Below are 56,264 nucleotides of genomic sequence, written 5' to 3'. Positions count from 1 at the left end.
TCGGCGGTGCTGTCATGTTCAACGCCAAGGCGTCACCGCGCGCAGCGAGCAATGGGGTGATAAGGAAGCCTTCGGGCGTCACAAAAGTCCGCTTCCATTCGAGTTCCCCCGTCAGGCGCGACGTCTGCCCGTCGAGACCACGGAATCGGTCGAAGCCGGCGACACTGTAGAAGTCGTCGTGGGAACGCGACAGGTTCGTGAAGTTGACATCGGCGGAGAGTTCACCCCCGGCTAGCGGCTGCGGCGCTACGAAGTGATAGTCCATCACCGGATAGACGATCGCCTGCTGCTTCTCGGCGACATCGTTCGGATCGGCGTTCTGCACATCGAAATAGAACGACCGCAGATCGAAATAATTCCGCTTGCCGAGGCCCGTCAGGTAAACCTGGTTTGTCTTCGTCGAGTAATCCAGACCTTTAAGACTATAGGTACGGGCAAAGTTATTGTCGCTCTGCACCATAACGTCCCAACCGAACGCCCAGCGCGGGTTGATTTGGAAATCCCCCTTAGATGCAACTACGCCTCGGAAGTCTTTTTCGGCGTCACTGGTGCCCGGCGTGAAGGTCCCCGGGCTCGCCTGATCTATCCCGGCCATCCGCAAAATATGCGTGCCGTTTTCGTACCGCTGGCGATATTCCGCGTCCAGCAGGAAACCTTGGGTAGTGTAGCCCGTGCCAGTCACCGTAACATCGCTGCTCGGCGAGATGACATAATAATAGGGAACAGAAACGCCAAAGCCGAGATTTTGGGCCGTTACGTAGCTCGGGAAAAGGAAGCCGGATTTCCGCTTCACTGTATTGTCCGGAACTTCGATCCACGGAACGTAGGCCAGCGGTTGTCCGAGGAGCTCAAAGCGCGCCTTTTCGAGGCGAATCGTATGCTTGACGCCGTCCTGGATGACTCGTTCGGCCTTGACCTGCCAGAACGGAGGTTTTTCCGGTCTCTCGGCGCACGGCAAACAGGCTGTATAAACGCCCTTGTTCAGGATCATTTGCGTGCCGCCAACGCGCTCGCCGGTTTCGGCTACCAGGCGCGTATTGTCGGCGGTCTCAATTCTGAGCGCGTTTACGAAGCCGTTTCCGAAGTCGTCGGTGACGTCAAGTTTGTCGGCATACATTCGATTGCCGTCAGGGCCAACAAGTTCAACGTTTCCAAGCGCCATCAGGCGTCTGGTCTGCTGATTGTACTCGACGCGCTGCGACACCATCTTGTAGCCGGCGTAATTTATTTGCACGCCGCCAATGGCCGAAACGATCTGTGAGTCCTTGTTATAGACCAGCTCGTTTGCAGACAGAATCAGCTTCTGGTCGTCCGAAACGTTCGGCTTCATACCTTGCAGGGCATCCTGTGCGAAGGCAGCAGGAAAGCCGTTGGAATAGGTAGACAGAGCTGCGCCTACGAGCAGGGCAACCAACTGTTTACTAAAAGTCTTGCGGTCGCCTGCCGCCACTAGCCATCCTCCTGATGAAGCAGAATTGTTGCACCCAAAGCCAGGGCAACGGTGACCGGAATCCACGTCGCCACGAAAGGCGGGACAACCCCACTGCTTCCGAATGCTTTTACAAGCACGGTGACCACATAAAGCACGAAGCCTGAAAGGATTCCACCCAGAATCACTGACCTCGATTGGTTGAACCGGCTAAATTTTAGGGACACTGTTGCAGCAATGAGAGTCATGGCCACGAGCAACAGCGGTTGGGACAACAACGAATGAAATTGGGTCTCGAGTGCCTTGCTCGGAATCCCGAAGGATTTCGCAGCGTCAATTCGCCTCGAAAGGTCAAAAAATCCAACAGTTTCAGGGGCTGTGAGCCTCTGCTGGACAAAATCTTGTTTCAGATTGGTGCGGACTCGCACCTCATCCTTGCGCACGGCGACTTCGCCCGGGCGACGCTCCACAACATTCTTTAGAAGCCAGTAACCATCTTCCAATTTTGCCGAAGCGGCGTCCTGTCTCAGGATGATGTGATCGGACGAATCGAAATGCACGAATACTGCATCCATTAGCAGCGTGCCGTTCTCGAGAATCGTGTGCGCGCCTATGACGGCATCGTCGCCACCGCTGATCTGGCGAATCCACGGAACTTGCGGGGCGGTGTTCGAAGCCGAGCCTTCTCCGCGCCAGTTGCTTTCGACGATGGCGGCCTGGCGTTGCCCCCACGCAGCCAGCGGATTGAGAACGGTCATAACCAGAACGCCGAGCAAAAAGGCGCCAGCAAGGAAAGGCGACATGAACTGCCAAACCGAGACGCCAGCGGCGCGCGTCACGACCAGTTCGTATTTTCTATTGAGGGCAATCAGAACCGTCATGCCGACGAAGAGGGCAATGAAGGGAACAGTCTGCTGCAAAATGAGCGGCAGGCGCACGGCGGTCATCACCAGGCCACCGGTCACGGTATAGCCGGGAAGACCCGAGAGGCGACCCGCCGTCTCGCTGAAATCGACGAGGTAGACGATGCCGATCACGCCAAGGAAGAACCACATTGTCGTCAGCAGGTAGCGGCGGAAAAAGTAGCGACCGAGCGTTCCGAAGATCATGCGCTGCCTCCCGCTGACGGATCGGCTGAACGCTTGAACAGCTTCTGCCAGAGCGCGGCGATCCGGTCGCTGACCGTAGACACAATCGATAGACGTTTGTGAAGCGACAGAGACGCGATCGCGAGCACGCTGGCGATCACAGGAATCGAATAGAGCACACCGATATACTCAGGATCCGTGTCGATCTGATTGGCGGCATAAAACGAGGCCCAGCGAATTGCGAATGCGAACACGAGTGCAGACACCATCGGATGCAGCCGGGCTTCACGGTGGGAACGCGCATCGCCGGCAATCGCGAGCGAAATCAGTGCAAAGACCATCGGCAGAACCCAATCCGTCAGGCGCCGATGCAATTCGGCTCGGTAACTGCCTGGTTTGGCGATGTAGTCCTTATCGTTCGGATCTGGATTGAACAGGAACGGCAGCTCGCGGTCGGAGGCGCGAAGCGTCGCCTGGCCACGGTTCTGTGTGAGGTCGGAAAGGTCGAAGGAGTAGGAATCGAAACGAATGACGGAGACTTCACCAGTCTGCGTTTTGCGGTGAACCTCGCCGTCATGCATGATGAGCGACGTACCCTTCTCGTCAACGGCGCCCTCGCGTGCATAGTAGATGAGCTCGAAAGCAGGATCGCGTTCATCGACGACGAACAGCCCCTTGAGCACACGTCCGGCCAATCGCTCCGATATCTGCACGTAAAGACCCGTATCGATGCGGCGGAAGTTCTTTTCTTCGATCACCGTGGAAAGCAGATCTGCGTAGGCGGCGGCCACCATCTGGCGAACGCCGGTCTTGGCCTTCGGCTCGACAACGTTGTCTACGAAAAAAGAAAAGGCGCTGATGATCGCTGCAAGAATCAGAATCGGTCGCAGGATGATTCCGCGCTTGGCGCCTGCCGCATCGATAACGGTCAGTTCCGAATCATTGTTCATGGTCGTCAGTGTCTGCGTGACGCCGATGACAATTGCGAAGGGTAGCACGATCGGAATAATCGAAGGGAGGATCAGTGTCGCCAGCTTGGCAAACGATCCCATCGACTGGCCGCTATCAGTCACCAGATTGACGCGCTGCAGGACCTGAGTCGTCCAAATGATCGCGAGCACCGGCAACAGGGCAACGAGAAACATCTGGCCAACGCGCCGGAGTATATATGTTTCAAGCAGTTTCATTCATGCCCTTGAACGCCATTTGCGAACCGATGCCGCTGCGCAGCGAAATCCATCTACGCTCTTTGGTTCGCTTTTGCGACAAGGCAGCGTCGAAAATTCATTCAAATTTCAGATTTTTTTTTGCCCTGTGGCGAATCGGTGAGTGCAAGAAAACCTGCAAATATAACGACGGACGACAGCCATCCGAGGACTACGTCCGAGAGATAATGCGCGCCGAAAGCAACGCGCATCGCAGGCGCCAGGAAAGAGATGGCGGCGAGCGGCAGGGCAAGCGCGGTACGCGCCGGCTGCGGGAGCAGGAAAATGAGACAGAAGACCCAACCCGCGCCAGCGGCTTCGCCTGAGATGAACGAGCAGTTCGCCATGCACTTTCCAGCCATCGAACCCGCCTGTACGAAGTCGAGGTGGCCGCCGAAGTCCACTGTCTGGTAGGGCCGTGGCCGTCCCCAGTATGCCTTGAGGACGAAGTTTACCAAAATCACTGGACCGATGATCAGGGAGGCGAGCGCCACCTTGAAGGCACGGGCGCGTACGGCATTGAAGGTGGCTCCATAGTGCCAATAACACGCCGCAAGCTTCCAAAGCATGATCAAAGCGATGGCATACGGGAGCCGGAGGAAGAGAGTTCGCAGGAGCGCGAGATAGGTCTCTTGCCGGTAGGGGAAATGGCCACAGAATTTCCCGATGGCAGCGTTGGCGCAGCTTTCCTGAACAAAAAAGTGCGCAGCGGCGTAGATATCGATCTCGGGAAAGGCATTGAACAGGGCGAGGAGGCCCCACCAGAGACAGAAGAGGCCGGCAAATGTACGGGAGGGCGCGGCGCGATCCGATGCAGCGATACGCCAAGGGGGGCGTCCCCCAAATAGTCCAAATGCCGTAAGCAATCTTGCGTTTCCTGTAGACTCAATACGACGGGAGGAATATGCGGCGAAGATGACATCCGGTTAACGAGGTCAGGGTTGGTCAACAGCCATGTCGTCGGGCCAAGGCTTGTCTTCGAGGATGAAACTCGAAATGATCGGATGGAGCGGATTTAGGAAAATCCCACTGGAGAAGATATGTCAGCCAAGTTCGATGTTTCATTTGTGACAACCGCCGAGATCGCCGGGGGATATGCGGTGCTGCTGCAGGGAAGCGGTTCGGATCGTGCCGCAGGGGCCAAGATCGCAGATCCCGCCGGTGTGATCGCCAGGGCCGCAAAGATCGCAGCGTTTTCTGCCAAGCCGACGACCGTATTGGATCTCGTTGCACCGGAAGGTTCAGCAGCGGAGCGGCTCTTCGTCGTTGGCCTCGGCAAGCCGGAGGAACTCACTGCTCACGATTGGTTGAAGGCGGGTGGCGTCGCCGCCTCCAAGATCAAGAAGGCCGAAAAGGTGGTTATCTTCGTCGATGCGCCAGGCGTCGGCGTTGGCGCGAAAGAGGCTGCGGACTTTGCGCTTGGCATGCTTTTGCGCGCCTATAGTTTCGATACCTACAAGACGAAGAAGAAGGACGAGGACAGCAACGGCCGCAATGGGCAGGTCGCCGTGACCATTGTTACGGCAAATGCAGCGGATGCAGCAAAGGCATTCAAGGTTTCGGAAGCCGTTGCCGCCGGCGTCAACCTGGCTCGCGATCTGGTGAACGAGCCGCCGAACGTCCTGGGGCCGGTGGAGTTCGCCGCCAAGGCAAGCGAACTGGAAAAGCTCGGCGTCGAGGTCGAAATCCTCACCGAGAAGGAAATGCAGACGCTTGGCATGGGCGCGCTGTTGGGCGTTGCGCAGGGGTCGGTGAGGCCTCCGCGGTTGGCAATCATGCAGTGGAGGGGCGGCAAGAGTGGAGAGAGCCCAATTGCCTTCATCGGCAAGGGCGTGGTTTTCGACACCGGCGGCATCTCGATCAAGCCCGCGGCCGGCATGGAAGAAATGAAGGGCGATATGGGCGGTGCCGCAGCCGTCACCGGTCTGATGCACGTGCTCGCTGCCCGCAAGGCGGCCGTGAACGTGGTGGGAATCATCGGCCTGGTGGAGAACATGCCCGACGGAAACGCACAGCGTCCCGGTGATATCGTTACGTCCATGTCGGGCCAGACGATCGAGGTGATCAATACGGATGCGGAGGGCAGGCTCGTGCTCTGTGATGCCCTCTGGTATTGCAACGACCGATTCAAGCCGAAGTTCATGATCAACCTGGCGACATTGACGGGCGCCATTCTTGTTGCACTCGGCAATGTCCATGCCGGTCTGTTCTCGAACGACGACGAGCTCTCGGCCCAACTGACAGCCGCTGGCCTGAAAACCAGCGAAAAGCTCTGGCGCATGCCGCTCGGCAAAGAATACGACAAGATGATCGACAGCAAGTTTGCCGACATGAAAAACACAGGCGGTCGACATGCGGGTTCGATCACCGCGGCCCATTTTCTCAAGCGGTTCGTGCAAGACACGCCCTGGGCGCATCTCGACATTGCGGGAACCGCCATGGGTTCGCCGCAGGATGAGATCAATCAGTCCTGGGGATCCGGCTACGGCGTGCGGCTACTCGACGAGCTGGTGCGCACCAACTACGAGTCATGACGGAAGTCCTGTTCTATCACCTTACGGAATCGAAGCTGGAAGATGCCCTCCCGCCGCTGCTCGAAAAAAGCGTCGAGCGCGGCTGGCGGGTCTCCATCCAGTTGAAGGATGCTGCGCGGCGCGATTTCCTCGATCAGCATCTCTGGACATTTCGCGAGGATAGTTTCTTGCCGCATGGCACGGATGAGGGGGACATGGCGGCAAATCAGCCAGTTCTCCTCACGATCTCCGAAGGAAACGCCAATGCTGCGACGGTGCGATTTATCGTCGATGGCGCAGAGCCGCCTGCTGTTGATTCTTACCAGCGGATTGTCTTCATGTTCGATGGTTATGACCAGGAGCAGCTTGAGGCTGCCCGCGCGCAGTGGAAGAAGCTGAAAGGCGAGGGGCACAGCCTGACATACTGGCAGCAGACGCCGGAGCGTCGATGGGAGAAGAAGGCTTGAACTAGCGTAGGCCGGAAGCCATCAGGACGTTGTCAATGAAGTCCCGCTTTGCCTTGGTATATTCCGCGCGCCTCTCCGCATGCTCGCTAGCCAACCCAACCTTGAGCTGCTCGTAGGCGCGTGCGAGCCGGATATCGCTGCGCAGGGCGTCGCGAAAAGCGATCATGCGGTTCCAGTTATCCCCACGATGCTCCACGACATGGACCAGATGGGTGCGGCTCTCATCCGTGACGCCACGACCGAAAATGTGGTCGTTGGGGACAATGTCGTTACCGGCATAGTCATAGCCGATTGCTTTCATGGCGTCGATGCAGCCCAGACCGTCGTCGAGGTGCTTAACACCTACAGCGATGTCGATGATAGGCTTTGCCTTGATGCCGGGAATGGCTGTGCTGCCGACATGTTGAATCTCGATTACCGCGCCGCCGAGTGCTTGGCCGATGGCATGCGCTTCGCTGGCATAGGCTCGCTCCCAAAAGGCATTGGGCTCGGCCAGCGAAACCGTCAAATTCTTCAAGCCAAGGCCGTAAGCCGGATCGTCTCGCATGCCGAACCTCCCTGAAGACCGTGAGACTTCACAATATCACGAGGTTCGGCGTGCTTGAATCAATCGTAGAAAGCCTCGACGAACTTGCGCTTGCCGAGCATGAAGGCATCGGCGACGTGCCGAAGCGGCGCGAGGTCGACATCCGACTTGCCGGCTTTGACGATTTCCGCGAATCGGCGGTAGAGCGCCGGATACTCCTCTTCGGGAGCGGAAAACTTCAGTTCACCGTTGATTGAGAGCTTGGAGCCGCCCTCTGCCAGTTCCATGTGGCCGGCCGCGGTATCCGCAAGGATATCCCAGCTCTGCTTGCCCGTCTGTCGCCAGTCGAATTCGCCATGAACAGGCACGCCATCGGCATTCTTGAAATGCAGATCAGCGGCGATCGGCGCGTCGCGATTTTCCGGGAATTCAAGTGTTGCGCCGGTCAGGAAGATCGCCTTCGGCAGAATGTGAGTGACGATCGACAGGGCGTTGATGCCCGGATCGAAAACGCCGAGACCGCCGGCCTGCCAGATCCATTCCTGGTTCGGATGCCAGTGGCGAACGTCTTCCTTCCAGATGACGTGGACCTTGTTGATGGTCGTCGAAGCCAGGAAGGACTTCGTGGCCTCGACAGCAGCCGCATAGCGCGAATGCCAACTGGCAAACAGCGAAACGCCCTTGCTTGCAGCGAGGCTTTCGAGATCGGCCACTTCGCTCAAGGTGGCGCCCGGGGGCTTCTCGAGGAACACATGCTTGCCGGCCGAAAGTGCCTTATGTGCCGCTTCGTAGCGATACTGCGGCGGCATGCAGAGCGAAACCGCATCGATATCAGGGACGGCGTCGAGCATCGCATCGATCGTCGTGAAACTCTCGATGCCCTCGACGGTGCCGTGACGGCTTGCCGTGGCTACGAGCTTGAAGTCGGAATTCTTGGCGATCGAAGGAAGGTGCTGGTCGCGGACGATCTTGCCGACGCCGACGATGGCGAGGTTGATAGGTGACATGCTGGTGGCTCGCATTCGGTGTTTCGCTCAAAAGTATGACTTATTTTGCGCCTGTTTTAGCAGAAACAAACTGGCGGGCAAGCGTCGATGGTCTATCAAAGAGACGCCATCTCGGCGGGGGCAGTCGGCTTCTTGAATTGCAGCGTTACAACCTTATACCCCTCGACCTCGAGCCTTGAAAGCAGTGTCGGCAGCATGGTCGCCGTGCGATTGTGGATGTCGTGCATGAGAATGATGCCGCGTCCCCGCTTGTGCAGCAGGTCCATCGTCCGCTTGGTCACGGCGGCAGGCGATGTGCTGAAGTAATCCTTGCTGTCCACGTCGACATCCATCACGACCATATCGCGCATTGCAACGGCGGCACGAAGCTGGTGGCTGTCGGCAAGATATGGAAAGCGGAAGAAGTTGACCTCGACTCCCGTCGCCCTGGTGACAGCGGCTTCGCCCCGGGTAATCTCCTTCATCGCCATGTCGAAGGTCAGCGCCGCCAGGTTCTCGTGTCGGTAGGTGTGGCTGCCGATCGCGTTGCCTTCCATAGCGACCCTGCGGGCGAGTTCCGGATGTAACTCCGCCATTTCGCCGACCATCATGAATGCGCCTTTGACGCCGAACTGATCCAGCGTCGCAAGGACACGGTCCGTGCGGCCGGGAATCGGGCCGTCGTCGAAGCTGAGGATGACTTCCTTGTCCTCAAGGCGCAGATCATGGATGGAGGCGACCGTCAGCGTTCGACCAGCAAGGTGATGCTGGAGACTATCGCGAGACATTTGGAGGGGGCTACCTTCGGTTTCCGAGATCTGGCCTTCCGGCGCGACAATTGAGGAGGTTTTGATCGTGGTATCGGGCGCAGTCCGCCTGGCAGATTGGCAGCCGGCGAGGGCCACGCTCAAGATGAGACCGGAAAGGAAGGCGACGCGATGCATGAAAGGGCTCAACAAATCAGTAATGAATGTTGAGACAACCTTTATGATTATGGTTAACGATCGGTTTCGATCGCTTTGCAATGCACTGAATAGTGCGGGGTCCGACGAGCCTTGACAAAGAGCTGTGGCTATCCCGCCATAGCGTCTTCGTATTCTGAAGAGAGCTCGAGCCACTGCTCCTCGGCGGCGGCAAGCTTTGCGGCAGCCTCACCGCGCTGCTTGGCCTTCTCCGCAGCCTTCGCAGGCGCTCTTTCATAGAGCAGGGGATCCGCAAGTTCCGCATCAAGCGCCTGAATCTGTTTCTCCAGCTTGCCGGTTAAGGATTCGATTTCGTTGATCTTTTTCTTGAGCGGCGCGAGCGATGCGCGCTTTTCGGCGTTCAGCTTGCGCTGGTCCGCCTTCGAGGCGGACTCTTCCGCAAGCTGGGGTTTCTCGTCCTTCTTCCTGCCAGATGCGACAACGAGGTCGCGGTATTCATCCATATCGCCTTCGAAGGTCGTGACCGTGCCCTTGTTGACGAGCCACAACCGATCGACAGTCGCCTCGATAAGGTGGCGATCGTGCGAAATCAGAATGACCGCGCCTTCGTAATCGTTCAGCGCCTCGATGAGCGCTCGCCGGCTGTCGATGTCGAGGTGGTTCGTTGGTTCGTCGAGGATCAGGAGATTGGGCGCGTGGAAGGCAGCGAGCCCCATCAGCAGGCGCGCCTTCTCGCCGCCGGAGAGATCCTTTGCCGCAGTCGACATCTTCTCCGTCGCGAGGCCCATCTGGGCGACACGCGCCCGCACCTTTGCTTCGGGCGCGTCCAACATCAGGCGACGTACATGCTCGACCGGCGACTGGTCCGGGATCAGATCGTCGAGCTGGTGTTGCGCGAAGAAGCCGATCTTGAGGTTGGGAGCGAGCTTGACCTCGCCTGCCTCCGCCGCCAAGCGACCGGAAATGAATTTGGCGAAAGTGGACTTGCCGTTGCCGTTGGAGCCGAGCAACGCGATACGATCGTCATTGTCGATCCGCAGATTGAGCCCCTTCAAGATGGGCTTGCCAGGTTCGTAGCCGACAGCGCCGCCGCTGATGGCGACGATGGGGGAGGCAGGTTGCTTTTCCGGCTCGGGGAAGGTGATCGGCTGGACGTGATCCTCGATGACGGCGGCTACCGTTCCCATGCGCTCGAGTGCCTTGACGCGGCTCTGTGCCTGGCGTGCCTTGGAGGCCTTTGCCTTGAAGCGGTCGATGAAGCTCTGCAGGTGTTTGCGGGCTGCCTCGTTCTTCACCCGCGCCTTCGTCTGCAACTCGTCCGCTTCGGCCTTCTGCCTCTCGAACTGGTCGTAGCCGCCGCGATAGAAGGTCAGCTTCTTCTGGTCGAGATGAACGATCGCGTTGACCGCGTTGTTCAGGAGATCGCGGTCGTGGCTGATGACGATGACCGTGTGCGGATAGCGACGTACATAATCCTCAAGCCACAAGGTGCCTTCGAGGTCGAGATAGTTGGTCGGCTCGTCGAGAAGCAGCAGGTCCGGCTCGGAGAACAGAACCGCAGCGAGAGCGACGCGCATTCGCCAACCGCCCGAAAAGGAGGAGGCCGACCGCGACTGCGCTTCCTGATCGAAGCCGAGGCCCGCCAGAATGCTGGCAGCACGGGCCTCCGCGGAATGCGCATCGATATCCACCAGCCGCATCTGGATTTCCGCGATGCGATGGGGATCGGTGGCGCTTTCCGCCTCCGCCAGCAGCGCTGAGCGCTCCTTGTCCGCGGCCAACACGATTTCGATCAGCGCGTCTTCCGTTCCCGGTGCTTCCTGCGCGACCTGTCCGATGCGCGTATTCTTCGGGATCGAGACGGAGCCGCTCTCCGCGGCCAGATCGCCGGTAATCACCCGAAATAGCGTGGATTTACCCGCGCCGTTGCGACCGACAAGACCTGCCTTCGTGCCGGCTGGCAGCGAAACGCTGGCGTGATCGAGAAGCAGTCGGCCGGCAATACGTGCGGAGATGTCGGAAATCGTGATCATGGCCGGCGTTTTGGCCGAAAGCCGTGATCAGCGCAAGAGCCTGTGGCTCACCGACCGAAGGCTTGCACGGGCTGCCGGCGATTTGACTGAGCGGCGTGGAGCGCGACGCGTGCATTTGCCTGCAACTGCGATGCCGTCGTTGCGTCGGCGCTCAAGGCGATCCCGAGCGAAATTGTAAGCCCGGCCGAGGCAGTGTTGTCGGATGCCGCGAACGTCATGTGGTCTTCCACCGAGGCTCGGAGGCGATCGGCAATCGCAAGAGCCTCCTGCATGCCGACATTGGCAAACAGGAAAGCAAATTCGTCGCCATCGATCCGTGCAACAAGATCGTTCTTCTTGATCGACTTTCGGAAGAGATCAGCAAGCTTCTTCAGCACTCGCGTTCCAACCTGTGTACCGTAGCGGCTGTTGAATGCCTTGAAGTCGTCAACGTCGACCATGATGAGGGCGCTGCCGGCGGCGCCTTCTTCCCGGTCGTAGAGATCGGCGATCGCTTTGTTGAGGGCGATGCGGTTGGGGATTCCGGTCAGCTTGTCCGTTGCCGATGCTGAGTGAGCCGCTGCGATACCAAGCTCGATCGCCTCCAGGCGTTCGACGTCGCTTTTCAGCCGGGCCTCGATATCCTTTTCGGAAGCCAGGACGTTGGAGAGAGAGGTCGACAGGTACTCCATCTCGCTCATGATCGCGCCAAGGTTTTGGTCGGCATTCCCCGCTATCGATTGAAGCGTCCTCTCCGCCGCGCGCAGGAAGGCCTGCTTCTGGCGCAAGCTGTCCGAAAGTCTATCCGCCGCATCACGCAGCATCCTGCTTGTTTCGGCATGCGAAATCTCGCTTGCGAGACCGCAATGGCTGACGAGCCGATACTTCAGGCCGATTTCATCGAGCGAGGCCTGCCGCGGGCTCGGTCCGAGCGCGGCGATATCCTGTGCGAGGGCGGCGTTCTGGCCGATGATCGCCTCATGCAGGAGTTCGTAGTTACGTGGCAGGCCGGCGATTGCAAGCCGGGTCATATGCTGGGCGATCCGCTGAAGATCGGTCGGGGCGGCGGCCGGGCGCTGTGCTGCTTCTCGTTGTACCTGTGAGTTTGGCGCAGTTCGCATGACGTTCCCCTCGCTCCGACTTTGGCATCGGCGTTTGGTTTCTCTATGCAACTAGCGCGCTAAAAATAGCTTAAGCTCGGTCGTTTGTAGTTGAATTACGCTGCTGAACAGTGAAACGCGGTTAATGGAGCGTATCCAACAGACATTTACTGTCCTGGCGGACGTTTGATGTTCATCGAAGCGGCAGCGTTATCGCGCGGGCGGAGGAGTGGCTTTCGCTCGACGTGAGGCAATCGTTGCATGACAGCCGCGTGAAATTGCCTGTGCCCACTTGTTTTCGGGCTATCAGGCGGGTAAACACCGCCCACTTTTCCCACGAAATAAAGGAATTCGACCCATGGCGATTGAACGCACTTTCTCGATGATCAAGCCGGACGCAACGAAGCGCAACCTGACGGGCGCTATCACCAAGATGCTCGAGGATGCCGGCCTGCGCGTCGTCGCCTCCAAGCGCGTCTGGATGAGCAAGCGCGAAGCCGAAGGCTTCTACGCCGTTCACAAGGAACGCCCCTTCTTCGGCGAACTGGTTGAAGGCATGACCTCTGGCCCGACCATCGTTCAGGTTCTGGAAGGCGAGGGCGCCATCCTGAAGAACCGCGAAATCATGGGTGCGACCAACCCGGCAAACGCTGACGAAGGCACGATCCGCAAGGTTCACGCCCTGTCGATCGGCGAGAACTCGGTTCACGGCTCGGACGCTCCGGAAACCGCTGCACAGGAAATCAAGTACTGGTTCTCCGACACCGAAATCGTCGGCTGATTCAGGCTCTCAGCGATACCGCTGAAGCCATTGAATTGACTCTGAAAGCCGGGGCTCTGCTCCGGCTTTTTTACGTTGAAGGGCAGGTGGCGGCAGAGTCGTAGTCCACGCTGCCATCCGGTTTGAAGACCTCGGGGTTCTTCGTATAGAGTGGCCCGACAACGAGTGGCTTGCCCGGCATGACCGACTGGTCGAGGCTGGAGATCACCTCGGTCTTCAGGCTCTGCAAGGTCTCTCCCTTGGCATCGACCAAGCGAACGTTCACGGCGTAGGGCTTATCCTTCTTGACGCAATGAAGCGCGGGGCTTTGCAGCGTGATCTTGTCCCAGAACGGATAGACCTTCTCGTTGGTGACCAGCACGTCGCCGCCCGCCGGGTTTTCGAATTCCGCGATGGCGACCGTGCCTTCCGGAATCGGCGCCTTCTTGTTCAAGGTCACGACATAGGTCGCAACCGCGATCCGATAGTTGAAAACGAAGACGCGACCGCTGATCTCGACCAGCTTGTCGGTCTCTCGCTGGCATCCCGTCAGCACGGCGGCTGCAATAAAAACAGCCATCGACAGCGCTTTCATGGCGCTTCCTCCTCTTTCCTCCGGCGATAGTGGCGGCTCGCCTTGGCGCGATTGCCGCACACCGCCATGTCGCACCAGGCGCGGCTCCTGTTCTTGCTGCGGTCGATGAAGAGCCAGCCGCAATTGCGGCAGATCTTCATGCGCTCTGGATCCGGCATGGCGATCAGCCGCAACACCGAATGCGCGGTTGCCGCGTCGAGGCCGTTTGCTTCGTTGGCGCCACGCAAGGTGCGCGCCAGCGCCTCCAGAAGATCGGCAAGCAGTCGGTCATTGCCTTCGCCTGAAACACGGGCCCGGAAGTAGCGGTCCGTCGCCTCGCGCAACGCCAGGAAGTTTCGCCTGTTCTGTGGTGCCGGACCAACCATCTCACCGAAGAGCGCCCGCTCCGCACAGAACTCGGCCGCAGCCTGCGGAAAGGCTTCCAGCTGGGCTGATGCTTCGAAACGGTCGATCCGTCGCGTCTCGTCATGCCGAAGCACAACGCTGTTGGCGACATCCAGCGCCAATGCGCCTCCGGAAAAGCGGTGTGGGGTCCAGGTAAAGCTCATAATGAAAATATAACTGGTAAAATATGTTTTGCTAGTTATTATTTCGACAATCAGGAGTTTTTCATGGCCTATCTGCTTCAGCAATTGGCGAACGCGGTACCGCTGGCTGCGCTCTATGCTGCGCTTGCCTTTGGCTACGCCGTTGCCTTCGGGGTCACCAAGCGTGCCGATATTACCTATGGGGCGATCTTCGCGTTTTCGGGCCAGATTCTGCTGCTTTTCACCGACATCGGCTACAACAGGCTGTTTCTGATCCTCCCGGCTGCACTGGTGCTGGGCGCCTTGTTCTCGACGGTCTATTCTATGCTGGCGGCGGTCTGGATTGGGCGCTCCATCATGCTGCCCCTAGTGCGCCAGTCATCGAACACGGTGATCGTCGCTGCCCTCGGCATTACCATCGTGCTGATGGAAACGGCGAGGTTCGCATCCGACACCAAGAGCATATGGCTTTCGCCGTTCCTGAACAGCGTTGTCGTCTTCTGGAGTGACGGGGCGTTCAAGGTGACGCTGACCGAGATACAGCTGATCAATACCGGATTGATGTGCGCCATGGTCGCGCTCGGCGTTGCCGTCATGAGAGGCACGTCGTGGGGGCGCCTCTGGCGCGCCGTGACCGACGATCCTCTTGCGGCAGAACTGTGCGGGACGAGCGCCGACCGCGTCTTCCTCGTCGCTTATGCGGCGGCAGGCCTGATTGCTACCGTATGCGGCATCCTCGCCACCTTCTACTACGGCACGATGGATTTCGGCGCCGGCCTAATGTTCGGCCTCAAGGTTTTGATGGTCGCCGCGGTTGGAGGTTATTCGGACCCTTTGAAGTCGGCTGGCGGTGCAGCCGGTCTCGGTGTAGCGGAAACGATGTGGAGCGCCTACGGCCCCTATCTCTGGCGTGACCTTGTGGTGTTCTCGCTGCTCGTGCTCCTGTTGGTCCTCAGCAGGAGGGAGAGGGTAATACCCTGACTATTTCCACTTGTCGCGGGCCGCGTCATCCGCGTCCTTGGCCGTGACCCATTCGCCGGTGGAGCCATCCTTGCCGTGTTCCTTCTTCCAGAAGGGAGCGGCCGTCTTCAGATAGTCCATCACGAAGTTCGCGCCGTCGAATGCGGCTTGGCGATGGGGCGCCGCGGCGATGACAAGGACGATATTCTCGCGCGCGGCGATCTTGCCGTAGCGATGGATGGCCGTCAGGCCCATAAGCCCGAAGCGTTCGATCGCAAGGCTGCCAATCCGGCTCATTTCCGCCTCGGCCATACCGGGATAATGCTCGAGTTCGAGCGCCGCGAGCCTGCCGCCTTCGTCACGGCACAAGCCCGAGAATGTGACGATCGCGCCGATGCCGCCGTTTCGCCTGCCAAGCCGATCGACTTCCGCTTGAAGGTCGAAATCCTCGCGCTGGACGCGAATATCCGGCTCGACCTTGCTGGTCACGTCAGCCTCCGGTCATCGGCGGGAAAATGCCGATCTCCCTGGGATTTCCGATCGGCTCGTCGTGCTCGACGTGCTCCTGGTCGATTGCGACCCGGATCACGTCGGGAAACTGAAGCGCGGTCTCATATTCTTCGCCCATCGTCTTCAAATGATTCAGAAGATCGGCAACGGTAACGACGGAAGACGGCAGGACCATTTCCTCTTCGGCCTTGCCGATCCGTTCGCGCACCCAGGCGAAATAGACGAGCTTTGTCATTCTTCGTCATCCACGATGTGCTTCAGACCGGCACGGAAATAGTCATAGCCGGTGTAGATTGTCAGCAGTGCCGCGATCCAGAGAAGTGCGATGCCTGTCTTCGTCGTGTAAGGGAAGATCTCGTCACCTGCAGGGCCGGCAAGCAGGAACGCAATCGCGACGAGTTGTACGGTCGTCTTCCACTTGGCAATGCGGGTGACAGGCACGCTGACCTTCAAGGCGGCCAGATATTCGCGCAAACCGGAGACTAGAATCTCCCGGCAAAGAATGGTGATCGCCGCCCAGATCGACCAGCCGGCAATCGTCTGGTCAGCGGCGACCAGCAGCAGAATGGACGCGACCAGCAGCTTGTCGGCGATCGGGTCAAGCATCCGGCCGATGTTCGACGTCTGGTTCCAGATCCGGGCGAGGTAGCCGTCGAGAAAGTCGGTGAGCGACGCGATGACGAAGATCCACAGCGCCACCCATCGTGCCGTGTTGCTGATCGCCAGCTTTCCTTCGAGGAAAAAGCACAGCACGATCAGCGGCACTGCCAGAATGCGGCCGTATGTCAGCAGGTTCGGAATATTATATGCGCGCGATGCCATGAAACATGTCTCTGAAGTGATGTGCCCGTAGATGACGGCTTTGACCGTAAAGCGTCAACATTCTTTCTATTTTTCCGCTGCCTTTGCGTGGAATTTGCGACTGGCGCCACCTATTTCGCGGCGTCGTCGTGAAAATGATTGTAAACCTGCTTGGCGACAGTCTCCGAAATCCCTTCGACCGCCATCAGGTCGGAGAGCGCGGCACGGGAGACAGCCTTCGCGGTTCCGAAATGCTGCAGCAAGGCGCGCTTGCGGGATGGCCCGATGCCGCCGATCTCGTCGAGTGGGTTCTTGACCATCTCCTTTTTGCGCCGGGCGCGATGCGAGCCGATGGCGAAGCGGTGCGCTTCGTCGCGCATGCGCTGGATAAAGTAGAGGACCGGATCGCGCGGCGGCAGGGTGAAACTCTCGCGTCCTTGCGGGAAGAAACGCTCGCGCCCGGCGTCGCGGTCGACGCCCTTGGCAACCCCAATGGCAATGACGCTATCAGTGATTCCCAATTCCTCGAGGATCCCACGCACGGCTGTCATCTGTCCCTGGCCGCCGTCGATCAGGATCACATCGGGCCAGGCGGGGAAGGGCATGTCGGCCGCATCTGTCGGCGATGCCGGTTGGCTGCGGTCGGGCAGACCTTCTTCCTTGAGTAGGCGGGAGAAGCGGCGGGTCATCACCTCGCGCATCATGCCGAAGTCGTCGCCCGGCGTGATGTCGGTCGATTTGATGTTGAACTTCCGGTACTGGCTCTTCACGAAGCCTTCCGGCCCTGCGACCACCATGCCGCCGACCGCGTTCGTGCCCATGATGTGCGAGTTGTCGTAGATCTCGACGCGTTGCGGCACATAGCCAAGCTTGAAGGTCTCCTTGAAACCTTCGAGCAGCCGCGACTGCGACGCCGTTTCCGCAAGCTTCCGGCCATGCGCTTCGCGCGCATTGGCAATCACATGCTCGACCAGATCCCGCTTCTCGCCGCGCTGCGGCACGAGGATGGAGACCTTATGCCCGGTCTTCTCGCCGAGTGCGGCAGCGAGCAGTTCCAGTTCTTCGACCGTCTCCGACAGCAGGATCTGCTTCGGCACCGGCTTGTCGTCGTAAAACTGCGCGAGGAAGGCGTTCAACACCTCGGCAGCCGAGAGCTGCGGGTCGGCCTTTGGGAAGTAGGCGCGGTTGCCCCAGTTCTGTCCGGTGCGGAAGAAGAACACCTGAATGCAGGAAATGCCGCCTTCGTGGTGGATTGCGAAGACATCAGCCTCCTCCACGCCCGCGGGATTGATGCCCTGGTGACTGGACACATGCGAGAGCGAGGCCAAGCGGTCGCGATAGACGGCAGCACGCTCGAAATCGAGATCTTCGGCCGCGAGGTTCATCGCCTCGGCGATGTGTTCCTTGACCTTCTGGCTCTTGCCGGAAAGGAAGTCCTTCGCCTCCTGGACGAGTTCGGCATAGCCCTCGTCGCTGATCTCGTGCGTGCAGGGGCCGGAACAGCGCTTGATCTGATAGAGCAGACAGGGACGGGTGCGCGTCTCGAACACGCTGTCGGTGCAGGTACGGATGAGGAAGGCGCGCTGCAGCGAGTTGATCGTCCGGCCGACGGCACCGGCTGAGGCGAACGGGCCGAAATAGTCGCCCTTGCGGGCGCGGGCGCCGCGATGTTTGAGGATCGCAGGAGCGCGGTGGTCGCCGCTTATCAGGATATAGGGAAACGACTTGTCGTCGCGCAGCAGCACATTAAAGCGCGGGCGCAAGCGCTTGATGAGATTCGCTTCCAGCAACAGCGCTTCGGTTTCCGTGCGAGTCGTCACGAACTCCATGTTCGCCGTCAGTCGCACCATCTGCGCGATACGGTTGGAGTGCACCCGGCCAACCGCGTAGTTGCCGACGCGCTTCTTCAGGCTGCGTGCCTTGCCGACGTAGAGAACGTCGCCGGCCTCGTTGAACATGCGGTAGACGCCGGGGCTGTTCGGCAGTCGCTTGACGAACTCCGCGATAAGATCCGCGCCAACAAGGCCGGTCTCGTTGGTCCCGCCTTCGTTCCAATCGATTGCAGCCGCCGGCGCCGCCGTGGAGGCGTCGCTCTCCACTTCGATATCGTCGTCTGCATCAGTCTCGTCGTAAAGAACGCCGCCATCCGGCAGCTTTCTTGAATTCATTCCGTAATCTCCGCCACATCGGGCGTCTGCCAAGCGAGGTGCTGGCCGCCGTCGAGGGCAATCATCTGGCCGGTGATCGAGGGCGTTTCGTAGAGGAAGCGAATCGTTTTGCCGAATTCCTCAAGCTGCGGCCCTCGCTTGAGGATAAGCGCTGAAACCTGCGCTTGGAAGTCTTCTTGCGACTGCCGTTCACTCGGCATCGAGGGGCCGGGGCCGACGGCGTTGACGCGGATGCGTGGCGCCAGCGCCTGCGCCATGGTCTGCGTCGCGGTCCACAAGGCGGACTTCGACAGCGTATAGGAATAGAAGCTCGGCCGCAGCGCCCAGACACGCTGGTCGATGATGTTGACGACGAGTCCGTCCGTCCCGTCCGGCAGTTGCGCGGCGAAGCCGGCCGACAGAATCGAGGGCGCGCGGACATGGACGGCGAAATGTTCGTCCCATGCCTCGGCATTGATATGGCGGACGGAATCCTCGTGGAAAACCGAGGCGTTGTTGACAAGTAGATCGAGTGGTCCGATCGCGTCCGACGCCTTTTTTACCAGGTCGCTGGTCTCATCGATTTTCTGCAGGTTAGCCCGAACGGCGACTGCCTTGGCGCCTCTTTGCCGCAATTCCGCCGCGAAATTCTCGGCCTCCTCAATCGAACGGCTGGCATGAATCGCGACTGCGAAGCCATCCGCAGCCAAATCCTCGACGATTGCCCTGCCTATTCTTTTGGCCGCCCCGGTCACGAGTGCTGTGCGAAGTCTTTTCCCGTTCAAAATCATGCCTTTTCGCCGCGAAACTCTGTTCGCTGCTTATATAGGCGTGGGAGAAGGTGAGATAAATAGCCGTTTTCATTGCGATGTCGTCGGAACTACTAGGTGTACTATTGAAGAATATAATTCATTAAAATAAGTATTCATGATTTAACCATTCGTTATGGTTAACAAATATTCTGTTGCGGCAAAGCAACATCGAATTTTAGCCACCCGCACGCCGCAATCAAATCACAATTCGGCTCTTTCAAATCCTCAATTGGGCATCAATTTCCCTTCCGAACCGCAAGGGACATTTGTAATAACCCGCGAATGCTTCGCTGTAGGATAGTTGACGAAGGACGCGGGCTGAAAGGAGAAGAGTATGCGTACGTTTATTGCTAGTCTGTTGGTTTCGACCGTTGCCCTTGGTGGGTTTTCCGCCGCATATGCAGCCGATGCCGTTGATCAGATCCCGGAAGCTCCGGTTGCACAGAATGAGCCGGCTCCCGCGGCGAGCTGGCAGGGCTTTTACCTCGGCGGTGCCGGCACCTACAACCTAGGCGGCTTTGGCGACAAGTACAACGCTCGTGCTCTCGGCGGTCAGATTTATTCCGGTTACAACTGGCAGGCTGGCCAGATCGTTTACGGTGCGGAAGCCGACATCGGCTATTCCGGCGCTGACGGCGCTGCTGGCGGCGGCGAAGGCAAGAACGAAGTCAACGGCTCGATCCGCGGTCGCGTCGGTTACGATCTGAACCCGTTCCTGCTGTATGGTACGGCTGGTCTTGCCGCCACCAAGAACAAGTTCAGCAATGCTGCCGGCTCTGACACCGACAGCTCGTTTGGCTACACGGTTGGTGCGGGTGCCGAAACCTTCGTGACCAACAACATCACGGCGCGTGTCGAGTACCGCTACACCAATTACGCCGACAGCGATTTCCATGTCGGCGGCGCAAACATTTCGCGCGGCTACGACGAGCACAGCGTCAAGGTCGGTATCGGCGTCAAGTTCTAAGCCGAACGAATACAGAAAAGCCGGGCTCCAGCCCGGCCTTTTTGTTTGTGCGATTAGCCGCGGCCTATTTGGGGAAGTCGGTCGAGACCGCAAGCTCGCGCCATGCAGCGAGTTCCTTGGCGACGTGGGCATTCTTCGCTTCGATGACCGCCACGGTGTCGCTGCCGAAGGGCATACGCAGTGGAGGATTGTCCGAATGCGCCAGAGTGACCATCGCCTTGGCAAGCCGAGCGGGGTCGCCGGGCTGCTGGTGGTTATGGCCGGCAGCGAATTCGCGCATCGCGCCGACAGGCGTCTCCTGGTAGTCGGCAATCGAGCTCGGGCTGACGGCGAGTGAGCTCTCGTCCAGGAAGTCGGTGCGGAAGAAGCCGGGCTCGACGACCGTCGCCTTGATTCCGAGCGGTGCCACTTCTGCAGCGAGCGCCTCGGTGATGCCTTCGACCGCGAACTTCGTGGAGCAATAGATACCCCAGCCGGCGTGCGACTCGTAGCCGCCGATGGACGAGATGTTGAGAACGTGACCCGAGCGCTGGCGACGCATGTGTGGCAGGACCGCACGGGTGACCTTTAACAAGCCGAAGACGTTTGTGGCGTAGAGCCTCTCGATCTCGTCAGTTGTAGCCTCCTCCACGGCACCCAGCAGGCCGAAACCGGCGTTGTTGAGCAGCACGTCGATCTGGCCGAAGCGCTTGACGGCGGCTTCAGCTGCCTTGTGCGCGGAAGCTTCGTCGGTCACGTCGAGCGACACGGCGAGCAGATTGGGATGATTGCCGAACTTCTCTTCCAGCCCCTTCGGGTTGCGCGCCGTCGCGACGACGGCGTCACCTGCATTGAGAGCTTCCTGGGCGATGAGGGCACCAAAACCACGCGAAGCCCCTGTGATGAACCAAACACGCATGACGATCTCCTTTGTCCTTTGCGCTGCGATTTGCTTACGGAGTGAAGGTAGCGTATTGGCATAGGTGAGAGAATTTACGTTGTTGTTCATAGGTTACTGAGAAAAATTCATCAATGAAACGTGTCCGCTCGACCGATCTGGCGATCTTCCTGGCGATCGCCAACCACCGAAGCTTCCGGAGGGCATCGGTCGAGTTGGGTGTTACGGCCTCCGCCTTAAGCCATGCGCTGCGGGCGATCGAAGAGCGACTTGAGGTGCGTCTGGTCAACCGGACAACGCGTGGCGTGGCGCTGACTGAGGCCGGCGAGCGATTGTTCGACCGGATCCGGCCGGCCTTCCTCGACATTGATGCCGCCCTCGACGACCTCAATAGCTTTCGCGGCCAACCGCACGGGAAGCTCCGCATCAATGCGGCGCGCGTCTCCACGAAACTCGTGCTTCTGCCGATCGTCGCCCGTTTCTTGAAGGCTTATCCCTCCGTCGAGGTCGAGATCGTCATCGATGACGGACTGGTTGATATGGTGTCGTCAGGTTTCGATGCCGGCGTTCGATTCGGCGAAAGCATCGCTGCCGACATGATTGCGGTGCCGATCGGCCCGCGTCATCGCTTCGCGGTCGTCGCCGCGCCGAGTTACTTCGAAGGCAGAACCAGGCCGGTGACACCGCACGATCTGCGCGACCACGAATGCGTGCGCTATCGTTTCTCCGGCGGCGCTCTCTATCGATGGGAGTTCGAGCGTGGCGGCATCGAACTGGAGATCGAGGTCCGTGGTCCGCTGACATTGGGCGACCAGGACATTATCCATGATGCCGTGCTGCGCGGCTGCGGTCTCGGATACCTTTTCGAAGAGCAGGCGCAAGCCGCGATCACAGAAGGCAGGCTGATCCGCGTGCTGGAGGACTGGTGTCCCTTCTATCCGGGCTTCTTCCTCTACTATCCTAGCCGTCGACAACTCCCGACGGCGCTGCGGGCCTTCATCGATTTCGTGAAGACTGACAAGGGAACGCCTCAGGTCTGAGGTTTCAGTTGGCTGTAGGCAGGAAACTTCTTTTCAAACTCCCGGCGCCAGCCGATGAGTTCGGAGTGCTCCGCCTCCCACTGGCCCGGAAAACGGAGGTCCAGGTAGCCCAACGTCGCTGCTAGCGCGAAGTGCCCGCCGTGCAGCCGCTTGCCTATTTTCGGCAGGTGGACGCTGAGATGGTTCAAGCCGGAGACAGCCTTCTTCCACTGTCGATCGATCCAGGGTTGGTGCACCTTTTCCTCGTCGCGGAAGCGCCGCTCGTAGACGATGGCGAGCAGGCAATCGCAGATGCCGTCACACAGGGATTCGAGAATTTCGACCTCCGTCCGCCTACCCCTCTTGGATGGGTAAAGCTTCTTGCCCTTCAATCGGTCGAAATAGTGCATGATAGCGACGCTGTCGAAGATCGACAGCCCGTCGTCGGTCAACAATGTCGGGATTTTGCCGAGTGGATTGTTGTCGACGAGAACGGCAGGCCCGGCGTTCGTATCCACGCGGATCTCGATCGCATCCAGTTCCAAGTAGCGCGCGGCCATGCGTACCTTGCTGGAATAGGGAGACGTCGGTGCGCAAAGGATCTTCATGGTCGCTCTTCCCTATGGTAATGTTGCGGCGCGACTATTTCGCGCCGGCAAGAGTCGGTCAACCGTCCTTTGCCATCTTGCCTTCGCCCCGCAGCCAAAACGCGCGATGCGAAGCGTAGCGATCCTGCGCCAGGAGATCCTTGAGCGCGGGCAGCAAGGCGTGCAACTCGTCCTTCAGCGTGAAGGGCGGGTTGACGATAACAAGCCCTGAGCCGGTCAAGCCGGTGATCCCGCGGTCGCTACGCACGCTGAGTTCCGCGCAGAGCATCTTCGGAATGTCGAGGTCCTGTAGCGCCTCATGGAATTCCTTGATTGGTGCGCCCTTCTTCAGCGGGTACCACAGGCAGTAGGTACCGCCGGGGAAGCGGCGATAGGCTTTCGCCAGGCCATCGACCAGACGCTCGTATTCGCCATCCTCTTCGAACGGCGGATCGACCAGCACGATGCCGCGCTTCTCTTTCGGCGGCAGGTGCGCGCCGAGCGAAAGCCAACCGTTGAGTTCGGTAATCCGGACATGATGGTCGCCCTCGAACAGCCGGTGCAGTCGCGCGAAATCCTCCGGATGCAGTTCCATCGCGGAGAGCCTGTCCTGTGGGCGAAACAGCATGCGCGCGAGCTTAGGGGAGCCGGGATAGAAGCGGATCCCGCCCTCCGGGTTCAGTTCACGCACGGCGGTGAGGTAGGGCTCCAGCAGCTCGGCGACCTGCGGGGCAAGTTCCGCGTCCAGAAGCTTGCCGATGCCGTCGCTCCATTCGCCGGTCTTTTGCGCCTCCTCGGAGGAGAGGTCATAGAGCCCGATGCCGCCATGCGTATCGAGCACGCGAAAGCCAGCATCCTTCTTCTGCATGTAGCGGATCAGCCGCGCCAGAACGGCGTGCTTGAGCACATCGGCAAAATTGCCCGCGTGATAGATGTGGCGGTAGTTCATTTTCGCTGATGCCCGTGATGAATTCGCCTGATCAACGTCATTTCTGACTTTTGGCTGGTTTCCGGTTCGAATATAGAAAAGCCATGAACATTGCGACCCCCATTCACGCCAAATCCGCCAAGTCGAATGTCAGGCTCGGTCACACCGCCTGTCCGCACGACTGTCCCTCCACCTGCGCGCTGGAGGTGGAGATCGGCGACGACGGCCGCATCGGCCGTGTACGGGGCGCAAACGATCACAGCTACACCTCGGGCGTCATCTGCGCGAAGGTCGCGCGCTACGCCGAGCGGCTCTATCATCCGGACCGGCTGATGCATCCGCTGCGCCGAACGGGCGCCAAGGGAGCAGGGCAGTGGCAGCAGATTTCCTGGGACGCAGCTCTCGATGAAATCGCCGAAGCCTTCGTCAAGGCGGAAGCGAGGGACGGCAGCGAAGCGATCTGGCCCTATTTCTACGCCGGTACCATGGGCTGGGTTCAGCGCGACTCGATCGAGCGCCTGCGCCACGCCAAGCGCTATTCCGGGTTCTTCTCGTCGATCTGCACCAATCCGGCCTGGACCGGCTTCACCATGGCCACCGGCACGCTGCGCGGGCCCGACCCGCACGAGATGGGCCGCACCGATTGCGTGGTGATCTGGGGCACCAATGCGGTGTCGACGCAGGTCAACGTGATGACCCATGCCATCAAGTCCCGCAAGGAGCGCGGCGCCAAGATCGTCGTCGTCGACATCTACGACAATCCGACGATGAAGCAGGCCGACATGGCGCTGATCGTCAAGCCGGGCACGGATGCGGCGCTCGCCTGCGCCGTCATGCACATCGCCTTCCGCGATGGCTATGCCGATCGTCAATACATGGCGAAGTACGCCGACGATCCCGCCGGCCTTGAAGGGCATCTCAAGACGAAGACGCCCGAATGGGCGGCCGCCATCACCGGCCTTTCCGTCGACGAGATCGAGGCCTTCGCGCGCCTCGTCGGCACGACGAAGAAGAGCTATTTCCGCCTCGGCTACGGCTTCACCCGCCAGCGCAACGGCGCCGTCGCCATGCATGCGGCAGCTTCGATCGCGACGGTGCTCGGCTCCTGGCAGTACGAAGGCGGCGGTGCCTTCCACTCCAACAGCGATATCTTCCGTATGAACAATGCGGAACTGACCGGCAAGTCGATGAAGGACGCGGATATCCGCATGATCGATCAGTCGCAGATCGGTCGCGCGCTGACCGGCGATGCCGTAGCGCTCCGCCATCGCGGTCCCGTGACGGCCATGCTGATCCAGAACACCAATCCGGTAAACATCGCCCCCGAACAACGGTTGGTGAAGCGCGGCTTTGCCCGCGACGACCTGTTTGTCGCGGTGCACGAGCAGTTCATGACGGATACCGCCGAGATGGCCGATATCGTCATCCCGGCAACGATGTTCGTCGAGCATGACGACATCTATCGCGCCGGAGGCCAGAACCACATCCTGCTCGGCCCCAAGCTTGTCGAACCGCCGGAAACGGTGCGGACGAACCTGTTCGTGATCGAGGAACTGGCCAAGCGCCTCGGTGTTGCAGATCGTCCGGGCTTCGGCTTCACCGCGCGCGAAATGATCGACCGTGTTCTCCAGGACAGCAATTTGCCGGGATACGATCATTTCCTCGAACACAAATGGTTCGACCGTCAGCCGGAGTTCGAGGACGCGCATTTTCTCAAAGGTTTCGCGCATCCTGACGGTAAGTTCCATTTCCGCCCGGACTGGGTCGAAGGCCCTGCGCCGAACAAGCCGCCGGCCGCTGTCGGTGCTCTCGGACCACACGAGCAGCTTCCGGCGTTTCCGGATCAGGTCGATGTCATCGAGCTTGCCGATGCCGAGCATCCGTTCCGCCTCGCAACGTCGCCGGCCCGCAATTTCCTGAATTCGAGCTTCGCTGAAACGAAGACCTCGCGCCAGAAGGAAGGGCGGCCGGAACTGATGATGAACCCGGCCGACGCCCTTGCCGGTGGTATCGACCATGGCGATCTCGTGCGGATCGGAAACGACCGTGGCGACCTCAGGATCCATGTGCGGGTCACCGAAGAGGTCAAGCCCGGCGTGTTGATTGCCGAAGGCCTTTGGTCGAACAAGGCGCATGTCGACGGCGAAGGGATCAACGTCCTGACCGGCGCCGATCCGGTGGCGCCCTATGGCGGCGCGGCGGTTCACGACAACAAGGTCTGGCTGCGCAAGGATGTCGCATGACGAAATTTGACAAGGCGAAAGCCGAGATCGTCGACGAAAAGACGCTCTCGAACGGCTGGACGCGCCTGAGCGGCTTCCAGATCGACTACACGGATTCCGATGGCGAGACACATCGCCTGCAGCGCGAGGTCTACCATCGCACGCCGGCCGCGACGATCCTGCTCTATGATCCGAAGCGCGACACCGTTGTCCTCGTGCGGCAGTTCCGGCTCCCGGTCTTCCTTCACGGCGAGCCGTCCTGGATCATCGAAGCCCCGGCGGGGCTATTGGATGGCGATGCCCCGGAAGCGGCGATCCGCCGCGAGGCCGAGGAGGAAACCGGTTTCCGCGTCCGCGACGTCCGCTTTCTCTTCAAGGCCTACAGTTCGCCGGGCTCGAGCATGGAGTTGCTGCATTTCTTTGCCGCCTCGATCGACACCGCTGACCGCGTCTCCGATGGCGGCGGCCTTGCTCACGAACACGAGGACATCGAGGTTCTGGAGGTGCCGCTCGACAAGGCGATGGCCATGATCGAGCACGGCGCGATCATCGACTTGAAGACGATCACGCTGCTGCAATGGGCGGCAATGAACCGCGGCGCGCTGCGCTAGGGCATGGGCCAATTTGCGAGGCTTATCCTTCACACCGATGTCATGAATCAGCGCTAAGCGCTCCGCCTTGTCATAAATCCCTGCCTGGAGAAAAACCGATGTGGCTCAGCAATTTTACTCTTGTCCTTCCAGATGAGATCGTGAGCCACGGCTCGGTCCGCGTCGAGGATGGCGTCATTGCCGAAATCAGGCCCGAACCGGTCGCCAACGGTGCGATCGATGGCGGTGGGCGCCTATTGATGCCGGGCTTCGTGGACCTTCATGGCGACATGGTCGAACGGGAGATCGCGCCGCGCCCGAATGCACCGATGCCGATCGATTTCAGCATCCACGAACTGGACAAGAAGCTCGCAGCCGCAGGCGTCACGACCGCATTCGCGGCCGTCTCCTTCGCAACGGAAAGCGTCTACGGCCACGTCCGCTCGCTTGAGACAACATCGGCCGTGATCGAAAGCATCAGCCGATTGAAGAACAACCTGCTCATCGATCATCGTGTCCATGCGCGCTACGAGATCACCAATCTCGGCGCCGCGCCGACGCTCGAAAAGCTGCTCGATGCCGGCCATGTCGACATGGTCTCGCTGACGGATCACACGCCGGGGCAGGGGCAGTATAACAACATCGAGAGCTACATCCTGAGCATCGCCGAGCGCCGTGCCATTTCCGAGGAGATGGCCGCCGAGATGGTCGCCAAGCGTATCGAGATGCGCAACAATCCCGACATCGAGATCAAGCTGAAGCAGGTTGTCGATCTCGCGCTGAAGCACAACCTGTCGCTCGCCTCCCACGATGACGATAGCGCCGAGAAGGTCGCGCAGATGCACGATCTCGGCGTAACGATCAGCGAATTTCCGGTGACGCTCCCGGCAGCGGAAGAAGCGCGGCGTCGCGGCCTCTGGACGCTGATGGGCGCACCGAACGCGCTGCGTGGCCAATCGATGTCCGGCAATCTCAGCGCATTGGATGCCGCTGCCGCCGGCCTTCTGACGGTCATTGCTGCCGACTATCATCCTGCGGCCTTCGTGCCCGGCATCTTCAAGATCGCCGATCGCACGAGCCTGCCTTACGCCGTCGCAATGGCGACCCGCAATGCGGCGCGCTCCGCCGGTCTTCTCGATCGTGGTGAAATTGCCGTCGGTCAGCAGGCCGACCTGGTTGTCATCGAAGCCGGTGACGTGCATCGCATCCGCGCCACCTTCCGCAAGGGCCTATTTGTCTACAGCGACGGCACGCTTCATCAGCCTCGGGCGCTTGCCGCCTGAGGGCACGGAATATGTCCCGAAAGCGGAGCCTTTCGGGACATGGATATGCGTAGAAACAGAGAATTAGAGCAGGGGGGGATCCAAAGGATCGCGCCGTGCTTCAGGCGCCTTCGCCGATCAGCGAGATAACGCTGCTACGTTCCGCCGGCGCTGCTGCAGCGTCGGTGCTGACGGCCTTGCCGCCCTCCATCTTCACCTTGCCCTGAGCAAAGAGCCGCAGCGCCTGCGGGTAAAGCTGATGCTCGACTGTGAGCACGCGCGCGGCAAGGCTGTCGGCATTGTCGCTGGAAAGGACAGGAACTGCGGCCTGGCCGATAACCGGTCCCTCATCCATGCCTTCGGTGACGAAATGCACGGTGCAGCCGGCGATCCGCATCCCGGCGTCGATCGCGCGCTGATGCGTGTGCAGGCCGGGAAACAGCGGCAGCAGGGAAGGGTGGATGTTGATCATCCGTCCCTCGTAGCGCTGGATGAAGATGCCGCTCAGCAGCCGCATGTAGCCGGCAAGGCAAAGAATGTCGGGCGAAAGCTGATCGAGCGCGGCAAAGATTGCCTCCTCGTGGGCTTCCTTGCTCGCATAGTCCTTGCGGACGAAAGCGAAGGTGGGGATGCCTTCGGCTGCCGCCTTGGCGAGCCCGCCGGCGTCGGCCTTGTCGGAGATGACGCCGACGATTTCCGCCGGAAAGTCGCCAGCCCTGGCGGCTGCGACCAGCGCCATCATGTTGGAACCGCCGCCGGAGATGAAGACGACGACGCGTTTGCGCGGCGATGTCATATGGCGAGCGTGCCCTTGTAAACCGTACCGCCGGCACCTTCGGCGCGGGCAATCATCCGACCGAGCGTTACGACCGTCTCGCCTTCAGCTTCGAGAGCCGCAGTGACGGTCGCGACGTTCTCAGCCGAAACGACCGCGATCATGCCGACGCCGCAGTTGAAGGTGCGCAGCATTTCGTTGGCTTCAACGCCGCCCGTCTTGGAAAGCCAGGAGAAAACCGCCGGTACCCTGACGGCAGCAAGATCAATCTCGGCTGCGAGGTGCTTCGGCAGAACGCGCGGAATGTTCTCCGGGAAGCCACCACCGGTGATGTGCGCCAATGCCTTGATAGCCTTGGTTGCGCGGATCGCCTTCAGGAGCGGCTTTACATAGATGCGGGTCGGCGTCAGCAGGGCTTCGCCGAGGCTCTTGCCGTCAGCGAACGGAGCCGGGGCATCCCAGGCGAGGCCCGAAATGCCGACGATCTTGCGAACCAGAGAGAAGCCGTTGGAGTGGACGCCCGACGAGGCAAGGCCGAGGATCACGTCGCCTTCGGCGATGTCGCCCGACGGCAGCAGCTGGCCGCGCTCGGCCGCACCGACGGCAAAGCCGGCCAAGTCGTAGTCTCCGGAAGAGTACATACCCGGCATCTCGGCGGTCTCGCCGCCGATCAGCGCGCAGCCCGCGTCACGGCAGCCGGCGGCAATGCCCTCGACGATCGCCGCACCCTGGTCAGGATCGAGCTTGCCCGTCGCGAAGTAATCGAGGAAGAAAAGTGGCTCAGCACCCTGGACGACCAGATCGTTGACGCACATGGCGACGAGATCGATACCGACAGTGTCATGATAATCGGCATCGATGGCGATCTTCAGCTTGGTGCCGACGCCGTCATTGGCGGCAACGAGAACCGGATCGGTGAAACCCGCAGCCCTGAGGTCGAACAGGCCGCCGAAGCCGCCGATCTCGCCGTCCGCACCCGGGCGGCGCGTCGAGCGCACGGCGGGCTTGATCTTCTCCACCAGAAGGTTTCCGGCATCGATGTCGACGCCTGCGTCGCTATAGGTCAGGCCGTTTTTTCCAGACTGGCTCATGCTGCTCTCCGATGGCTGTGCGCGGGCGGGAAATGTCACCGCCTCGATATGCGGGTCGCCATTGCATGACACGGGCCTACATGCAAGGGATTGCATGGAAAAAGCCCCAATTTCCCGCTCAATTGACGCGGGCTCTCTCGATTTTTAGCGCCGGGGTTGACCATTCTCTCGGCCACATCCTATGTGCTCGAAAGGTTGCATCGCTATGATGCAAAAAATCGAGACAGTCGATCAGCGGGGAATGTGATGCCACAGCAGGTTAGCGGGGCAGGTCTGAAGCGCCAGGTGATCTTCTGGCTGATCGTGCTCGCCTTCTTTATTGGCTTCCTTTTCCTCTTCAGCTCGATCCTGCTGCCGTTCCTGGCGGGGATGGCATTGGCCTACTTCCTTGACCCGATTGCCGACCGGCTCGAGCGCCTCGGTCTCAGCCGCCTGATGGCGACGGTCGTCATCCTGATTGCGTTCGTCGTCATTATCGTACTCGCATTGATGATACTGATTCCGGTTTTGGCGAGCCAGTTCAGCGATTTTGCTGGCCGTCTACCGGGTTACATCGATCAGTTGCAGACCTTCATCATACAGTCCCAGAATTCCCTCATGCCGGATTGGGTGAGGAGCCAGCTCGGCACGATCAAGAACAACTTCTCGGAAATCCTGTCACAGGGGTTTGGATTGCTCACCGGTCTGTTCGGTCAGGTCTGGAGTTCCGGCCTTGCCGTGGTCAATGTCATCTCGCTGATGATCGTCACGCCCGTTGTGGCCTTCTATATGCTGCTGGATTGGGATCGCATGATCGCCAAGGTCGATCAGTATATTCCGCGTGACTATGTGGCCAACGTCCATCAGATCATGCGTGAGATCGACCAGGCGATTGCCGGGTTCATCCGCGGCCAAGGGTCGCTCTGCCTTATCCTCGGGATCTGGTACGCCGTCGGCTTGTCGCTGATCGGGTTGAACTTCGGCCTGTTGATCGGCCTCTTCGCGGGAATGATCAGCTTCATCCCCTATGTCGGTTCGCTGGTCGGCCTCGTTCTTGCCGTCGGCGTTGCCATCGTCCAGTTCTGGCCCGACTATCTCTGGGTTGGCGCCGTGCTTGCGGTCTTCTTCAGCGGCCAGTTCATGGAAGGCAATATCCTGCAGCCGAAGCTTGTTGGCCACAGCGTCGGCCTGCACCCCGTATGGCTGATGTTTGCGCTGTTTGCCTTCGGCGCACTCTTTGGTTTCGTCGGGCTCCTGGTCGCGGTGCCCGCCGCCGCCGCGGTTGGTGTGCTTGTTCGTTTTGCGCTTTCGCGTTACCTTCAAAGCGATCTTTATGCTGGCACGGCAAAGACCGGCCAGATCAGGAAGACAAAAGCTGATCCCAAATGACTGATGTGAAAAATGCTGGTCCAAGGCGCAATGCCGTCGAGCAGCTTCCCTTGGCCTTTTCGCACGATGCCGCAACGGGGCGTGATGATCTGTTGATCTCCGAACGGCTGGCGGCAGCCGTGTCGATCGTCGATGCGTGGCCGAACTGGCCTTCGCCCGTCGTGATCCTCGCAGGCCCCGTGGGTTCCGGAAAGTCGCACCTCGCGAACATCTGGAAGGATCACAGCGGTGCTATTGAGATTCATCCGAAGGCGGGCGCCAACGCGGCCGTCGATGCAGCCAATGGGCCGGTCCTGTTCGAGGATGTCGATCGGCTTGGCTTCGACGACAACGAACTCTTTCACGTCATCAACAGTGTGCGCGAAAACGGTCACAGCCTTCTCATGACGAGCCGCCTTTGGCCGATGTCGTGGCCCGTCGAACTGGCGGATTTGCGCTCGCGTCTGAAGGCGGCGACGGTCGTCGAGATCGGTGAGCCGGATGAGGAACTGCTGTCCCAGGTGATTGTAAAGCTGTTCGCCGACCGACAGCTTTATATTGATGACAAACTGGTCCTCTATATCGTTAACCGGATGGAGCGATCCCTGAATGCGGCCCAGACGATCGTCGACAGGCTTGATCGACTTGCCCTTTCCAGAGGCACTAAGATTACCCGAGCTCTTGCCGCTGAGGTATTGAATGAATTGGGTAATTCGGAGCCGGCGGATTGACCGTCACAGTTCTGTCGTGAAACTGATATAATTCGCTTGACCGAAGAAAACGGGACAATCAGACCATGGATAGCGCAGTAACGGAGCATCACGAACCTACTCCGGAAACCAACGAGGCTGTGCCTTCTCTAGAAGAATTGCTGACCAGTCCCGAGCGCTTCATCAACCGCGAATTCTCCTGGTTACAGTTCAATCGCCGTGTTCTCGAGGAAACGCTGAATACCGAGCATCCGCTGCTAGAGCGCGTTCGGTTCCTGTCGATCTCGGCCGCAAACCTCGACGAATTCTTCATGGTCCGCGTAGCCGGTCTCGAAGGTCAGGTGCGTCAGAATATCGTCGTGCGTACGCCTGATGGCAAGACACCAGCCGAGCAACTCGACGCCATCCTCCAGGAGATTGACAATCTGCAGATGGAGCAACAGGCATCGCTTGCCGTGCTTCAGCAGTATCTCGCCAAGGAAGATATCCTGATCGTGCGCCCCGGAGCGCTTAGTGAAACTGACCGCGCGTGGCTCGCGACGGAGTTCGAGCAGGCCATTTTCCCCGTACTGACGCCGCTGTCGATCGACCCCGCGCACCCATTCCCCTTCATCCCGAATCTCGGATTCTCGATTGGCCTGCAGTTGATCAGCAAGAACGGTCGTGAACCGATGACGGCGCTGCTGCGCCTGCCGCCGGCACTCGACCGCTTCGTGCGGCTGCCGGATGACCGTAACACGATCCGCTACATCACCCTTGAAGACGTCACCAACGTCTTCATTCACCGGCTCTATCCCGGATATGAGGTGCAGGGCTCGGGTACATTCCGGATCATCCGCGATAGCGATATCGAAGTTGAGGAAGAGGCCGAAGATCTGGTGCGCTTCTTCGAAACCGCGCTGAAGCGTCGCCGCCGCGGATCGGTGATCCGTATTGAGACCGATTCAGAAATGCCGGCGTCGCTGCGCCAGTTCGTCGTACAGGCGCTGAGTGTTCCGGAAAACCGGGTTGCCGTTCTGCCGGGACTTCTCGCGTTGAATACGCTGTCCGAGATCACCAAGGCGCCGCGCGAAGACCTTCGATTTCCGCCCTACAATGCGCGATTTCCCGAACGAGTCCGAGAGCACGCCGGCGACTGCTTCGCCGCAATCCGGGAAAAGGACATGGTGGTTCACCACCCCTACGAGTCTTTCGACGTGGTGGTCCAGTTTCTGCTCCAGGCTGCACGCGACCCTGACGTTTTGGCGATAAAGCAGACGCTTTACCGCACGTCGAACGACAGTCCGATCGTCCGTGCGCTGATCGATGCAGCCGAGTCGGGCAAATCGGTTACAGCTCTCGTCGAACTGAAGGCCCGCTTCGACGAAGAGGCGAATATTCGCTGGGCGCGCGACCTGGAGCGCGCCGGCGTGCAGGTCGTCTTCGGCTTCATCGAACTGAAGACCCACGCCAAGATGTCGCTGGTCGTCCGCCGCGAAGAAGGCAAGCTGCGCAGCTACTGCCATCTCGGCACCGGCAACTATCATCCGGTCACCGCGAAAATCTATACCGACCTGTCGTTCTTCACCTGCAACCCGGTGATTGCCCACGACATGGCGAATATCTTCAACTTCATCACCGGTTACGGCGAGCCGGAACAGAGCATGAAGTTGGCGGTGTCTCCGTATACGCTGCGCTCGCGCATCGTTCGCCACATCGAGGAAGAGATCAAGCATGCCCAGAACGGCGCGCCAGCGGCGATCTGGATGAAGATGAATTCGCTTGTCGACCCCGAGATCATCGATGCGCTCTATACCGCAAGCCGCGCCGGCGTCGAGATCGACCTTGTGATCCGAGGCATCTGCTGCCTGCGCCCGCAAGTGCCCGGCCTCTCTGAAAATATCCGGGTGAAGTCGATTGTTGGGCGCTTTTTGGAGCACAGCCGTATCTTCTGCTTCGGCAATGGTCATGGGCTGCCGTCCGACAAGGCCCTGGTCTATATCGGCTCGGCCGACATGATGCCGCGGAACCTCGATCGCCGTGTCGAAACGCTCGTACCGCTGACCAATCCGACCGTGCACGAGCAGGTTCTCTCACAGATTATGCTGGGCAATATTATTGACAATCAGCAAAGCTACGAGATATTGCCCGACGGAACGTCAAGGCGCATGGAAGTGCGCAAGGGCGAAGAGCCGTTCAACGCGCAGCAGTATTTCATGACAAACCCAAGCCTGTCCGGCCGTGGTGAAGCTTTGAAGTCCAGTGCACCCAAGCTGATTGCCGGGCTCCTCTCCGGTCGAAACAACAAGTAAAATTGGACCTGCATGGTTGAATCAGAAGCCCAGGGGCGCCTTCCAGGGATTGCCCCGGTCTCCGTCGTCGACATCGGGTCGAACTCGATCCGTGTGGTCATCTATGAAGGCATGTCCCGCTCGCCGACGATCCTTTTCAATGAGAAGGTGTTGTGCGGCCTGGGCCGCGGTATTGCGCTGACCGGCAAGATGGATGAGGCGAGCGTAGAGCGCGCTCTGGCCGCCCTCCATCGCTTCAAGGCTTTGTCCGACCAGGCGCGCGCTTCCACGATGTATGTGCTCGCAACGGCGGCGGCGCGCGAAGCATCGAACGGTCCAGACTTCATCCATCAGGCAGAAACGATCCTTCAGCGCAGAGTTCGTGTTCTCTCCGGCGAGGAGGAGGCGAAGTTCTCCGCACTCGGCATCGTCAGCGGCTTTTATGAGCCTGACGGCATTGCCGGCGACCTTGGTGGCGGCTCACTCGAATTGATCGACATCAAGGGTAAGGAAATCGGCAAGGGGGTAACCTTGCCGCTCGGTGGCCTTCGCCTCTCGGAATATGCAGGCGGCTCGCTGGAGAAGGCTCGAACCTTTGCCCGCAAGCATGTGAAAACCAGTTCCAAGCTGCTCGCTAAGGGCGCCGGGCGAACGTTCTACGCGGTCGGCGGCACTTGGCGAAACATCGCCAAGCTGCACATGGAGATGACGCAGTATCCGCTGCACATGATGCAGGGCTACGAAGTTTCGCTCGAGGCGATGATGCACTTCCTCGATCAGGTGGAGATTGCACGGGATTCAAAGGATCCTGCGTGGATGGCTGTTTCGAAGCATCGCCGCGCGTTGCTTCCCTTCGGCGCCGTGGCCATGAAAGAGGTTCTAAGCGCAATGAAGCCCTCTGTTATCTCGTTTTCGGGGCAGGGCGTGCGCGAAGGCTATCTCTATTCACTGCTCTCGGACGGTGAGCGTCGCACCGATCCGCTGCTGGCGGCCGCCGGCGAACTCGCCATTCTGCGTGCACGTTCGCCAGAGCACGCCAGAGAGCTGGCGGGATGGACCGGCCGCATGATGCCCTATTTCGGCATCACTGAGACGGAGGAGGAGGCGCGCTATCGTCAGGCAGCCTGCCTGCTTGCCGACATCAGTTGGCGCGCGCACCCTGATTACCGTGGACTACAGGCGCTGAATATCATTGCGCACTCGTCCTTTGTTGGCATCAGTCATCCTGGCCGCGCCTTCATTGCGCTAACGAATTACTACCGGTTCGAAGGACCGTACGATGACGGTGCCACAGGCCCGCTTGCGGCGATCGCGACTCCGCGCTTCATCGAGCGCGCCAAGCTGCTCGGCGGTTTGTTGCGGGTGGTCTATCTCTTTTCGGCATCCATGCCGGGAATCGTGCGAAACCTGACCTTCCAGAAGTCGTCCCAACCAGATCTCGACCTGGAGTTCGTGGTTCCGGCGGAATATCATGACTTCGCCGGCGAGCGCCTTGAAGGCCGGCTGCAACAACTTGCCAAGCTGACCAACCACCGTTTGGCTTTCCGCTTCGAATAGCGATTGGGGACGCACGACCGAGGTGCGAGGCGAAAAGCATCTTCCGCTGGCTAATCTTGGCTCGATGTGGATGCTTCATGCCAGAACGGAGGAACCCCGCTCTTGGCGGGGTTCCGTTTTAGCCATCGTTGGCTCTTGCTTTCGGCCCTTCCTTGCTGGAAACCGATGCAGTCTTGCCGTCAGGTTGTTGCCCAAAATAGGTTCCGCCGAGATGGCCGCCACCGCTGGTGTTTTCGACCTGACGCGCGGTGCGCTTTTGGATTTCTTTCACGTCTGTCTTGCTCATAAGTGTCTCCATTGTTGAGGTGGTGACCTTGGAACAACCAATCCACGCCCATTTCGTTCAAATTTTTCGAGGAATGGTGGTTGGAGCGAGCCGCAAAACAACCTCGACGAGCCAAGACCAATCATGGTGGCGGAGCGCCTGTGCAGAGGCGGGGAACTGTGGCATAACTTTGACCCATGGCGATACATGGCGTGACGGTCCATCGCGACACGGTTGGAACGGGAGAGGCAGCGGGCGGTTCGCTTGCGACCGCCTATTCCGTGGGCATCCTCTGCTGGCTGCTATCGGCGGGCGTCTATATTGCCGCGAAATGGGTCTCGACTGAGATGCCGCCCTGGACGCTCTGCTTTTGGCGCGTGTTGATTGCCTGGGCGATTTTGATGCCCATCGTGCGCCGGCATTTCGGCGACATGGTCGCTCTTATCCGAGCCCGCGGCCTGGAACTGCTTGTCGTCGGTGGCATGGGACTTGCGATCTGCCAAGGCTTGATTTTTGTCGGCCTGGAGCATGCCGACGCCACGACTGCGGGCATCATTATCGCACTGATCCCGATCATCACCATGATCCTCGCCCGTTTGTTTCTCGCCGAACCGATGGGAAGCTGGCAGGTGATCGGATCGATCCTGGCCTTTTTCGGGATTGTGGTCATCATCATCAAAGGCAGCCCGGCTGCGTTGATGCGTCTCGATCTCAATCCGGGCGAACTGTGGATCGTCGCCGGCGCGTTCTGTTTCAGCCTCTATACGGTGTTGCTTCGCCGGGCGAAATTCGATTTGAACCGCCTAGCGCTGCTTGTGCTGCTTCTTGGCGCCGCGGTGCTGACGGCGCTGCCCTTCTACCTCTATGAGCTTGCCTCGGACGAACGCTCGACGCTCAATACCAGCGGGCTCATTGCGCTCGCATACGTCGCGATCCCCGGCGGGGCGATCATGTATTATCTGTTCAATCGTAGCATCGAGGCCCTGGGTGCGGCGCGGGCTGGCGTGCTTCTCTACATCCAGACGATTTTCATCGCGATCCTCGCCTATCTGATCCTCGGGGAACAGTTGCAACGCTATCATCTCGAGGGCGCGGCTCTCATCGTCGCCGGTCTGCTTCTGATCATCTTCCTGAAGCCGAAGACACAGGCCGCAAAAGCCTGAGGGTGCGGGCCACCGTCGACAGTCGAACCTGCCCGCGACAAGCCGGCCGTCTCTCTTTGCCCCTCACCGGGGAGGCGTTAATCGCCTGCGTCGCATTCGTAAAGATTTCGGCCCTAAGTTGACGTATTGCTTTGGGATGCTTCAAGTGAGCAGCCAACCACTGCGAAAGGAGCTTGGGCGAGAGTGATGATCACCGACATTGAGGACTTTTTCACGAAAGGATGCGGACGCTGCGAGCGCTTTGCGACGCCGGACTGTTCGACGCGGCAATGGATTGACGGCCTGAACGAGCTCCGCCGCATCTGTCGTGAGGTGGGTCTCGTCGAGACGGTGAAATGGGCGCATCCCTGCTACATGCATGAAGGCCGCAACATCGCCATAATGGGCGCCTTTCGCGGCGATTATCGCCTGACTTTCTTTAACGCCGCATTGCTGAGAGATTCCGAGGGCGTCCTCGAGAAGCAGGGGCCGAACACTCAACATCCCGACATGCTCCGCTTTGTGGAGAACGCACAGGTCGTAAAGATGGAACCTGTCATCCGGTCCTACCTGAAGGAAGCGATGGGCTACGCCGAGGCGGGCATCAAGCCATCGAAAAGGCAAGGCGAAGTCGATCTGCCCGATGAGCTGGTTGAGGCTCTCGATTCCGATCCTGAACTTGCCGAGGCGTTTTACGATCTGACACCTGGCCGACAGAAGAGCTACGTGATCAATCTCAACGGGGTGAAGAAGTCGGAAACGCGAACGACGCGGATCGCTAAATTCCGAGATCACATTCTCGCTGGAAAGGGTGCTACGGAGCGATAGTTCGAGGTTCCTAAAGGCTTGCCGCTCAGGCGTCGTTCATTTCTGGAAAGCCCCGCGCTTTTCAAGCGGGACCTTCCTTGTGAGACTTAAGCTTATTTCGCGTTCAGGAGTTCACCGACTTCGAGCAGGCTGAACTCGTTGTTGTCAGCCTTGTCGATGGCGCGGCCCGCAGAGAAGGGCAGGTTGTTGTCGTTGCCGACGATGATGTGGGTGGCATCGACGCGGTCGACGTTTTCGATCGTCACGAAAGGCATGTCATAGATGCCATCCTTGTTGCCGGCCTTCTTCTTGTTGTCGGGGTCCTTGATATTCAGCAGGTCGATGTAGCCGATCTTGCGGACAGCCTTGCCGACGTTGGCGTCGTTGAACTCGATCTTGTAGATGCGCTTGAGTTCAGCCGGAGCCTCAAAGCAATCGGGCTTCGGCTGCTTGGGATCGGCACAAGCCTTGTCCTTCGTGCCGGCGCCGTTGTCACGTTCGATGACGAGGGCGGTCGCATCGTCGAGCATGTTGAAGTCACCGATCGAAACGCCCTTGTCCTCGAACGGATAGAACCAGGTGCGCCCAGTCCATTTCTTGGAAGCCGTGTCGAACTCGATGACGCGGATGGCAGTATGGCCGTCAACGGATTCCATCTTGCCGTCGTCTTGATAGAGGGCGCCCTCCAGAAGGCCGTAGAGCTTGCTACCGTCCTTCGACATGGCAAGACCCTCAAAGCCGCCCGAACGCTTCAGGTTGAAGACCGGCATCTTGGCGGTCGGGTTCGCCGGAACGGAGAGGACCGGATTGTCGGGCGACATGACAGGCTTGTTGTCAACAGTGGTCGCGACCACGTGGGTCAGGCGGCCCTCGGTGTCGAACTTCAGGAGATAGGGTCCGAATTCCTCGCCGATCCAGAAGCCGTCGGCGACAGGCTGTACAGATTCGATATCGAAGTCAGCACCTGTCAGATAGCGCTTGTCCGCGCCTTCGAGCACGATCGGGAAGGGGGCCTTCTTGTCGGGATCGGACAGGAACAGGTTCTTGACGACATCGACCTTGCCAGCCTGCCAGTCGAACTTCACCTGATGCAGGAAGAGCATCGCGTCGCTGGAGTTTGCCTTGGAGCCGAAGCCGTTGTCGGAGAGCGTCCAGAAGCTGCCGTCAGCCATCGTCTTGATGCCGGAGAAGCCCTGGATCGGCTGGCCGTCGAACGGCAGCTTCAGATCAGTGACGCGAACGCCGTCCTTGCCGGGAACGCTACCGAGCGCTTCGGTGCGCTTGCGGTCGGCGGTGGTGAACTTGCCGGAGTGCTTGAGGAACTCAGGCGCATCGGCCGGAGCCGCAACCAGCGTGTTGGCCGGCAGGATCGCCTGGCCCGCGAGCTTGGCGGGAAATTCCTGTTGGTCGGCAGCGGCTGAACCGGCGATCAAAAGAACAAATGAAACGGAAGCAAGAAGAGTATTTTTCATTGAAACCCCCAAAGGATGGAATGCGGGTTTCGATTAGCAATGCTTTCATGTCGGCGCGTTGACGCTTGCGTGAAGCTTTGGTGACGCCAGCCGGTTGTCCGCCTTGACGAGCGAGATGACGCCGAGGCTCTGGCCGCGACCCTTGACGGCGTGGGTTCCCAGGTCCTGCGCCGAGACCGTCTCCGGCATCTTGATGCGCTGAGCGAGGTCGGAGGAGATCAGGACCGAGCGGTTCAAGGTCTTGCAAAGCGATTCCAGTCGGGACGTGGTGTTCACGGTGTCGCCGAAATAGGTGATCTTGTGATGGTCGACACCGATTTCAGCCGTGATGACGGTGCCGCCGTGCAAGGCGGCGCGCAGGCGAGGGACCTGACCAAATGCCTTCAGCCAGTGCTCGGCGTCCGCCTCGATCGCGCCGACGATATCGAATATGCAGTTCACGCATCGGGCGAACTTGATCCCGCGTTCCAATGGCCAGCTGATGATCGCAGCATCGCCCACATAGTCATCGATGGTACCCTTGTACTTTCTCACCGGCTCGGCGAACGAGGCGAACAGAGAACTCAGCATCTGCTGCGCTTTGAGGTCGCCGTGTTTCTCGGCAAAAGAGGTCGAGTCCACCAGATCGATAAACAGGAAGACGCGTTCCTCGCTGATCGGCTTGCGGTAGCGGCTGAACAGCATGTTCAGGAAGATATCGCGCCCCAGTAGTTCACGTATCCGAAGCACGAAGATGATCAGCGCGCACACCGCGAGCGCATAGAGAAATGCGTTGAACGGCAGGACGACGGCATCGACCCACGATTCCGGATGAAAGAAGCCGAGCCACCACATGGATAGGCCGGCAACTGCAAATCCGGCGCTCATCAGTATTTCGTAGACGAAGATCTCCGCGAGGAAGAACGTCAGCGTCGGAAGCGCCTGCATGCGACGGTAGAGGGAGCGCAAGATGACTTTGCGCTCGAACGCAATGATCGGCAGGCCGATGGCGAGCGCGAACGTCGCACCGAGGAAGGGATGCCCCCCATAAAACCGCATATCGTAAAGCACGCCGCTCGCGGCGATGACAAGTGCGATCAATAGCCAGTTCTGGACTGGTGATATTTCCCTCATGGAGTCCTTTTCGCGGTGACGCGTCGCCGGGATACCCAAGGCATATAGGAAGCATCGGGTGCTTCCAAAAGACACGCCAGGTTCGTTCCGCGATCAATACAATCTCGAAATGACTATACGCGCAAAAACGTCCGCTTGATGGCGCTAGAGCGCCACCGTCTCGACCTTCTTACCGACGAAGCGAAGGGCGACCTGGCCCTGGATAAGCTGCAGCGCAGGCTCGCCGAAGAGCTCCCGCCGCCAGCCGTGAAGCGCTGCGACCTCGGCCTTCTCGCCCTCAGATGCGATCTTGTCGAGATCTTCGCTGTTGGCGATCACCTTTGGTGCGACGCCGTGCTTTTCCGAGATCAGCTTCAACAGGACCTTCAGCAATTCGGCGGCGGCGGCGGCGCCCTCTGGTGGCTGTGCCTGCCGTGGGGCGTGCGGCATTTCGGTCTTCGGCAAGGCAAGCGCGGCATTGACGGCTTCGACCACGGCAGCGCCGGCGGCCGACCGTTCCCAACCCTTGGGGATCGTGCGCAAGCGGCCAAGCGCTTCGGCGTCCTTCGGCTGCTGCTGGGCGATCTCATAGATCGCGTCGTCCTTCAGCACGCGCGAGCGCGGCACGTTGCGGCTTCGGGCCTCACGCTCGCGCCAGGCGGCGACATATTTGAGGATGGCGAGTTCCTGCGGCTTGCGCAGGCGCATTTTCAACCGCTGCCATGCATCGTCCGGATGCAGGTCGTAGGTCTCGCGGGCCTCAAGGATATCCATCTCCTCCCGCAGCCAGGAGGAGCGGCCTTCGCGTTCGAGTTCGGCCTTGAGGTAGAGGTAGACGTCGCGGAGGTGCGTGACATCGGCCAGCGCGTAGTCGAGCTGCTTTTCCGAGAGCGGCCGGCGGCTCCAGTCCGTGAAGCGCGACGACTTGTCGATTTGGACACCCTTGGTGCGGCTGACGAGCTGGTCGTAGGAGACCGAGTCCCCGAATCCGCACACCATCGCGGCAACCTGCGTGTCGAAAATCGGATGCGGAATGAGCCCGCCGCGGTTGTAAATGATTTCGATGTCTTGGCGGGCGGCGTGGAAGACCTTGAGCACGGCAGGATTGGCCATCAGCTCGAAAAACGGCTTGAGGTCGAGGCCCTTCGCCAACGGATCGACCAGCACTTCCGTCGTTGGGCTTGCCATCTGTATTAAGCAGAGTTCCGGCCAGAACGTCGTCTCTCGGAGAAACTCGGTGTCGATGGTAATGAATTCTGACTTGGCCAGCTCTTTGCAGGCCGCCTCCAAATCGGCGGTTGTTTCGATCATCTCAATTCATTCGCAGGATAGACATAGTTGAACCTTCCTTCTCCTTTCGGCCGGATATGTCAACTAGAACCCGCAAAGAGCCGTCAAACAACTCTAACATAACTGGTCATGCCGGTCTTTTGATGCTCGATGATGTGGCAATGCAGCAACCAATCGCCGGGATTGTCGGCCACAAAGGCGAGTTGCACTTTCTCATCGGGTTGGACGAGATAGGTGTCGCTAACGAGCGGCTCGACCTTCCGTGTCGAGGACGACAGCACGGTAAAGCTCATGCCGTGCAGGTGGATCGGATGCGTGTGCGGTGTCACGTTCTCGAGTTGCAGGATGTAGCTCTTGCCCAGCTTCAATTCCGCCAGCGGCGCGGTCGGGTCCGGCGTGTCGCCGGGCCACGGTACCTTGTTGATGGCCCAGAAGCTGTAGCCCAGCGTACCACAGATGCTGTCGACAGGCGCACTCTCGGCCGTGGCGCTGAGAATGAGCGGGATCTTCTGTGCCGCAGACAGATCGGGCTTAGCAACCGGGTTCTCGCCAAGCGCCGTGAGATCGCCGACATTGCGCTTCAACGAGGTTCCGACGGCGCAAAGCTTGGCGATCGTCTTCGGCATTGTGCCCCTGATGTCTTCGAGTGTGGCGACGGCACCCTCGCTGTCTGGCATCCTGACGGCGAGATCGAGGCGCTGACCAGGCCCGATCAACAGCAGATCAAGCGGAAAGCGTTTCGGGACAGGATTGCCGTCGAGCGCGATGACGGTCGCCTCGGCGCCCTCCATCTTCAGGGAAAAGATGCGGGTGACGTCAGTCACCGCAATGCGGAGCCGGATGAGGCCGCCGGCCGGCGCATCATATTGCGGCTCCTGGTACCAGTTGGCCGTCCTGACTGTTCCGTAGGTGCCGGTCTTTGCGGCATCACGCGGACGGAAGGCCGCGATGAACTGCCCGTCGCCACCGAGCCGCCAGTCGCGCAGATTGAGCACGACCTCGGCGTCGAATACCGGATCATCTGGATCCTCCACCAGGAGAACGCCAGTCATGCCGTGACCCATCTGTGTCAGCGTGTTGCAATGTGGGTGATACCAGAAGGTGCCGGCATCCGGCGGCGTGAAGGCATAGTCGAAGCTGTCACCGGTATAGACATAGGGCTGCGTCATGAACGGCACGCCGTCCATCTTGTTCGCTATTCTCAGGCCGTGCCAGTGGATCGTCGTCGGCTCGTCGAGCGTGTTCGTCAGCCTTGCCGCAAAAGGTTTGCCCTTCGTCATTCGCAATACCGGAGGCATGCCGGCGTCGCCCCAAGTCATGATGTCTTTCGTCACGCCGGAGTCGGCGAGGCTGGCCGTCGTCTTTAACGCTTTCAGCACTTGTGGCTCCGGCGCCGCTTCCGCCAACCCGAATTTCCCCGCTATTCCGACACCGACGCCATAAGCACCCGCAACGGCCGAGGCTTTCAGCAGGTTGCGGCGAGTGAAAAGGGGCATGTAGAGGCTCCGCGCGAGGATATTGCTCTTCTTTAAAGTTGACTGCGAGCTTCAGCAATATGGTAGGGAGTTGCCAAACTGCCGCATGGGTATTCGCGGTCGCATGGTTGCGGGCCTGTCATAAAGCTGGCGCAAAGCGCATGCTTAGCGTGCCAACCCTTGACAAATCAGACCGTCCATGCGCTTTTCCGCCCGATTTTCTTGTCGGTGCGGGAGAGCCATCAGAGCCCCTTGCCGCCGTCTTTAAGCCAGATACCGGGAATTGAGATTATGCATCGCTATCGCAGCCACACATGTGCAGCCCTCCGCAAGTCGGATGTCGGCGCCAATGTCCGGATTTCCGGCTGGGTCCACCGTGTTCGTGACCATGGCGGCGTTTTGTTCATCGACCTCCGTGACCATTACGGCATCACCCAGGTCGTTGCCGATCCGGATTCGCCCGCGTTCAAGCAGGCTGAACTGGTCCGCGGCGAGTGGGTGATCCGCATTGACGGCCTCGTCAAGGCGCGCACGGAAGACACCGTCAACAAGAACATGGCGACCGGCGAGATCGAACTCTACGCGCAGGAGATCGAAGTTCTCTCCGCTGCCAAGGAATTGCCGCTGCCGGTCTTCGGCGAGCCTGATTATCCGGAAGACGTTCGCCTGAAGTATCGCTTCCTCGATCTGCGCCGCGAGACCCTGCACAAGAACATCGTCAAGCGCACGCAGGTTATCTCCGCCATGCGCCGCGAAATGGGCAATGTCGGCTTCACCGAATACACGACGCCGATTCTGACGGCCTCCTCGCCGGAAGGCGCGCGCGACTTCCTCGTGCCGTCACGCATCCACCCCGGCACCTTCTACGCGCTGCCGCAGGCGCCGCAGCAATACAAGCAGCTGTTGATGGTTGCCGGTTTCGACCGCTACTTCCAGATCGCGCCGTGTTTCCGCGACGAAGACCCGCGCGCCGACCGTCTGCCGGGCGAATTCTACCAGCTCGACCTCGAAATGAGCTTCGTCACCCAGGAAGACGTCTGGAACACGATGGAGCCGGTCATTCGCGACATCTACGTCGAGTTTGCCGAAGGCAAGCCGGTGACCGAGAAGTTCCCGCGCATTCCGTATGAGACGGCGATCCGCAAGTACGGCTCCGATAAGCCCGACCTGCGCAACCCGATCGAGATGCAGGCGGTCACCGAGCATTTTGCCGGCTCCGGTTTCAAGGTCTTCGCGAACATGATTGCATCGAACCCGAAGGTCGAGGTCTGGGCTATTCCCGCCAGGACTGGCGGTAGCCGTGCGTTCTGCGACCGCATGAACGCCTGGGCGCAGAGCCAGGGGCAGCCGGGCCTCGGCTATATCTTCTGGCGCAAGGAGGGCGAGAAGCTCGAAGGCGCCGGCCCGCTCGCCAAGAACATCGGCGAGGAGCGCACCGACGCGATCCGTACCCAACTCGGCCTCGATGATGGCGATGCCTGCTTCTTCGTCGCCGGTGATCCGTCGAAGTTCTACAAGTTTGCCGGCGAAGCCCGCACGAGGGCCGGCGAGGAGTTGAACCTCGTAGACCGTGATCGCTTCGAATTCTGCTGGATCGTCGACTTCCCGTTCCTCGAATGGCTGGAAGACGAGAAGAAGATCGACTTCGCCCACAACCCGTTCTCGATGCCGCAGGGCGGCCTCGATGCGCTCAACGGCAGCGATCCGCTGTCGATCAAGGCCTTCCAATACGACATGGTTTGCAACGGCTTCGAGATCGCCTCGGGCTCGATCCGCAACCAGCTGCCGGAAGTCATGGTCAAGGCTTTTGAATTGACCGGCAAGTCGCAGGCCGAGGTCGAGGAGCAGTTCGGCGGCCTCTACCGCGCATTCCAGTACGGTGCGCCGCCGCATGGCGGCATGGCCTTCGGCATCGACCGCATCGTCATGCTGCTCGTCGGCGCCAAGAACCTGCGCGAGATCTCGCTGTTCCCGATGAACCAGCAGGCGCAGGACCTGCTGATGGGCGCACCGACCCCGGCAACGCCGACGCAGCTGCGCGAACTGTCGATCCGCCCGATCCCGCCGGTCAAGAAGGACTGAGTAGGCTTGCATAAAAAGCCCGGCCTGAGCCGGGCTTTTTCTTTGCACTCAAAGCGCCGTGTAGAGCGCGTCGCGCAGATCCACCGTGAACTGCCCCCACATCCCCTCCAGCGCCGTATTCGTCAGCGCCACGACGGTCAGTTTCTTTGCGGGATCGACAAACCAGCTATGGCCGTAAGCGCCGCCCCAGCGAAACGTCCCCTTCGACCACGGCACCTGCGCGGAGACCGGGTCGGTCACCACCGCCCAGCCGAAACCGAAACCGACGCCCGGATCGAGAAGCTGGCGCACGCCGTTCGCCTGATCTGCCGTCATGGTCTTGACTGTTTCGGAAGAGAGAAGCGACGAGCCGCCCTTGCGGATCGTCTCCAGGATCGCCAGCACGTTGCCCGCTGTTCCCGCCATGCCGGCGCCGCCGGAATGATAGGAGGCCGGATCGAAGATGCGGTCCGGCGTGAAACGCACAGAGCCGTTCAGAGCCCGCACGGAGGCTTCTTTGCCCATCAGCGCGGGCTCCGGTGCGGTGTTCATATAGGCGGCAGCGAGCCGACTGTGATCACGCACGGCAAAGGCGATGTCGGCAAGGCCGAGTGGCTCCGTCACCAGCTTTGCCACGGCTTCGCCGAGCGGGGCACCTGTCTCCTTTTCGATGACGCCACCGATCACGTCCATGGCGAGCGAATATTGCCATTGTGAGCCAGGTGCGAAGAGGAGAGGGACGCTCGCCAGCCGCTTCAGGTTTTCGGCCAGCGGCAGGCCAGGTTGATCGAGGCCGTCGGAAATGCCTGCTTTGGCATAAGGACCATCCTCTTCGGCAAAGCCATAGCTGAGTCCGGAGGTATGAGTGAGCAGATGGCGGATAGCGATGACCGGCTCCGTCCCGTCCGCAAGTCGCGGGCGGAAATCCGGCAGCCATTTGGTCACGGGATCGTCGAGGTTGATGCGGCTCTGTTCGACGAGCCGCATCGCTGCGATCGTCACGATCGGCTTTGTGATCGAGGCGAGCCGGAAAATCGTGTCCTCGGCCATGGCCCGTCCTTTTTCGCGATCGGCAAGGCCTGCTGCACGACGATAGACGACGACGCCTTCGCGGGCAACGAGGACCACCGCGCCGACGAGACGTTTTGCTGCGATCGTGCGATCGATCACCGTGTCGAGTGCCCTTGCGAGGTCCGCAGTCTGCTGTGTGTGCTGGGTTTCGAGGGGAAGACTCATTGGATCAAGCCTCCTATAATCACAATGATCGTTCCTGAATAAACTGGATCGAATGATATTTCTAGAGTGATCACTATGAAAAATAACGACGACGGGAAAAATAGCGGTCAGAAGAAGCGCGGCCGCCCGCCGGCCTTCGATCGCGAGACGGTGCTTTCCGCCGCACGCGACGTCTTCTGGCAGCACGGCTATGACGGCAGCTCGATCGCCGATCTTACTGCCTCGATGGGGATTACGCCCCAGAGCCTCTACGCGGCCTTCCGCTCCAAGGCGGAGCTTTATCGCGAGGCGCTCGCGCAATATCGCCGCATGCCGCGCCCCGAACCCGGCAATCCTTTCCAGGCAGAGATCGACACCGTCACTGCCTTCGAGCGGTTCCTGAACAACTCGGCCGCCATTTTCACCGCGCCAGACCATCCGAAGGGCTGTATGATTTCGACGGCTGTGTTGAATTGCGCGGCCGAGAATGAGGACATTGCCGAATATGTCTCCTCGCTGCGGACGCAGACGCTCGACATTTTCGTGGCGCGCATCGAACGCGGCATCAAGGAGGGGGATATAAGCAAGGACGCGAACGCCCGATCGCTTGCCCGCTTTATGGGGGCGATCGTCCAGGGCATGTCGGTCCAGGCACGTGACGGCGCCACGGCCTCAGAACTGGCTGAAATGACCAGCCACGCAATCCATGAGTTGCGCCGCTACATTGCGTGACCGTTGCCCAAACAGAAAGGAACCCAGCGGCAGAGCGGGTCGCCGGGTTCCAGAGGCTCAGATCAATCGTTTGCGGTCACCTTCACGCCGAGGACTTGCGGCAGTGTATTCGGTGCGCCCATCGCGGCACCCATGATCATTGGGAACGGAACGGGCTTTGCCGGAGCGGCAGCGAGCGTCAGGTTCTTCGGATTGTCGAGGAAGGTGCTGACAGCCGCCGATATGGCGTTCTGCAGCTCCGGGATGTTGAGTTGCGCCAGCATGATCGGCGTCATCGCCTTCAACGAATCCGCCATCTGTTGGCCGGAGATGTTCTGCTGGCTGCCGGCGTAGTCGAGGGCGCGTTTGGTGATGGAAGCGTCATCGAAGCGGATCTGGGCGCTTTCGAACGACAGCTGCTGCATCAGCCCGAGCATCGACAGACCGAGGGCCTGCTGCGCCTCTTCCTTGTTCTGGTTTGCTTCCGCCTGCTTGGCCGCCTCCTGCAGCGACTTTATGAAAGGCATCGTGTAGCCGGAGATCTTAAAGGCGAGGTTCAGCTTGCCGATGTTGTTGAAGTCGAAGGCGAATTCGGAGACGTCGATCGTGCCGGGTGTCAGCTCCCAGGCGCCCTTCATCGTGATGTCGCCCTGGACGTGCTGGAGCGCGAGCTTGTCGATCGCTTCCTTGCTCTGCGCGTCGGTTGTCTTGCTGAGATCGGCCTTGAGACCCTTGAAAGCGCCATCAAAATCGAAGCCGGATTCGTCTTCGCGAAGCGTCAGGTTCATGTCGCTTTCAGCGAGCGAGAACAGCTCTGCCCCGTTCTGGACAACCTTCACCGGACCGCTGTGGGCGCTCTCGTAGAGCAGCATCGAGTCGAGCCCTTCACCCTTCGGATCGGCAGGGATCGAAATACCGCTCAGCGTCAGGTCGGTTGCTGTGAAAGTGGAGCCCTCGTTCGTAGCGCTGATGTTCGGGAAGGATGCTTCCTCGACATAGTAGCCGCCGTCTTCGTCTTCCTCGACGCCTTTCATCGTGATGTCGCCAATCTGCACCGCTTCGCCGCTGTTGGCCTTGAAGCTCGCCTGCTTCAGCGTCACCGTCGTGCCGTCGACATCGACGCCATCGGCAACGATCGTGCCTCCCTGCTGGCTGTAAGCGGCGTTGATCTTCGTCAGCAGAGCCTGGCCATCGAGGGCAAAGGCCGAGCCGGCGAGAGAAAGAAAAGCGGCGCCCGAAAGCATCAGCCGTGTCGTCCGGTAAAAAGTCATCTTGGGTCCCTTAGTGGCGGTGCGTAGCGGTGGCTCTGTTCGTAGCCGATCTACTGCGGTTCGATCGCGGTTTATATTTGTGTATTTCTAAATTTGTGTTGAAGGGAAAACGAAAGAACGACCAAATTCGGGCAAAGCAGCTACTGTCATTCTTTTCTCATCGTTCCAAGACTTCATCCACAGCCCGAATGCTTGGATTCCTTGCTCAAATAGGACATCTCGGCTAGTCAGGACATATGGGACAACAGATTTTGCCGCCCTCCGGCGGAGACGACGACAGTATCCTTCCGGTCGATCTGAAGGCGGCGCTTGAAGAGCGCTATCTCGCCTATGCGCTATCGACTATCATGCACCGCGCGCTGCCCGACGTGCGCGACGGCTTGAAGCCGGTGCACCGCCGTATCATTCACGCCATGAGCGAGATGGGCATCCGGCCCAATTCCGCCTTCAAGAAATGTGCCCGTATCGTCGGCGATGTCATCGGTAAGTTTCACCCGCATGGCGATCAGTCGGTCTATGATGCGCTGGTGCGTCTGGCGCAGGATTTCTCGCAACGCTACCCTGTCGTCGACGGGCAGGGCAACTTCGGCAACATCGACGGCGACAGTGCTGCTGCCTATCGATACACCGAAGCCCGCATGACCGAGGTCGCCGGTCTCCTGCTCGATGGCATCGAACAGGATGCAGTTGATTTCCGCCCGACCTACAACGAGGAAGACGAAGAGCCGGTCGTCCTGCCGGGCGCCTTTCCGAACCTACTGGCGAATGGCTCGTCTGGTATTGCCGTCGGTATGGCGACCTCCATTCCGTCGCATAACGTCCACGAGCTCTGCGACGCCGCACTTCACCTCATCAAGCATCCCGATGCTTCGGTCGAAAAGCTGGTGGAGTTCATCCCCGGCCCGGATTTCCCGACGGGCGGCATCATCATCGACAGCCGCGAAAGCATCATCGAGGCTTACAAGACCGGCCGCGGCGGATTTCGCACACGCGCCAAGTGGGAGACCGAGGACCTCGGTCGTGGCGGTTATCAGATCGTCGTTACCGAAATCCCGTTCCAGGTCCAGAAGTCCCGATTGATCGAAAAGATCGCCGAACTCCTGTTGGCGCGAAAACTGCCCTTGCTCGAGGACATCCGCGACGAATCCGCCGAAGACGTCCGCGTCGTGCTGGTACCGAAGAACCGGACAGTCGATCCGACGATCCTTATGGAATCGATGTTCAAGCTGACGGAACTGGAAAGTCGCTTCCCGCTGAACATGAACGTTCTCTCCATGGGGCGCATCCCGCGCGTCATGGCGTTGAACGAGGTCCTGAAGGAGTGGCTCGACCACCGTCGTGAAGTGCTGCAGCGCCGCTCGCGCTTCCGTCTCGCCGCTATCGATCGTCGCTTGGAAATCCTCGGCGGCTTGCTGATCGCCTACCTCAATATCGACGAGGTCATTCGCATCATCCGCGAAGAGGATGAGCCGAAGCCCGTGATGATCGCGCGCTGGTCGCTGACCGACAACCAAGTCGAAGCGATCCTCAATATGCGCCTGCGGTCGTTGCGCAAGCTTGAGGAATTCGAGATCCGCACTGAATTCGACGCGCTCACCAAGGAGAAGGGCGAGATCGAGGCGCTGCTGGCATCCGAGGACAAGCAGTGGCAGACGGTCGCCTGGGAAATCGGCGAGGTGAAGAAGAAGTTCGCGAAGGCGACCGAGCTCGGCCGCCGCCGCACACAGTTTGCCGACGCGCCTGAAGCTGATGAGCAGGCAATCCAGCAGGCGATGATCGAGAAGGAGCCGATCACCGTCGTCGTCTCAGAAAAAGGCTGGATCCGCGCGCTGAAGGGACACATCTCCGACACCGCGACCCTGACCTTCAAGGAAGGCGACGCGTTGAAGGTTGCCTTCCCGGCACAGACGACCGACAAGATCCTGATCATCACCACGGGTGGCAAGGCCTACACGCTTGGTGGCGACAAGCTGCCCGGCGGTCGAGGTCATGGCGAGCCTCTGCGTATCATGATCGACATGGAAAATGATCAGGACGTGCTGACGGCGTTCGTGCACGATCCGGCCCGTAAGCAATTGATCGTCTCGACGGCGGGCAACGGTTTCGTTGTCGCCGAGACCGACATGGTCGCCAATACCCGCAAGGGCAAGCAGATCATGAACGTCTCCATGCCCGAGGAGACGAAGCTGATTGTTCCGGTCAGCGGCGATCATGTCGCTGTCGTTGGCGAGAACCGCAAGCTGCTCGCCTTCCCGCTGGCGCAGGTGCCTGAAATGGGGCGCGGCAAGGGCGTCCGCCTGCAGCGCTACAAGGACGGCGGCATTTCCGATGTGCGCTGCTTCGCCATTGCCGACGGCCTCGTCTGGGAAGATAGTGCCGGCCGCACCTTTACGAAAAACAAGGACGAGCTGGCCGAATGGCTCGCCGATCGCGCGACCGCCGGTCGCACCGTTCCGAAGGGTTTTCCGCGCAGCGGCAAGTTCGCAGGTTGAGGCAAAAATAAATCCGCGCGCCGCTCTTGGCGAGCGGTGCAATTCCTCTAATTCTGTCCTGTAATCACAACATGGACAGACATCATTCCGTAGGCGGACGGAATGATCGAATGTGGCGCTTTCGGGAGCATCATGTCGATCACGGAGGAATGTTGATGAGTGCTTGCAATACCATCACCTTGAATGTTGCGCATACTTTCAATGCCTCGCCCTGCGCTGTCTATGACGCATGGCTGAACCCTCAGATTGCAAAACGCTTTCTCTTCGCGAGCGATGAAGGCCGCGTGATCCGCGCCGATATCGATCCGAAGGTTGGCGGGCATTTTCTCGTCATCGATCGGCGTCCGACTGGTGATGCGGTTCATTACGGCGTGTTTCTGGAACTGCGTCGTCCGCGACGGATGGTCTTCTGCTTCTCTGCAGCCGAGCATGATCACAATGCGGACCGAATCCAGATAGACATCGAACCCCTTGCAGAAGGCACACGGCTGACGCTCTCACACGAAATGTGCTCTGAATGGGGGCAGTTCGAGGAGCAGACGCGGCAGGGTTGGGTTCACGTCATGCAAGGGCTCGAGCGCGAACTCGATGCCATGCAGGTGGTCAATGTGCCAGAGATTGTCGCGAAGGTTTCCGCCGAACCATCCAAAGCGAGTGCGCCATAATCGCGCAGACCAGGATCGTGCCGCCGATGAGAGTCATCGTCGGCGGCGCTTCTGCGAAAATTAACCAGATCCAGATCGGAGCCAGGATGGTTTCGAGCAGGTAGAACATGCCGACTTCCGGCGCCGACAGGTAACGCGGCCCCGTGGCAAGGCACCAAAACGCAACCGGCATCAGCAGCGCGCCGTTGAGGACGATCCACGCCGGATGCTCTATGACGAGTCCAGCCGGCAAAGCGTTGGCAAAACCGAGGATGGCAGGCATGGCGGCCGCAAGCAACGGCACGAAGCCCATGTCTCGGCGCGATGCACGACCGACTGTGATCGCCGACGCGAGGATGAAAGCGCTGAGCAGCGCCATGGCATCGCCGAAGACATGGCCGCCGGCCAATCCGTCACGGACGATCAAGCCAACACCGAACACCATGACGGCCATGGTAACGAGCGTGGAGAGCGAAGGGCGCTCCTTGAGGAATATCCAGGAGAGGAGGGCCCCGAACATCGGATTGAACGCGACGATGAAGACCACATTCGCCGTTGCCGTATTGAAGACGGCGAGCAGGAAGGTCAGCGTCGAGCAGCCGTAGAGCAATCCCGTTGCAAGGCCATGTTTGCCGGGCACAAGCACTGGCCATGTTCCCTTGACGTATCGGATGAGGCAGATCAGGACCACGGTCACGGCGACGGTCGTGATGCTGCGTGCGCCGAGGATCGACCACATGTCTCCATGAGCAAGGCGCACGAGGGGAATGTCCATGGAAAGAGCCAGGCCGCCGATTGCTGTCAGCAGCAGACCCTTCCGATGATCGGAAAGGGAGGGGAGGAGCATTTAGTAGCGTGTACTTTCGGGCAATGCGGAGGGATCGAAACGTTCCCAACCGCGCGAAGTCAGGTGCTCCTGCGGCTGGAAGCGAGTCTTGTAGTCCATTTTCCGCGATCCTTGAACCCAGTAGCCCAAGTAAACGTGCGGAAGACCCAAAGCCTTTGTCCGCCTGATGTGATCAAGGATCATGAAGGTCCCGAGCGAGCGCCGATCCATATCAGGGTTGAAGTAGGAATAGACCATCGACAAGCCGTCGCTCATGGTATCGGTGAGGGCGGCTGCCACCAGTTCGCCCGTCGGCCGCTCTTCGATCCCGGCCCCTTCCTTTCGAAGCCGATACTCGATGATCTTGGTGTTCACATGCGTATCCTCGACCATGATGGCGTAGTCGAGCACAGTCATGTCGGACATTCCGCCCTGTTGGTGGCGAAAATCAAGATAGCGTCGGAACAGCGAATACTGCTCGCTGGAGGGCTGGGCAGGAAACTCCGTGGAGATGATATCGTCGTTTGTCGCCAGAACCCGTTTCATCGACTTTGTCGGCAAGAACTCCTGCGGGAGGATGCGCACCGAGATGCAGGCACGGCAGGCTTCGCACGCTGGCCGATAGGCAATGTTCTGCGATCGGCGAAAGCCGCCCTGTGTCAGGATATCGTTCATCTCCGCTGCACGCGGCCCGACGAGATGTGTGAAGACCTTGCGTTCCATCTCGTGGGCCAGATAAGGGCACGCAGCCGGAGCAGTCAGGTAAAACTGCGGTGAGGGCGTCGTCTGCGTATTCATCTGTTCCGGAGATTTCCTTCGGTTCGCTGCTTATCTACAGGATGACTTAAGAATAAAAAACGTCAACAGCGCGGCCATTCTGTTGTCCGATGTTGCCCGTTATACTTTTGGATATGGCGCCCAAAGGCTGCCAGCAAAGGCCAGCAGCCGCGTTTATTTTAGCGTGTAAGGACCCGATCTAGGCGGTGCGTACGGTGACCGTGCCGACCAGAAAATCGTGGATAAGCCGGCTGCGCTCGGTAAACAGGCCGACCAGCAGAATCAGCGGCGTCAGAACGGAGTTCAAGATCCAGAAAAGCGCCAGGTGAACGATGGCGGTCAGAAAATCCATCCGCTGCCCGTCGACTCGGATGATTGCGATTCCCATTGCGCGCATCCCAAGCGAGGCCTGACTGGAACCGCCAACGGTGAAGCCGAAATAGAGGCCGGCAACGATCACGAACAAGGCCGGATAGAGAAAGAATCCGAGCCCCAGTGTGACGATCGACAGGAAGAAAAGCACGACGGCTGCCGGGATGCAAAGCAGCAGAACGATCACGTAATCGAGGATGAATGCGAAGACACGACGGCTCAGCGTGCCGCTGTAGGCGCGCCACTCGTCCGGTGCGGCATAAAGCGGGTTGGGAGTGAGCGTCATTGTTGCGGTCTCCTTTCGAGAAAGTGATGCCGCTGATATGGTATCGCTTCCCGCAAATGCAATATTTGCGCGCAGTCAGCGCTTGGCTAAAATCCTGGCCACCTCGACCGCAAAATAGGTGAGGACGCCATCACACCCGGCGCGCTTGAATGAAAGCAGGGTTTCCAGCATCGCCCGTTCACCGTCGATCCAGCCGTTCATCGCGGCCGCCTTGATCTGTGTGTATTCGCCCGAAACTTGGTAGGCGAAGGTGGGTAGTCCGAAAGCCTCCTTCATGCGCCAACAGATGTCGAGATAGGGCAGTCCCGGCTTGACCATCAGCATGTCGGCGCCTTCCTCGACGTCGAGCGCCGCGTCCCGGATCGCTTCGGTCCCGTTTGCCGGATCGATGTAATAGGTCTTCTTGTCGCCCTTGAGCAGCCCGCCGGTCGAGATCGCCTCGCGGTAGGGGCCATAGAATGCCGAGGCGAATTTGGTGGCGTAGCTCATGATACCAACATTCTGGTGCCCGGCAGCGTCAAGGGCGCGGCGGATGGCGCCGATTCTACCGTCCATCATCTCCGACGGCGAAATGATGTCAGAGCCGGCATTGGCCTGCATGACGGCCGCGCGCGCAACCTGATCGACCGTCTGGTCGTTGACGATCTCGCCATGTCGCAGGATCCCGTCGTGGCCATGGCTGGTGAAAGGATCGAGCGCCACATCCGTGATGACCCCGATATTGGGCACTGCCTTCTTGATAGCGATCGTCGCCTGGTTGATCAGGTTGTTGGCCTCAAGACTGTTCGATCCGGTTTCGTCGCGGAGTTCCATCTCGATGTTCGGAAAGGTCGCGATCGCCGGGATGCCGAGATCGGCCGCCTCCCTGGTGGCTTCGACGAGCTTATCCACACTCATCCGGTTGACGCCGGGCATTGCCGGTATCGGTTCGATGATGCCGGAGCCGGGAACGACGAAAACCGGCCAGATCAGATCGTCCACCGTCAGCCGGTTTTCCTGTACCAGGCGCCGCGTCCAGTCGGCCTTGCGGTTGCGGCGCATGCGCCGATGGCCGGTGATGTCGTCGACGAGATGCGTCTTGTCCTGCATGGTCGTTCCAGCTTTCTGCCATTCCAATTGTCGATGCGCTCATTATCATGGCACGGCCGAAAACCAAACCGGACGATTGGCCGCAATAATCGAGCCGCTGGCGAAGTCCCAACTGCAACCCTATTGTTTTAGATATGGACGCTGATTCTCCGACGATACCGAAGCCGACGCTAACCAGCGTTCTGTTCATCCTGTTCTTGCGCCTGGTCGCGATGTCCTGCTTCTGGTTTGGATTGCAGTATTGGGCGATGCTTGTCGGCTACTCGCTGGTGGGGGCAGGGCGCTTCGACCTGCTCAGCCTTCCCTGGAAGGTCGCAAGCACCTGCCTTGCCGTTCTCTTTCCTGTTGCGTCCCTCGGCCTTTGGCTGGCCGTCTCCTGGGGCCCGGTAATCTGGGTGCTAGCGGCAGGCGGACAGGTCATCATGCACGGCTTCATGCCGGACGTTTTCGGGTCCAACCGGCTGATCGTTCTCCTGCATATTGCGGTCGCTCTGGTCTACGTGGGATTCCGCGCCGTGCTCTGGTACGAGAAGCGAAAGCGGCGCCAGCAGGTAAGCGTTGATTTACCCTGATACATCTAGGAGATTCGGTAAGGCACTGTTAAGCCTGCGGTTTAAGTAGAATTTTATTTGTATTCGATAGGGTCTGTCTCAAGGCGGGAAGAAAACCAACACCGCCAAACAAACAGTGAGGCAGTCATCATGAACACGAAAATCAAGCCGCAGGCAGTATCGAACTTCCGTGACCAGCAGGAACAGGGCATCCGTGATCTTTACATGGAATCCCTTCATCTTGTTGAACGTCTTCACCGCCGTCTGCTCGACGTCATCAAGGATGAGTTCGACCGTCAGGGTCGCAGCGATGTGAACGCTGTCCAGGCACTTCTCCTCTTCAACATCGGCAACTCCGAGCTGACCGCCGGCGAACTTCGCTCTCGCGGTTACTACCTGGGCTCCAACGTTTCCTACAACGTCAAGAAGCTCGTCGACCTCGGCTTCATCAACCACCAGCGCTCGCGCATCGACCGTCGCTCGGTCCGCATCAGCCTGACGGAAACCGGCCAGGACATCGCGGAAACCGTCGCCAAGCTCTACGAGCGCCACGTAGGCTCGATCGACAAGGTCGGCGGCATCGGTACCGACGAATTCACGCAGATGAACAAGCTGCTGACCCGTCTGGACCGCTTCTGGAACGACCAGATCCTCTACCGCCTGTAATCTCGTAAGCCAACTTCCCTGCTGGCTTATCAGACCTCCAAGGCACGAAAGGGCGCAACGGTATTCCGTAGCGCCCTTTTCGCGTTTCCTCGCTCCGTTGCGGGGGACTACATATTCGGCCGACAACTTGCTAATGACTTCGCACGAACCTTTGGGGGTTCTAGCGTGAATCAGGAGTTGCAGGTCATGGTGTCAGC

54 protein-coding genes (2 of these 54 only partly in view) are annotated in these 56,264 nt (G+C 59.7%); 22 read left to right on the top strand and 32 right to left on the bottom strand.

Going from position 1 to position 56,264, the window contains the following annotated elements:
- The 4 genes from FHT97_RS01440 to FHT97_RS01425 form a co-directional block, all read right to left on the bottom strand.
- Positions 1–1,450 carry the 5' portion of an LPS-assembly protein LptD gene (locus FHT97_RS01440; RefSeq protein ID WP_183859392.1) on the bottom strand. Its footprint begins 908 nt before the window's first position, so 1,450 of the gene's 2,358 nt are visible here — the first part of the coding sequence; it begins with the start codon at positions 1,448–1,450; its stop codon lies beyond the left edge, outside the window.
- Positions 1,450–2,538: an LPS export ABC transporter permease LptG gene (gene lptG / locus FHT97_RS01435; RefSeq protein ID WP_016553446.1), complete on the bottom strand. Its 1,089-nt coding sequence runs from the start codon at positions 2,536–2,538 to the stop codon at positions 1,450–1,452. The genes FHT97_RS01440 and lptG overlap by 1 nt, the downstream gene beginning before the upstream one ends.
- The gene (lptF, locus tag FHT97_RS01430; RefSeq protein ID WP_183859390.1) at positions 2,535–3,704 is read right to left on the bottom strand and encodes an LPS export ABC transporter permease LptF; all 1,170 of its coding nucleotides are present in this window, start codon (positions 3,702–3,704) and stop codon (positions 2,535–2,537) included. Before lptF ends, lptG begins: the two co-directional genes overlap by 4 nt.
- 101 nt (positions 3,705–3,805) lie before the next feature.
- Positions 3,806–4,543, bottom strand: a complete 738-nt coding sequence (locus FHT97_RS01425; protein ID WP_183860710.1) for a phosphatase PAP2 family protein — start codon at positions 4,541–4,543, stop codon at positions 3,806–3,808.
- Positions 4,544–4,762: 219 nt separating this feature from the next.
- On the opposite strand from FHT97_RS01425, the gene FHT97_RS01420 reads away from it, so the two are divergent.
- Entirely contained in the window at positions 4,763–6,256 is a 1,494-nt protein-coding gene (locus FHT97_RS01420) for a leucyl aminopeptidase (protein WP_183859388.1), read from the top strand.
- Entirely contained in the window at positions 6,253–6,702 is a 450-nt protein-coding gene (locus tag FHT97_RS01415; protein WP_183751541.1) for a DNA polymerase III subunit chi, read from the top strand. The genes FHT97_RS01420 and FHT97_RS01415 overlap by 4 nt, the downstream gene beginning before the upstream one ends.
- A gap of 1 nt (position 6,703) precedes the next feature.
- On the opposite strand, the gene FHT97_RS01410 is transcribed toward FHT97_RS01415, so the two are convergent.
- The 5 genes from FHT97_RS01410 to FHT97_RS01390 all read right to left on the bottom strand — a co-directional run bounded on the left by FHT97_RS01410 (position 6,704) and on the right by FHT97_RS01390 (position 12,270).
- Complete coding sequence (locus FHT97_RS01410) at positions 6,704–7,249, bottom strand: GrpB family protein (RefSeq protein ID WP_183859386.1); 546 nt, start codon at positions 7,247–7,249, stop codon at positions 6,704–6,706.
- Between the two features lie 59 nt (positions 7,250–7,308).
- The gene (locus FHT97_RS01405; protein WP_183859384.1) at positions 7,309–8,235 is read right to left on the bottom strand and encodes a Gfo/Idh/MocA family oxidoreductase; all 927 of its coding nucleotides are present in this window, start codon (positions 8,233–8,235) and stop codon (positions 7,309–7,311) included.
- 95 nt (positions 8,236–8,330) lie between these two features.
- A complete protein-coding gene (locus FHT97_RS01400) occupies positions 8,331–9,158 on the bottom strand; it encodes a polysaccharide deacetylase family protein (RefSeq protein ID WP_183859382.1) in 828 nt (275 codons plus the stop codon).
- A 128-nt stretch (positions 9,159–9,286) separates the two neighbouring features.
- Positions 9,287–11,170: an ABC-F family ATP-binding cassette domain-containing protein gene (locus FHT97_RS01395; RefSeq protein WP_183859380.1), complete on the bottom strand. Its 1,884-nt coding sequence runs from the start codon at positions 11,168–11,170 to the stop codon at positions 9,287–9,289.
- Between the two features lie 47 nt (positions 11,171–11,217).
- The gene (locus tag FHT97_RS01390; protein ID WP_183859378.1) at positions 11,218–12,270 is read right to left on the bottom strand and encodes a GGDEF domain-containing protein; all 1,053 of its coding nucleotides are present in this window, start codon (positions 12,268–12,270) and stop codon (positions 11,218–11,220) included.
- Positions 12,271–12,607: 337 nt separating this feature from the next.
- Between FHT97_RS01390 and ndk the strand changes: the two genes are divergently transcribed.
- Complete coding sequence (gene ndk / locus FHT97_RS01385; protein WP_016553456.1) at positions 12,608–13,030, top strand: nucleoside-diphosphate kinase; 423 nt, start codon at positions 12,608–12,610, stop codon at positions 13,028–13,030.
- Between the two features lie 70 nt (positions 13,031–13,100).
- On the opposite strand, the gene FHT97_RS01380 is transcribed toward ndk, so the two are convergent.
- Positions 13,101–13,604 (bottom strand): hypothetical protein, encoded by a 504-nt coding sequence (locus FHT97_RS01380; protein ID WP_183859376.1) that lies wholly within the window; start codon positions 13,602–13,604, stop codon positions 13,101–13,103.
- On the bottom strand, positions 13,601–14,152 hold the full coding sequence (locus tag FHT97_RS01375) for a CGNR zinc finger domain-containing protein (protein WP_183751530.1): 552 nt from the start codon (positions 14,150–14,152) through the stop codon (positions 13,601–13,603). The genes FHT97_RS01380 and FHT97_RS01375 overlap by 4 nt, the downstream gene beginning before the upstream one ends.
- A gap of 63 nt (positions 14,153–14,215) precedes the next feature.
- On the opposite strand from FHT97_RS01375, the gene FHT97_RS01370 reads away from it, so the two are divergent.
- Positions 14,216–15,112, top strand: coding sequence for a branched-chain amino acid ABC transporter permease (locus tag FHT97_RS01370; protein WP_183859374.1), 897 nt, complete (start codon positions 14,216–14,218; stop codon positions 15,110–15,112).
- Here FHT97_RS01370 and FHT97_RS01365 read toward each other — a convergent pair whose 3' ends face one another.
- The 5 genes from FHT97_RS01365 to FHT97_RS01345 all read right to left on the bottom strand — a co-directional run bounded on the left by FHT97_RS01365 (position 15,113) and on the right by FHT97_RS01345 (position 19,334).
- Positions 15,113–15,580 carry a molybdenum cofactor biosynthesis protein MoaE gene (locus tag FHT97_RS01365; protein ID WP_183859372.1) on the bottom strand — a complete coding sequence of 156 codons (468 nt, stop codon included), beginning with the start codon at positions 15,578–15,580 and terminating at the stop codon, positions 15,113–15,115.
- Between the two features lies 1 nt (position 15,581).
- Positions 15,582–15,836, bottom strand: coding sequence for a molybdopterin converting factor subunit 1 (moaD, locus tag FHT97_RS01360; protein WP_183751526.1), 255 nt, complete (start codon positions 15,834–15,836; stop codon positions 15,582–15,584).
- Positions 15,833–16,423: a CDP-diacylglycerol--glycerol-3-phosphate 3-phosphatidyltransferase gene (gene pgsA / locus FHT97_RS01355; protein WP_183751525.1), complete on the bottom strand. Its 591-nt coding sequence runs from the start codon at positions 16,421–16,423 to the stop codon at positions 15,833–15,835. The genes moaD and pgsA overlap by 4 nt, the downstream gene beginning before the upstream one ends.
- Before the next feature lie 110 nt (positions 16,424–16,533).
- Positions 16,534–18,570: an excinuclease ABC subunit UvrC gene (gene uvrC / locus FHT97_RS01350; protein ID WP_183859370.1), complete on the bottom strand. Its 2,037-nt coding sequence runs from the start codon at positions 18,568–18,570 to the stop codon at positions 16,534–16,536.
- The gene (locus tag FHT97_RS01345; protein WP_183753819.1) at positions 18,567–19,334 is read right to left on the bottom strand and encodes an SDR family oxidoreductase; all 768 of its coding nucleotides are present in this window, start codon (positions 19,332–19,334) and stop codon (positions 18,567–18,569) included. The genes uvrC and FHT97_RS01345 overlap by 4 nt, the downstream gene beginning before the upstream one ends.
- Positions 19,335–19,695: 361 nt before the next feature.
- Between FHT97_RS01345 and FHT97_RS01340 the strand changes: the two genes are divergently transcribed.
- Entirely contained in the window at positions 19,696–20,328 is a 633-nt protein-coding gene (locus FHT97_RS01340) for an outer membrane protein (RefSeq protein ID WP_183751523.1), read from the top strand.
- A 64-nt stretch (positions 20,329–20,392) separates the two neighbouring features.
- Here FHT97_RS01340 and FHT97_RS01335 read toward each other — a convergent pair whose 3' ends face one another.
- Positions 20,393–21,226 (bottom strand): oxidoreductase, encoded by an 834-nt coding sequence (locus FHT97_RS01335; protein WP_183859368.1) that lies wholly within the window; start codon positions 21,224–21,226, stop codon positions 20,393–20,395.
- Between the two features lie 113 nt (positions 21,227–21,339).
- On the opposite strand from FHT97_RS01335, the gene FHT97_RS01330 reads away from it, so the two are divergent.
- The gene (locus FHT97_RS01330; RefSeq protein ID WP_183859366.1) at positions 21,340–22,245 is read left to right on the top strand and encodes a LysR family transcriptional regulator; all 906 of its coding nucleotides are present in this window, start codon (positions 21,340–21,342) and stop codon (positions 22,243–22,245) included.
- Here the strand turns inward: FHT97_RS01330 and FHT97_RS01325 are convergent.
- A complete protein-coding gene (locus tag FHT97_RS01325; protein ID WP_183859364.1) occupies positions 22,236–22,832 on the bottom strand; it encodes a glutathione S-transferase in 597 nt (198 codons plus the stop codon). The two genes, FHT97_RS01330 and FHT97_RS01325, sit on opposite strands and share 10 nt — an antisense overlap.
- 58 nt (positions 22,833–22,890) lie before the next feature.
- On the bottom strand, positions 22,891–23,760 hold the full coding sequence (locus FHT97_RS01320; RefSeq protein ID WP_183859362.1) for a 23S rRNA (adenine(2030)-N(6))-methyltransferase RlmJ: 870 nt from the start codon (positions 23,758–23,760) through the stop codon (positions 22,891–22,893).
- An 83-nt stretch (positions 23,761–23,843) separates the two neighbouring features.
- Between FHT97_RS01320 and FHT97_RS01315 the strand changes: the two genes are divergently transcribed.
- From FHT97_RS01315 to FHT97_RS01305, 3 genes are all read left to right on the top strand, one after another.
- Positions 23,844–25,982: a molybdopterin oxidoreductase family protein gene (locus FHT97_RS01315; RefSeq protein WP_183859360.1), complete on the top strand. Its 2,139-nt coding sequence runs from the start codon at positions 23,844–23,846 to the stop codon at positions 25,980–25,982.
- Positions 25,979–26,572, top strand: a complete 594-nt coding sequence (locus FHT97_RS01310) for an NUDIX domain-containing protein (RefSeq protein WP_183859358.1) — start codon at positions 25,979–25,981, stop codon at positions 26,570–26,572. Before FHT97_RS01315 ends, FHT97_RS01310 begins: the two co-directional genes overlap by 4 nt.
- A gap of 98 nt (positions 26,573–26,670) precedes the next feature.
- Positions 26,671–27,834 carry an alpha-D-ribose 1-methylphosphonate 5-triphosphate diphosphatase gene (locus FHT97_RS01305; RefSeq protein ID WP_183859356.1) on the top strand — a complete coding sequence of 388 codons (1,164 nt, stop codon included), beginning with the start codon at positions 26,671–26,673 and terminating at the stop codon, positions 27,832–27,834.
- Between the two features lie 100 nt (positions 27,835–27,934).
- Here FHT97_RS01305 and purN read toward each other — a convergent pair whose 3' ends face one another.
- Together purN and purM are read right to left on the bottom strand one after the other, a co-directional pair.
- A complete protein-coding gene (gene purN, locus FHT97_RS01300; protein WP_183859354.1) occupies positions 27,935–28,609 on the bottom strand; it encodes a phosphoribosylglycinamide formyltransferase in 675 nt (224 codons plus the stop codon).
- Complete coding sequence (purM, locus tag FHT97_RS01295; RefSeq protein WP_183859352.1) at positions 28,606–29,679, bottom strand: phosphoribosylformylglycinamidine cyclo-ligase; 1,074 nt, start codon at positions 29,677–29,679, stop codon at positions 28,606–28,608. The genes purN and purM overlap by 4 nt, the downstream gene beginning before the upstream one ends.
- 246 nt (positions 29,680–29,925) lie before the next feature.
- Between purM and FHT97_RS01290 the strand changes: the two genes are divergently transcribed.
- From FHT97_RS01290 to ppx, 4 genes are all read left to right on the top strand, one after another.
- The gene (locus tag FHT97_RS01290) at positions 29,926–31,047 is read left to right on the top strand and encodes an AI-2E family transporter (protein ID WP_183751507.1); all 1,122 of its coding nucleotides are present in this window, start codon (positions 29,926–29,928) and stop codon (positions 31,045–31,047) included.
- Positions 31,044–31,757: a DnaA regulatory inactivator HdaA gene (gene hdaA / locus FHT97_RS01285; protein ID WP_183859350.1), complete on the top strand. Its 714-nt coding sequence runs from the start codon at positions 31,044–31,046 to the stop codon at positions 31,755–31,757. The genes FHT97_RS01290 and hdaA overlap by 4 nt, the downstream gene beginning before the upstream one ends.
- Before the next feature lie 65 nt (positions 31,758–31,822).
- On the top strand, positions 31,823–34,027 hold the full coding sequence (locus FHT97_RS01280; RefSeq protein ID WP_183859348.1) for an RNA degradosome polyphosphate kinase: 2,205 nt from the start codon (positions 31,823–31,825) through the stop codon (positions 34,025–34,027).
- A gap of 12 nt (positions 34,028–34,039) precedes the next feature.
- Positions 34,040–35,563 (top strand): exopolyphosphatase, encoded by a 1,524-nt coding sequence (gene ppx / locus FHT97_RS01275; protein ID WP_183859346.1) that lies wholly within the window; start codon positions 34,040–34,042, stop codon positions 35,561–35,563.
- A 118-nt stretch (positions 35,564–35,681) separates the two neighbouring features.
- Here the strand turns inward: ppx and FHT97_RS01270 are convergent, their stop codons facing one another.
- The gene (locus tag FHT97_RS01270) at positions 35,682–35,849 is read right to left on the bottom strand and encodes a hypothetical protein (protein ID WP_183859344.1); all 168 of its coding nucleotides are present in this window, start codon (positions 35,847–35,849) and stop codon (positions 35,682–35,684) included.
- Between the two features lie 176 nt (positions 35,850–36,025).
- On the opposite strand from FHT97_RS01270, the gene FHT97_RS01265 reads away from it, so the two are divergent.
- Positions 36,026–36,991, top strand: coding sequence for a DMT family transporter (locus FHT97_RS01265; RefSeq protein ID WP_183859342.1), 966 nt, complete (start codon positions 36,026–36,028; stop codon positions 36,989–36,991).
- 186 nt (positions 36,992–37,177) lie between these two features.
- A complete protein-coding gene (locus FHT97_RS01260) occupies positions 37,178–37,798 on the top strand; it encodes a YdeI/OmpD-associated family protein (protein WP_183859340.1) in 621 nt (206 codons plus the stop codon).
- A gap of 92 nt (positions 37,799–37,890) precedes the next feature.
- Here FHT97_RS01260 and FHT97_RS01255 read toward each other — a convergent pair whose 3' ends face one another.
- From FHT97_RS01255 to FHT97_RS01240, 4 genes are all read right to left on the bottom strand, one after another.
- Positions 37,891–39,249, bottom strand: coding sequence for an esterase-like activity of phytase family protein (locus FHT97_RS01255; RefSeq protein WP_183859339.1), 1,359 nt, complete (start codon positions 39,247–39,249; stop codon positions 37,891–37,893).
- Positions 39,250–39,294: 45 nt separating this feature from the next.
- Positions 39,295–40,362 (bottom strand): adenylate/guanylate cyclase domain-containing protein, encoded by a 1,068-nt coding sequence (locus FHT97_RS01250; protein ID WP_183859337.1) that lies wholly within the window; start codon positions 40,360–40,362, stop codon positions 39,295–39,297.
- A 144-nt stretch (positions 40,363–40,506) separates the two neighbouring features.
- Positions 40,507–41,652 carry a ribonuclease D gene (gene rnd, locus FHT97_RS01245; RefSeq protein ID WP_183859335.1) on the bottom strand — a complete coding sequence of 382 codons (1,146 nt, stop codon included), beginning with the start codon at positions 41,650–41,652 and terminating at the stop codon, positions 40,507–40,509.
- 83 nt (positions 41,653–41,735) lie between these two features.
- The gene (locus tag FHT97_RS01240) at positions 41,736–43,127 is read right to left on the bottom strand and encodes a multicopper oxidase family protein (RefSeq protein WP_183859333.1); all 1,392 of its coding nucleotides are present in this window, start codon (positions 43,125–43,127) and stop codon (positions 41,736–41,738) included.
- A 270-nt stretch (positions 43,128–43,397) separates the two neighbouring features.
- Between FHT97_RS01240 and aspS the strand changes: the two genes are divergently transcribed.
- Complete coding sequence (gene aspS, locus FHT97_RS01235; RefSeq protein ID WP_183859331.1) at positions 43,398–45,188, top strand: aspartate--tRNA ligase; 1,791 nt, start codon at positions 43,398–43,400, stop codon at positions 45,186–45,188.
- Positions 45,189–45,236: 48 nt separating this feature from the next.
- Here the strand turns inward: aspS and FHT97_RS01230 are convergent, their stop codons facing one another.
- The gene (locus tag FHT97_RS01230) at positions 45,237–46,403 is read right to left on the bottom strand and encodes a serine hydrolase domain-containing protein (protein ID WP_183859329.1); all 1,167 of its coding nucleotides are present in this window, start codon (positions 46,401–46,403) and stop codon (positions 45,237–45,239) included.
- A gap of 66 nt (positions 46,404–46,469) precedes the next feature.
- On the opposite strand from FHT97_RS01230, the gene FHT97_RS01225 reads away from it, so the two are divergent.
- The gene (locus FHT97_RS01225; RefSeq protein ID WP_183859327.1) at positions 46,470–47,114 is read left to right on the top strand and encodes a TetR/AcrR family transcriptional regulator; all 645 of its coding nucleotides are present in this window, start codon (positions 46,470–46,472) and stop codon (positions 47,112–47,114) included.
- A 62-nt stretch (positions 47,115–47,176) separates the two neighbouring features.
- Here the strand turns inward: FHT97_RS01225 and FHT97_RS01220 are convergent, their stop codons facing one another.
- Positions 47,177–48,364: a hypothetical protein gene (locus tag FHT97_RS01220; protein WP_183859325.1), complete on the bottom strand. Its 1,188-nt coding sequence runs from the start codon at positions 48,362–48,364 to the stop codon at positions 47,177–47,179.
- Between the two features lie 236 nt (positions 48,365–48,600).
- Between FHT97_RS01220 and parC the strand changes: the two genes are divergently transcribed.
- Both parC and FHT97_RS01210 read left to right on the top strand, forming a co-directional pair.
- Positions 48,601–50,856 (top strand): DNA topoisomerase IV subunit A, encoded by a 2,256-nt coding sequence (parC, locus tag FHT97_RS01215; protein ID WP_183751480.1) that lies wholly within the window; start codon positions 48,601–48,603, stop codon positions 50,854–50,856.
- A 155-nt stretch (positions 50,857–51,011) separates the two neighbouring features.
- Positions 51,012–51,521 carry an SRPBCC domain-containing protein gene (locus FHT97_RS01210; protein WP_183751478.1) on the top strand — a complete coding sequence of 170 codons (510 nt, stop codon included), beginning with the start codon at positions 51,012–51,014 and terminating at the stop codon, positions 51,519–51,521.
- Here the strand turns inward: FHT97_RS01210 and FHT97_RS01205 are convergent.
- The 4 genes from FHT97_RS01205 to hemB form a co-directional block, all read right to left on the bottom strand.
- Positions 51,460–52,347: a DMT family transporter gene (locus FHT97_RS01205; RefSeq protein ID WP_183751476.1), complete on the bottom strand. Its 888-nt coding sequence runs from the start codon at positions 52,345–52,347 to the stop codon at positions 51,460–51,462. The two genes, FHT97_RS01210 and FHT97_RS01205, sit on opposite strands and share 62 nt — an antisense overlap.
- Positions 52,348–53,124 (bottom strand): arginyltransferase, encoded by a 777-nt coding sequence (locus FHT97_RS01200; protein WP_183751474.1) that lies wholly within the window; start codon positions 53,122–53,124, stop codon positions 52,348–52,350. It lies immediately after the preceding gene.
- Positions 53,125–53,302: 178 nt separating this feature from the next.
- Complete coding sequence (locus tag FHT97_RS01195) at positions 53,303–53,761, bottom strand: RDD family protein (protein ID WP_183859323.1); 459 nt, start codon at positions 53,759–53,761, stop codon at positions 53,303–53,305.
- Between the two features lie 75 nt (positions 53,762–53,836).
- On the bottom strand, positions 53,837–54,850 hold the full coding sequence (gene hemB, locus FHT97_RS01190; protein ID WP_183859321.1) for a porphobilinogen synthase: 1,014 nt from the start codon (positions 54,848–54,850) through the stop codon (positions 53,837–53,839).
- A 134-nt stretch (positions 54,851–54,984) separates the two neighbouring features.
- Between hemB and FHT97_RS01185 the strand changes: the two genes are divergently transcribed.
- From FHT97_RS01185 to FHT97_RS01175, 3 genes are all read left to right on the top strand, one after another.
- A complete protein-coding gene (locus tag FHT97_RS01185; RefSeq protein WP_183751454.1) occupies positions 54,985–55,422 on the top strand; it encodes a DUF6163 family protein in 438 nt (145 codons plus the stop codon).
- Positions 55,423–55,551: 129 nt separating this feature from the next.
- A complete protein-coding gene (locus FHT97_RS01180) occupies positions 55,552–56,067 on the top strand; it encodes a MarR family winged helix-turn-helix transcriptional regulator (RefSeq protein ID WP_183751452.1) in 516 nt (171 codons plus the stop codon).
- 186 nt (positions 56,068–56,253) lie between these two features.
- A protein-coding gene (locus FHT97_RS01175; RefSeq protein WP_183859319.1) for a glycosyl transferase crosses the window boundary here: on the top strand, positions 56,254–56,264 show its start. 835 nt of this gene lie beyond the right edge of the window; 11 of the gene's 846 nt are visible here — the first part of the coding sequence; the start codon lies at positions 56,254–56,256; its stop codon lies off the right edge, out of view.

The sequence above is a fragment of the Rhizobium sp. BK399 genome (assembly GCF_014194695.1).
Classification (GTDB): Bacteria; Pseudomonadota; Alphaproteobacteria; order Rhizobiales; family Rhizobiaceae; genus Rhizobium.
Note: the sequence above shows the minus strand (reverse complement) of the source record. Positions and strands in the feature narration are given on the sequence as shown.

Bases quoted from the DNA above. Each gene is read 5' to 3' on its own strand.
- FHT97_RS01375 (WP_183751530.1), bottom strand. From the start codon at position 14,152: ATGAGCTTTACCTGGACCCCACACCGCTTTTCCGGAGGCGCATTGGCG.
- aspS (WP_183859331.1), top strand. From the start codon at position 43,398: ATGCATCGCTATCGCAGCCACACATGTGCAGCCCTCCGCAAGTCGGAT.
- ppx (WP_183859346.1), top strand. From the start codon at position 34,040: ATGGTTGAATCAGAAGCCCAGGGGCGCCTTCCAGGGATTGCCCCGGTC.
- FHT97_RS01195 (WP_183859323.1), bottom strand. From the start codon at position 53,761: ATGACGCTCACTCCCAACCCGCTTTATGCCGCACCGGACGAGTGGCGC.
- FHT97_RS01320 (WP_183859362.1), bottom strand. From the start codon at position 23,760: ATGAACTACCGCCACATCTATCACGCGGGCAATTTTGCCGATGTGCTC.
- FHT97_RS01220 (WP_183859325.1), bottom strand. From the start codon at position 48,364: ATGACTTTTTACCGGACGACACGGCTGATGCTTTCGGGCGCCGCTTTT.
- FHT97_RS01240 (WP_183859333.1), bottom strand. From the start codon at position 43,127: ATGCCCCTTTTCACTCGCCGCAACCTGCTGAAAGCCTCGGCCGTTGCG.
- FHT97_RS01265 (WP_183859342.1), top strand. From the start codon at position 36,026: ATGGCGATACATGGCGTGACGGTCCATCGCGACACGGTTGGAACGGGA.
- lptF (WP_183859390.1), bottom strand. From the start codon at position 3,704: ATGAAACTGCTTGAAACATATATACTCCGGCGCGTTGGCCAGATGTTT.
- FHT97_RS01280 (WP_183859348.1), top strand. From the start codon at position 31,823: ATGGATAGCGCAGTAACGGAGCATCACGAACCTACTCCGGAAACCAAC.
- FHT97_RS01205 (WP_183751476.1), bottom strand. From the start codon at position 52,347: ATGCTCCTCCCCTCCCTTTCCGATCATCGGAAGGGTCTGCTGCTGACA.
- FHT97_RS01325 (WP_183859364.1), bottom strand. From the start codon at position 22,832: ATGAAGATCCTTTGCGCACCGACGTCTCCCTATTCCAGCAAGGTACGC.
- FHT97_RS01340 (WP_183751523.1), top strand. From the start codon at position 19,696: ATGCGTACGTTTATTGCTAGTCTGTTGGTTTCGACCGTTGCCCTTGGT.
- FHT97_RS01410 (WP_183859386.1), bottom strand. From the start codon at position 7,249: ATGCGAGACGATCCGGCTTACGGCCTTGGCTTGAAGAATTTGACGGTT.
- FHT97_RS01260 (WP_183859340.1), top strand. From the start codon at position 37,178: ATGATCACCGACATTGAGGACTTTTTCACGAAAGGATGCGGACGCTGC.
- FHT97_RS01210 (WP_183751478.1), top strand. From the start codon at position 51,012: ATGAGTGCTTGCAATACCATCACCTTGAATGTTGCGCATACTTTCAAT.
- FHT97_RS01290 (WP_183751507.1), top strand. From the start codon at position 29,926: ATGCCACAGCAGGTTAGCGGGGCAGGTCTGAAGCGCCAGGTGATCTTC.
- FHT97_RS01400 (WP_183859382.1), bottom strand. From the start codon at position 9,158: ATGCATCGCGTCGCCTTCCTTTCCGGTCTCATCTTGAGCGTGGCCCTC.
- FHT97_RS01255 (WP_183859339.1), bottom strand. From the start codon at position 39,249: ATGAAAAATACTCTTCTTGCTTCCGTTTCATTTGTTCTTTTGATCGCC.
- FHT97_RS01405 (WP_183859384.1), bottom strand. From the start codon at position 8,235: ATGTCACCTATCAACCTCGCCATCGTCGGCGTCGGCAAGATCGTCCGC.
- FHT97_RS01200 (WP_183751474.1), bottom strand. From the start codon at position 53,124: ATGAATACGCAGACGACGCCCTCACCGCAGTTTTACCTGACTGCTCCG.
- FHT97_RS01390 (WP_183859378.1), bottom strand. From the start codon at position 12,270: ATGCGAACTGCGCCAAACTCACAGGTACAACGAGAAGCAGCACAGCGC.
- pgsA (WP_183751525.1), bottom strand. From the start codon at position 16,423: ATGGCATCGCGCGCATATAATATTCCGAACCTGCTGACATACGGCCGC.
- FHT97_RS01270 (WP_183859344.1), bottom strand. From the start codon at position 35,849: ATGAGCAAGACAGACGTGAAAGAAATCCAAAAGCGCACCGCGCGTCAG.
- FHT97_RS01185 (WP_183751454.1), top strand. From the start codon at position 54,985: ATGGACGCTGATTCTCCGACGATACCGAAGCCGACGCTAACCAGCGTT.
- FHT97_RS01305 (WP_183859356.1), top strand. From the start codon at position 26,671: ATGTGGCTCAGCAATTTTACTCTTGTCCTTCCAGATGAGATCGTGAGC.
- FHT97_RS01250 (WP_183859337.1), bottom strand. From the start codon at position 40,362: ATGAGGGAAATATCACCAGTCCAGAACTGGCTATTGATCGCACTTGTC.
- purM (WP_183859352.1), bottom strand. From the start codon at position 29,679: ATGAGCCAGTCTGGAAAAAACGGCCTGACCTATAGCGACGCAGGCGTC.
- FHT97_RS01310 (WP_183859358.1), top strand. From the start codon at position 25,979: ATGACGAAATTTGACAAGGCGAAAGCCGAGATCGTCGACGAAAAGACG.
- FHT97_RS01370 (WP_183859374.1), top strand. From the start codon at position 14,216: ATGGCCTATCTGCTTCAGCAATTGGCGAACGCGGTACCGCTGGCTGCG.
- FHT97_RS01180 (WP_183751452.1), top strand. From the start codon at position 55,552: ATGAACACGAAAATCAAGCCGCAGGCAGTATCGAACTTCCGTGACCAG.
- FHT97_RS01330 (WP_183859366.1), top strand. From the start codon at position 21,340: ATGAAACGTGTCCGCTCGACCGATCTGGCGATCTTCCTGGCGATCGCC.
- hdaA (WP_183859350.1), top strand. From the start codon at position 31,044: ATGACTGATGTGAAAAATGCTGGTCCAAGGCGCAATGCCGTCGAGCAG.
- FHT97_RS01415 (WP_183751541.1), top strand. From the start codon at position 6,253: ATGACGGAAGTCCTGTTCTATCACCTTACGGAATCGAAGCTGGAAGAT.
- purN (WP_183859354.1), bottom strand. From the start codon at position 28,609: ATGACATCGCCGCGCAAACGCGTCGTCGTCTTCATCTCCGGCGGCGGT.
- FHT97_RS01230 (WP_183859329.1), bottom strand. From the start codon at position 46,403: ATGAGTCTTCCCCTCGAAACCCAGCACACACAGCAGACTGCGGACCTC.
- FHT97_RS01315 (WP_183859360.1), top strand. From the start codon at position 23,844: ATGAACATTGCGACCCCCATTCACGCCAAATCCGCCAAGTCGAATGTC.
- lptG (WP_016553446.1), bottom strand. From the start codon at position 2,538: ATGATCTTCGGAACGCTCGGTCGCTACTTTTTCCGCCGCTACCTGCTG.
- uvrC (WP_183859370.1), bottom strand. From the start codon at position 18,570: ATGAATTCAAGAAAGCTGCCGGATGGCGGCGTTCTTTACGACGAGACT.
- FHT97_RS01335 (WP_183859368.1), bottom strand. From the start codon at position 21,226: ATGCGTGTTTGGTTCATCACAGGGGCTTCGCGTGGTTTTGGTGCCCTC.
- FHT97_RS01380 (WP_183859376.1), bottom strand. From the start codon at position 13,604: ATGAAAGCGCTGTCGATGGCTGTTTTTATTGCAGCCGCCGTGCTGACG.
- rnd (WP_183859335.1), bottom strand. From the start codon at position 41,652: ATGATCGAAACAACCGCCGATTTGGAGGCGGCCTGCAAAGAGCTGGCC.
- parC (WP_183751480.1), top strand. From the start codon at position 48,601: ATGGGACAACAGATTTTGCCGCCCTCCGGCGGAGACGACGACAGTATC.
- ndk (WP_016553456.1), top strand. From the start codon at position 12,608: ATGGCGATTGAACGCACTTTCTCGATGATCAAGCCGGACGCAACGAAG.
- FHT97_RS01420 (WP_183859388.1), top strand. From the start codon at position 4,763: ATGTCAGCCAAGTTCGATGTTTCATTTGTGACAACCGCCGAGATCGCC.
- moaD (WP_183751526.1), bottom strand. From the start codon at position 15,836: ATGACAAAGCTCGTCTATTTCGCCTGGGTGCGCGAACGGATCGGCAAG.
- FHT97_RS01395 (WP_183859380.1), bottom strand. From the start codon at position 11,170: ATGATCACGATTTCCGACATCTCCGCACGTATTGCCGGCCGACTGCTT.
- hemB (WP_183859321.1), bottom strand. From the start codon at position 54,850: ATGCAGGACAAGACGCATCTCGTCGACGACATCACCGGCCATCGGCGC.